Source organism: Tumebacillus flagellatus (assembly GCF_000714935.1).
Classification (GTDB): domain Bacteria; phylum Bacillota; class Bacilli; order Tumebacillales; family Tumebacillaceae; genus Tumebacillus; species Tumebacillus flagellatus.
Map to the genome: position 1 here is coordinate 114,464 of NZ_JMIR01000005.1, position 52,825 is coordinate 167,288.

General features: G+C 55.9%; 53 protein-coding genes (1 of these 53 only partly in view). 45 read left to right on the forward strand and 8 right to left on the reverse strand.

The annotated features are described in order from the left end of the window. Both EL26_RS05490 and EL26_RS05495 read left to right on the forward strand, forming a co-directional pair. Nucleotides 1-429, forward strand: partial view of an ATP-binding protein gene (locus EL26_RS05490; protein ID WP_038085388.1) — the 3' end only. The gene continues 1,203 nt to the left of window position 1, outside the view; only the last 429 of its 1,632 coding nucleotides appear in the window; its start codon lies off the left edge, out of view; the stop codon is at nt 427-429. Between the two features lie 81 nt (nt 430-510). Further along, nucleotides 511-2,406 carry an ATP-dependent nuclease gene (locus tag EL26_RS05495; protein WP_038085390.1) on the forward strand — a complete coding sequence of 632 codons (1,896 nt, stop codon included), beginning with the start codon at nt 511-513 and terminating at the stop codon, nt 2,404-2,406. 22 nt (nt 2,407-2,428) lie between these two features. Here EL26_RS05495 and EL26_RS05500 read toward each other — a convergent pair whose 3' ends face one another. After that, the gene (locus EL26_RS05500; RefSeq protein ID WP_238546057.1) at nt 2,429-3,703 is read right to left on the reverse strand and encodes an MFS transporter; all 1,275 of its coding nucleotides are present in this window, start codon (nt 3,701-3,703) and stop codon (nt 2,429-2,431) included. A gap of 221 nt (nt 3,704-3,924) precedes the next feature. Here EL26_RS05500 and EL26_RS05505 point away from each other — a divergent pair, with 221 nt between their 5' ends. The 5 genes from EL26_RS05505 to EL26_RS05525 all read left to right on the forward strand — a co-directional run bounded on the left by EL26_RS05505 (nt 3,925) and on the right by EL26_RS05525 (nt 7,804). Next, nucleotides 3,925-4,824 (forward strand): hypothetical protein, encoded by a 900-nt coding sequence (locus tag EL26_RS05505; RefSeq protein ID WP_038085393.1) that lies wholly within the window; start codon nt 3,925-3,927, stop codon nt 4,822-4,824. A gap of 87 nt (nt 4,825-4,911) precedes the next feature. Next, a complete protein-coding gene (locus EL26_RS05510; protein ID WP_038085395.1) occupies nt 4,912-5,253 on the forward strand; it encodes a nucleotide pyrophosphohydrolase in 342 nt (113 codons plus the stop codon). Nucleotides 5,254-5,302: 49 nt separating this feature from the next. Then, entirely contained in the window at nt 5,303-6,109 is an 807-nt protein-coding gene (dapB, locus tag EL26_RS05515) for a 4-hydroxy-tetrahydrodipicolinate reductase (protein WP_038085397.1), read from the forward strand. A 24-nt stretch (nt 6,110-6,133) separates the two neighbouring features. Continuing rightward, on the forward strand, nt 6,134-6,544 hold the full coding sequence (mgsA, locus tag EL26_RS05520; RefSeq protein ID WP_038085399.1) for a methylglyoxal synthase: 411 nt from the start codon (nt 6,134-6,136) through the stop codon (nt 6,542-6,544). 21 nt (nt 6,545-6,565) lie between these two features. Then, the gene (locus tag EL26_RS05525; RefSeq protein WP_038085401.1) at nt 6,566-7,804 is read left to right on the forward strand and encodes a CCA tRNA nucleotidyltransferase; all 1,239 of its coding nucleotides are present in this window, start codon (nt 6,566-6,568) and stop codon (nt 7,802-7,804) included. A gap of 78 nt (nt 7,805-7,882) precedes the next feature. Here the strand turns inward: EL26_RS05525 and EL26_RS05530 are convergent, their stop codons facing one another. Then, a complete protein-coding gene (locus EL26_RS05530; RefSeq protein WP_274518871.1) occupies nt 7,883-9,757 on the reverse strand; it encodes a putative bifunctional diguanylate cyclase/phosphodiesterase in 1,875 nt (624 codons plus the stop codon). 30 nt (nt 9,758-9,787) lie between these two features. Continuing rightward, nucleotides 9,788-9,994, reverse strand: a complete 207-nt coding sequence (locus EL26_RS05535; RefSeq protein WP_038085402.1) for a hypothetical protein — start codon at nt 9,992-9,994, stop codon at nt 9,788-9,790. Nucleotides 9,995-10,240: 246 nt separating this feature from the next. On the opposite strand from EL26_RS05535, the gene gltP reads away from it, so the two are divergent. From gltP to EL26_RS05595, 12 genes are all read left to right on the forward strand, one after another. Beyond that, the gene (gene gltP / locus EL26_RS05540; RefSeq protein ID WP_038085546.1) at nt 10,241-11,548 is read left to right on the forward strand and encodes a glutamate/aspartate:proton symporter GltP; all 1,308 of its coding nucleotides are present in this window, start codon (nt 10,241-10,243) and stop codon (nt 11,546-11,548) included. Between the two features lie 104 nt (nt 11,549-11,652). Then, nucleotides 11,653-12,627 (forward strand): biotin--[acetyl-CoA-carboxylase] ligase, encoded by a 975-nt coding sequence (locus EL26_RS05545; protein ID WP_038085404.1) that lies wholly within the window; start codon nt 11,653-11,655, stop codon nt 12,625-12,627. A gap of 99 nt (nt 12,628-12,726) precedes the next feature. Beyond that, nucleotides 12,727-13,440, forward strand: a complete 714-nt coding sequence (locus EL26_RS05550) for a polysaccharide deacetylase family protein (protein WP_038085406.1) — start codon at nt 12,727-12,729, stop codon at nt 13,438-13,440. Nucleotides 13,441-13,709: 269 nt separating this feature from the next. Beyond that, entirely contained in the window at nt 13,710-14,564 is an 855-nt protein-coding gene (panB, locus tag EL26_RS05555; protein ID WP_038085407.1) for a 3-methyl-2-oxobutanoate hydroxymethyltransferase, read from the forward strand. Next, nucleotides 14,561-15,415 (forward strand): pantoate--beta-alanine ligase, encoded by an 855-nt coding sequence (gene panC, locus EL26_RS05560; RefSeq protein ID WP_038085409.1) that lies wholly within the window; start codon nt 14,561-14,563, stop codon nt 15,413-15,415. Before panB ends, panC begins: the two co-directional genes overlap by 4 nt. Before the next feature lie 44 nt (nt 15,416-15,459). Next, a complete protein-coding gene (gene panD, locus EL26_RS05565) occupies nt 15,460-15,840 on the forward strand; it encodes an aspartate 1-decarboxylase (protein ID WP_038085411.1) in 381 nt (126 codons plus the stop codon). Between the two features lie 94 nt (nt 15,841-15,934). Next, complete coding sequence (locus EL26_RS05570) at nt 15,935-16,162, forward strand: hypothetical protein (RefSeq protein ID WP_038085413.1); 228 nt, start codon at nt 15,935-15,937, stop codon at nt 16,160-16,162. Between the two features lie 87 nt (nt 16,163-16,249). Then, complete coding sequence (locus EL26_RS05575) at nt 16,250-17,815, forward strand: tetratricopeptide repeat protein (protein WP_038085415.1); 1,566 nt, start codon at nt 16,250-16,252, stop codon at nt 17,813-17,815. Nucleotides 17,816-17,933: 118 nt separating this feature from the next. Further along, entirely contained in the window at nt 17,934-19,184 is a 1,251-nt protein-coding gene (locus tag EL26_RS05580) for an S-layer homology domain-containing protein (RefSeq protein ID WP_038085417.1), read from the forward strand. A 100-nt stretch (nt 19,185-19,284) separates the two neighbouring features. Further along, nucleotides 19,285-20,217: a protease complex subunit PrcB family protein gene (locus tag EL26_RS23480; RefSeq protein WP_052036031.1), complete on the forward strand. Its 933-nt coding sequence runs from the start codon at nt 19,285-19,287 to the stop codon at nt 20,215-20,217. Between the two features lie 251 nt (nt 20,218-20,468). Then, nucleotides 20,469-21,380, forward strand: a complete 912-nt coding sequence (locus EL26_RS05590) for a C1 family peptidase (RefSeq protein WP_038085419.1) — start codon at nt 20,469-20,471, stop codon at nt 21,378-21,380. 105 nt (nt 21,381-21,485) lie between these two features. Continuing rightward, nucleotides 21,486-21,674: a hypothetical protein gene (locus EL26_RS05595; RefSeq protein ID WP_038085421.1), complete on the forward strand. Its 189-nt coding sequence runs from the start codon at nt 21,486-21,488 to the stop codon at nt 21,672-21,674. A 188-nt stretch (nt 21,675-21,862) separates the two neighbouring features. Here EL26_RS05595 and EL26_RS25745 read toward each other — a convergent pair whose 3' ends face one another. Then, nucleotides 21,863-22,150 (reverse strand): hypothetical protein, encoded by a 288-nt coding sequence (locus EL26_RS25745; protein WP_038085424.1) that lies wholly within the window; start codon nt 22,148-22,150, stop codon nt 21,863-21,865. Between the two features lie 118 nt (nt 22,151-22,268). After that, nucleotides 22,269-23,504 (reverse strand): MFS transporter, encoded by a 1,236-nt coding sequence (locus EL26_RS05605; RefSeq protein WP_038085550.1) that lies wholly within the window; start codon nt 23,502-23,504, stop codon nt 22,269-22,271. A gap of 176 nt (nt 23,505-23,680) precedes the next feature. Between EL26_RS05605 and EL26_RS05610 the strand changes: the two genes are divergently transcribed. Continuing rightward, a complete protein-coding gene (locus EL26_RS05610; protein WP_038085425.1) occupies nt 23,681-24,187 on the forward strand; it encodes a cupin domain-containing protein in 507 nt (168 codons plus the stop codon). Between the two features lie 46 nt (nt 24,188-24,233). Here the strand turns inward: EL26_RS05610 and EL26_RS05615 are convergent, their stop codons facing one another. Beyond that, on the reverse strand, nt 24,234-24,524 hold the full coding sequence (locus tag EL26_RS05615; protein WP_038085427.1) for a DUF962 domain-containing protein: 291 nt from the start codon (nt 24,522-24,524) through the stop codon (nt 24,234-24,236). Between the two features lie 15 nt (nt 24,525-24,539). Next, nucleotides 24,540-25,028, reverse strand: coding sequence for a hypothetical protein (locus tag EL26_RS05620; RefSeq protein WP_038085428.1), 489 nt, complete (start codon nt 25,026-25,028; stop codon nt 24,540-24,542). 227 nt (nt 25,029-25,255) lie between these two features. Here EL26_RS05620 and EL26_RS05625 point away from each other — a divergent pair, with 227 nt between their 5' ends. The 16 genes from EL26_RS05625 to EL26_RS05700 all read left to right on the forward strand — a co-directional run bounded on the left by EL26_RS05625 (nt 25,256) and on the right by EL26_RS05700 (nt 44,468). Further along, nucleotides 25,256-25,435, forward strand: coding sequence for a hypothetical protein (locus EL26_RS05625; RefSeq protein ID WP_052036032.1), 180 nt, complete (start codon nt 25,256-25,258; stop codon nt 25,433-25,435). 342 nt (nt 25,436-25,777) lie between these two features. Beyond that, nucleotides 25,778-28,660 (forward strand): ATP-dependent DNA helicase DinG, encoded by a 2,883-nt coding sequence (dinG, locus tag EL26_RS05630; protein WP_038085432.1) that lies wholly within the window; start codon nt 25,778-25,780, stop codon nt 28,658-28,660. A 254-nt stretch (nt 28,661-28,914) separates the two neighbouring features. Then, nucleotides 28,915-29,589 carry an RNA polymerase sporulation sigma factor SigH gene (gene sigH, locus EL26_RS05635; protein ID WP_052036041.1) on the forward strand — a complete coding sequence of 225 codons (675 nt, stop codon included), beginning with the start codon at nt 28,915-28,917 and terminating at the stop codon, nt 29,587-29,589. 80 nt (nt 29,590-29,669) lie between these two features. Further along, nucleotides 29,670-30,290, forward strand: a complete 621-nt coding sequence (locus EL26_RS05640) for a redox-sensing transcriptional repressor Rex (protein WP_038085434.1) — start codon at nt 29,670-29,672, stop codon at nt 30,288-30,290. Nucleotides 30,291-30,548: 258 nt separating this feature from the next. Continuing rightward, on the forward strand, nt 30,549-30,983 hold the full coding sequence (locus EL26_RS05645; protein ID WP_038085437.1) for a hypothetical protein: 435 nt from the start codon (nt 30,549-30,551) through the stop codon (nt 30,981-30,983). Further along, on the forward strand, nt 30,980-32,377 hold the full coding sequence (locus EL26_RS05650; protein WP_038085440.1) for a tyrosine-protein kinase family protein: 1,398 nt from the start codon (nt 30,980-30,982) through the stop codon (nt 32,375-32,377). The genes EL26_RS05645 and EL26_RS05650 overlap by 4 nt, the downstream gene beginning before the upstream one ends. A gap of 14 nt (nt 32,378-32,391) precedes the next feature. Beyond that, entirely contained in the window at nt 32,392-33,894 is a 1,503-nt protein-coding gene (locus tag EL26_RS05655) for a P-loop ATPase, Sll1717 family (RefSeq protein WP_202962845.1), read from the forward strand. A gap of 146 nt (nt 33,895-34,040) precedes the next feature. Beyond that, nucleotides 34,041-34,913, forward strand: coding sequence for a non-homologous end joining protein Ku (gene ku / locus EL26_RS05660; protein ID WP_052036033.1), 873 nt, complete (start codon nt 34,041-34,043; stop codon nt 34,911-34,913). After that, on the forward strand, nt 34,910-35,857 hold the full coding sequence (locus EL26_RS05665) for an ATP-dependent DNA ligase (RefSeq protein ID WP_081857000.1): 948 nt from the start codon (nt 34,910-34,912) through the stop codon (nt 35,855-35,857). The genes ku and EL26_RS05665 overlap by 4 nt, the downstream gene beginning before the upstream one ends. Nucleotides 35,858-35,875: 18 nt before the next feature. After that, on the forward strand, nt 35,876-36,814 hold the full coding sequence (gene ligD, locus EL26_RS05670) for a non-homologous end-joining DNA ligase (RefSeq protein WP_038085443.1): 939 nt from the start codon (nt 35,876-35,878) through the stop codon (nt 36,812-36,814). 124 nt (nt 36,815-36,938) lie between these two features. Then, nucleotides 36,939-37,730 carry an S-methyl-5'-thioadenosine phosphorylase gene (gene mtnP, locus EL26_RS05675; protein ID WP_038085444.1) on the forward strand — a complete coding sequence of 264 codons (792 nt, stop codon included), beginning with the start codon at nt 36,939-36,941 and terminating at the stop codon, nt 37,728-37,730. Between the two features lie 46 nt (nt 37,731-37,776). Continuing rightward, nucleotides 37,777-38,811 (forward strand): S-methyl-5-thioribose-1-phosphate isomerase, encoded by a 1,035-nt coding sequence (mtnA, locus tag EL26_RS05680; RefSeq protein WP_038085446.1) that lies wholly within the window; start codon nt 37,777-37,779, stop codon nt 38,809-38,811. A 21-nt stretch (nt 38,812-38,832) separates the two neighbouring features. Further along, a complete protein-coding gene (locus tag EL26_RS05685) occupies nt 38,833-39,498 on the forward strand; it encodes a class II aldolase/adducin family protein (RefSeq protein WP_038085448.1) in 666 nt (221 codons plus the stop codon). A 2-nt stretch (nt 39,499-39,500) separates the two neighbouring features. Further along, a complete protein-coding gene (locus EL26_RS05690; RefSeq protein WP_038085451.1) occupies nt 39,501-40,805 on the forward strand; it encodes an amidohydrolase in 1,305 nt (434 codons plus the stop codon). A 168-nt stretch (nt 40,806-40,973) separates the two neighbouring features. After that, on the forward strand, nt 40,974-42,701 hold the full coding sequence (locus EL26_RS05695; protein ID WP_052036034.1) for an alpha-amylase domain-containing protein: 1,728 nt from the start codon (nt 40,974-40,976) through the stop codon (nt 42,699-42,701). 108 nt (nt 42,702-42,809) lie between these two features. Beyond that, a complete protein-coding gene (locus EL26_RS05700) occupies nt 42,810-44,468 on the forward strand; it encodes an S-layer homology domain-containing protein (protein ID WP_038085454.1) in 1,659 nt (552 codons plus the stop codon). A gap of 254 nt (nt 44,469-44,722) precedes the next feature. Here the strand turns inward: EL26_RS05700 and EL26_RS05705 are convergent, their stop codons facing one another. Then, complete coding sequence (locus EL26_RS05705) at nt 44,723-44,932, reverse strand: hypothetical protein (protein WP_038085456.1); 210 nt, start codon at nt 44,930-44,932, stop codon at nt 44,723-44,725. A 137-nt stretch (nt 44,933-45,069) separates the two neighbouring features. Between EL26_RS05705 and surE the strand changes: the two genes are divergently transcribed. From surE to asnS, 9 genes are all read left to right on the forward strand, one after another. Further along, the gene (gene surE, locus EL26_RS05710) at nt 45,070-45,828 is read left to right on the forward strand and encodes a 5'/3'-nucleotidase SurE (protein ID WP_038085459.1); all 759 of its coding nucleotides are present in this window, start codon (nt 45,070-45,072) and stop codon (nt 45,826-45,828) included. 26 nt (nt 45,829-45,854) lie between these two features. After that, complete coding sequence (locus EL26_RS05715) at nt 45,855-46,034, forward strand: DUF4264 family protein (protein WP_038085461.1); 180 nt, start codon at nt 45,855-45,857, stop codon at nt 46,032-46,034. Between the two features lie 19 nt (nt 46,035-46,053). Next, nucleotides 46,054-46,614: a hypothetical protein gene (locus EL26_RS05720; RefSeq protein WP_038085463.1), complete on the forward strand. Its 561-nt coding sequence runs from the start codon at nt 46,054-46,056 to the stop codon at nt 46,612-46,614. 274 nt (nt 46,615-46,888) lie between these two features. Then, nucleotides 46,889-47,431 (forward strand): hypothetical protein, encoded by a 543-nt coding sequence (locus EL26_RS05725; RefSeq protein ID WP_038085464.1) that lies wholly within the window; start codon nt 46,889-46,891, stop codon nt 47,429-47,431. After that, nucleotides 47,428-48,936 (forward strand): AAA family ATPase, encoded by a 1,509-nt coding sequence (locus tag EL26_RS05730; RefSeq protein WP_038085466.1) that lies wholly within the window; start codon nt 47,428-47,430, stop codon nt 48,934-48,936. Before EL26_RS05725 ends, EL26_RS05730 begins: the two co-directional genes overlap by 4 nt. Nucleotides 48,937-49,068: 132 nt before the next feature. After that, nucleotides 49,069-49,215 (forward strand): hypothetical protein, encoded by a 147-nt coding sequence (locus EL26_RS25355; protein ID WP_161780666.1) that lies wholly within the window; start codon nt 49,069-49,071, stop codon nt 49,213-49,215. Nucleotides 49,216-49,329: 114 nt separating this feature from the next. Beyond that, a complete protein-coding gene (locus EL26_RS05735) occupies nt 49,330-50,199 on the forward strand; it encodes a 3-hydroxyacyl-CoA dehydrogenase family protein (RefSeq protein ID WP_038085468.1) in 870 nt (289 codons plus the stop codon). Then, nucleotides 50,196-51,413, forward strand: a complete 1,218-nt coding sequence (locus EL26_RS05740) for an acetate/propionate family kinase (protein ID WP_038085470.1) — start codon at nt 50,196-50,198, stop codon at nt 51,411-51,413. The genes EL26_RS05735 and EL26_RS05740 overlap by 4 nt, the downstream gene beginning before the upstream one ends. 49 nt (nt 51,414-51,462) lie before the next feature. Continuing rightward, a complete protein-coding gene (asnS, locus tag EL26_RS05745; protein WP_038085471.1) occupies nt 51,463-52,761 on the forward strand; it encodes an asparagine--tRNA ligase in 1,299 nt (432 codons plus the stop codon). Nucleotides 52,762-52,825 lie beyond the last annotated feature (64 nt).

A 52,825-nucleotide genomic window follows, 5' to 3' on the forward strand; every position in this document is an offset into this window, starting at 1 on the left:
GAAGCCACATATGCACTATGCCTGAACAGGGTGGAAAAAATTGCAAAAGAAGGACGAAAGTATGGAATTAGTCTAATCGTAGTTACACAGCGCCCTTCGAATGTATCCACTACGGTCCTTTCTCAATGTGGAACGTTTATTACGCTTAGGTTGACTAGTGACTTAGACCAAAATAAAGTTAGAAGACTATTACCAGATACTATAGGGGAACAAGCAGAAATGCTTTCTAGTTTGAGAGATAGAGAAGCACTTGTCACTGGAGATGCTGTAAGCATTCCTGGAAGAGTTAGATTCGATGAACCGAATCCTTGGCCGAAAAGCAAGGATGTCAAATTTCACAAAGCTTGGACAGATGGTCCTCCAGTTGGCTACGATATTGACTCTATCGTAGAAGCATGGAGTCTGCGAGAAAAAAGAACAACAAAGTAAAAAATACACAAATAGGCTCTAAAAACACTCCCGCCTAAGGAGTGTTTTTAGAGTTATCTAACAAGAAATGAGGAATGAATGATGAGGCTAAGTAAAATTCATCTAAGAGGATGGCGGTCGTATTCATATGATGAAGGTGTTTTACTTGAAAATTTAAAACACATCAACGTTATCATTGGTCCGAATAATACGGGGAAGTCCAACTTATTTCGATATCTATATCAACTCAGAGAAATGAATAGTATTAAGCAAGCGGCTAAGGACTCAAGCATAAGAGGCGCTAATTTCTATAATCGATATAATCTGTTGGACGAAACCTTTTCGGAAAAAGATACTTGGGCGGAAGAAAACAGTGATATTGTCTTCGATGCATTCATTGACAGTAGTTCGATTAAAGTGTCAGGGAAAGACAGTTTTCATAACAGATCGAAGGAAGTTCATCTGCGAGCTACCCATAAATCAAATGACAATCAAACGTGTTTGTCAGTGTTTTACGATGACAAAAATTATCTATTGGAACCCTTTAATAAAAAGCCGAAGGTATTCGACCCAAAAAGGAATCAGTATGTAGAAACAAAAGATGGGATCGGATTCGCTAACGATTCTGTAGAGTATTGGAATGCATTTATGGAAAGTTTAGTGTTTGTTGACCCTATTAGACATTATAATCGTCAAGCAGCTGACCAAAAAGAGTTTGATTTTGATGGAAGTGACCTAATCAATAGAATCATAGATTTACAACAAAACAACGTAAAGGAGTGGGTTATTTATAAAAAGAACATCCAGAATTGGGTGAAATCCATTCTTTTAGAGGAATTGTTTGAGATCGAGGCGGCTGGTTCTGACCTAAGGTTTTATCTAAAGCGTGGCTCAAATCCTGATCCCATTGCTGCGAATTTATCACAATTGGGTACAGGCGTTTCTCAATTGATAATGTTATTGTCGTACCTACATCTATACAGAGATAAAGAACTAAATGTTTTTATTGAGGAGCCCGAAGGGAACTTGCATCCTGAAGCAGTAATTCAGTTGGTAGGCATAATGAAAGATAATTTTAAGAATCATAGATTTTTCTTTACTACGCATTCATCTGTTCTTATTGATCAAATCGACTCTGACTGGAGTGTTCATAGAGTCATGCGTAAACATAATCAATCCTCTGATATTCAGCCATGTGATACTATCGTGCAGCATTACGAAGTATTGGACGAACTCGGGATTCGCGCTTCGCAGCTCTTGCAGAGTAATTTGGTTATTTGGATTGAAGGGCCAAGTGACAGAACATATATTAACAAATGGATACAGGATCATTCGACAGATGATATGAGATTAGTTGAAGGGAAACATTATAGCTTCCTGATGTATGGCGGGTCAAATCTTGCAAATTTGGACATTCTAAGTGATGGAGAAAATATTAATATATTTCGAACAAGTCGTTACGCAGTTATTGTTTGTGACTCTGATAAAGCTAATGAGGATAGCGAATTAAAGGAAAGAGTCAAAAACATTAAGAAAAAAGTGTCTGAATTGACGGTGAAAATAGACGGTCATGACAGGTCCTTATCGGATTTTGTGTATGTTTGGGTAACAAAAGGGAGGGAAATTGAAAATTACATCCCGCATGAGTTGTTTTTGAAGGTTTTAATGAATGAAGACCATAAGAAACACCGAGTAAAAAGTGGTGAGGAAATGAAAAAATTAATATTCAACTTGAAAGGATTGGGTGATGAAGAGTTCGGGCAATACGATTCCTTCGACAAGTTCTTTAGTAAGATTTATTCATTTGAAGATGGCGGTAGTTTAGGTGAAATTGAGCTCGGTAAAGTCTCAGATTCTCTTTCGAATAGTAAATCGAGTATCGCTAAAAGTGTTGTAGGCATGTGGAAAGATATAAATTGGTACGAACACTTAGATTTAAAGAAAAATATCGCAGAAGTTATGGAAAAGATAAAATTAGCGAACGGGATCAAGTATTAGAAAAATCCCCCGTCCCACAGGCTCAAGCCGCGGACGGGGGATTTTTTTCTTCGGCGTAACGGGGGAGGGCATAGGTGTAGAACAGCGCGGTGAGGAGAACCAGCGAGCCAACGCAGAGGAACAGGGTCGGGAGCGTGAAGTGTGCCGGGAACAGCCACGCAAGCAGTGCTAAGGCGAGCGATTGCGAAGATTGGGTCAGCGGCGTGATCCAACCCTGAACGCGGCCCATCATCTTCGGGTCGACGATCTGCTGCATCCAGCCGTTGAACGGAATGTTGACGAGCGGAATGGAGAGAGCGAACAGCGCGAAGCAGGCGTAGTAGACCGGCATGCTTCCGGCGAAACCTGTGCACCCGATGCCGACCGCTCCGAGGAGGAAGCCGAAGATGATCAGGCGGTAGAGGGGTATTTTTTTCGCGAGGAGGGAGGCGACGGGGCTGCCGATCAGGAGAGCCGCGCCGAACACGATGCCTTGGTAGACGGTCATCGCTTGGTAGGAATCCGGAGCGAGTTTATACTTCAGTAGAAACATCGGCAACACGGTCAACCCGCCGTTGACAACCCCCAGGATCAGGAGGCCAAACAGAAGCGAGCGCAGGAGCGGGTAGCTCAACACGTACTGTGCGCCCGCTTTCAAATCGAGAAACACCACCGACGGCTTCAACTCGCGCCAGGAAGTTGCGCCGTTGGGCAAGAGCACCTCGCGGGAAATCCGGCACGCGCGAATCAACCACCCCGAGAGAAAAAAAGACGCCGCATCCACCGCCATCGCGCCTTCCGCTCCGAGGTTCCAGTAGCAGAGCGCGCCCAGGCCGCTGCCAAACAGCAGGAACACGGAAGAGACCATCTGATTCAGCCCGACGGCGGTGGTGTACTCCTCCTGATCGAGCACCCCCTGCACCAACGCCGCTTCCGCCGGCAAGAAAAAACGCCCCACCGCCGAGCGGACAAACAGCAGCGCGAAGATCACCGGAACCCACCCGGCCCACAGCGCCGCCAAGATCAGCAGCGTGAGCCCGGCGCGAATCCAGTCGGCGTTCGCGGCGATCTTCTGCCGGTTCATGCGGTCGGCGAGCACGCCGACGATCCAGAACACGCACAGGGTCGGAAGCGAGATCATCAATTCCGCCATCGTCGCGTAGCCGGGCTGGGACGAGAAGCGATCCAACAGATAGAACGCAAACGCCACCGTCCCGATTGTGCTGCCGAACTCCGACGTGAAGTTGGCGAGGAAGAGCTTGCGGTACGTGCGGTTTGCAAACACGCTGAAGAAGGATTGAAACATTGCGAGGCTCATGGACGTGCACCACCTTATTCGAATAGTATCTAATTTGATGGTAATCGAATCAGACGCTGCCGTCAATCACAAATTCGAAGTTTATCTAATTTCGTGGTGATCGAATTCCAAGCTCCATAACTCCAAATTTGTAACTAACTTTCTATATAGGAAAGTATTGAAACTTTCGCCATCCTGTTCTATGATAGTCCTAGAAACTTCCAATTGAAGGGGAGACGACGATGGCGAACTTTGACTTTGATCAATACCCGGCTCTCGGGTTGACGGCAATCAGCCGTGCAGGACGGGTTAATTTTTTTGACGGACATGTGGGGGCTGCGATGTTGGCGGCGTTTTTTATCCAGCGGGATCAAGAGGTGCCGGAGCATGTGCGCGAAGGGCTCTCGCGAATTTGCGAGGGCTACCAAGCCGAGCATCCGGAATGGTTTGAACTCTTCCCTGAGGAGCAAGCCGACCCGGCGCTCTTGGCGCACGTCGTGGCGGGCATTCGCAACAACGCCTCCGTGCTGCGCCGCTCCGGGCACGGCGTGACGTTCGGGACGCTGGCGTTGCGGGCGCTGATCGAATTTCCGCAACTGTGCACGCCAAGCATCGTCGAGGGCTTGGCGATTTGTTTGGAACAGACGCTGAAGGACCGCGCCAACCGCTACTACGGCATCTCCGACTATTTGAACTTGACCCCGGAAGAACTCGGTTTGGAGCCGTACGCCGACGTCGACGAGATGGTGCAGCGCGCGTTCGACGAACTGGACGTCGTCGTGCCGGACGGAGTGTACAACGAGCAATTCTATTTCTTCACCGGCGAATTGGAGCACGGCGTGACGTTCGCCCAAGCTCTCGTCGACCTCGGCCGTCTGGGCTACGAAGACATCCAACGCGAGGGCATGCGTTGGCACCGTCTGCAAATGCACTTGAACGCTCAGCGCCCGGCGGAAGTGCTGGAACGCCAGATCGTCGAATCAGGCTTCACTTCCGTACTCGACCCGGCGTACTGGAGCCACTCCTACGAAGACCCGCACGCGATCAAAGTTCCCTACGCGGCGCTAGAACTGCTCCCGCGTGTCCAAAACCGCGCTGAAGCCGAACGCGGCGTCTGCAAGATCCTTACGCAAGCCAAGTAAATCAAACGGGCAGGACGCGTGCGCGTGTTCTGCTCGTTTTTTTTGCTATAATGAAGAATAAGCAAGAGAACCCACAGGAGGCTGTTCATGGAAAACCTCACGCTCAAAGGCATGCAGAAGGAAGTGGACGACTACATCTCGCAATTCAAGGAAGGGTACTTCCAGCCGCTGACCCTGATCGCGCGGCTGACCGAAGAACTCGGCGAACTGGCACGGGAAGTCAACCATACATACGGGGAAAAACCCAAGAAGAAGGAAGAAGCCGAAAGCTCCATCGCTTTGGAACTCGGCGATCTGATGTTTGTGATCACCTGCATGGCGAATTCGCTCGGCATCGATCTCGAAGACGCACATCACGCCGTGATGCACAAATTCAACACCCGCGACGCCAACCGGTGGACGCGCATCGACCAAGCAGAAAAAAAATAACTGCACCGCACCGCTTGCACCAGACACAGCAGGGGAGATGAACCACAACATGGCACAAGATAAAATCCGCGTCGTCGTCGTCGGCGCCAAGGGCCGCATGGGCCGCGAGACGGTCAGAGCCGTCCTGAACGACCCGGAACTCGAACTCGTCGGCTGCGTGGACCGCACGCTCAATGATGTCGCTGTTTCCGCCGTCCTCGGCCACGAATCGAACGGCGTCAAATTCAGCAACGACCTCGTCAAAACCCTGATCGACACGAATGCCGACGTCATGGTCGACTTCACCACGCCCGCCACGATGAAAGCCAACATCGACAAAGCGATCGAACTCGGCGTCCGTCCCGTCGTCGGCACCACCGGCATGACGCCGGAAGAGATCGCCAACTGGGACCAAGCGTGCAAAGACCGCGGCATCGGCGGTCTGATTGCCCCTAACTTCGCCATCGGCGCGATTCTGATGATGCGCTTCGCCCAGCAAGCGTCCCGCTACCTGCCGCATGTGGAAATCATCGAGATGCACCACGATCAAAAGCTCGACGCGCCGTCCGGCACCGCGATCAAAACGCTCGAACTGATCGCCCAAGAGCGTCAAGCTGTCCAACAGGGCCATCCGAACGAACACGAAACGATCCCCGGCTCGCGCGGCGGCGAATTTGACGGCATGCGCGTGCATTCCGTCCGCCTGCCGGGTTATGTCGCCCACCAGCAGGTGATCTTCGGCGGCTTGGGTCAGACGCTGACGATCCGCCACGACTCGATCAACCGCGAGTCGTTCATGCCGGGCGTGGTCATGTCCTGCAAGCAAGTCATGAAGTACGAAGGTCTCGTCTACGGGCTGGAAAACCTGCTCGATTAATAGAGAAAAAGGGGAGCGCCACGCATGAACATCGCTTTGATCGCCCATGATCGCAAAAAAGACACGCTGGTCAATTTCGCCGTCGCCTATCAGCACATCTTCGCCAAAGCCGTGCTGTACGCCACCGGTACGACCGGCATGCGGATTCAAGAAGCCACCGGGCTTACGGTGAACCGGTTTTTGTCCGGGCCGCTGGGCGGCGACCAGCAAATCGGAGCACTGATAGCGGAAAACCGGATGGATTTGGTGATTTTTTTCCGAGATCCGTTGACGGCGCAGCCGCATGAGCCGGACATCTTGGCGCTGCTGCGCTTGTGCGACGTGCACGACATTCCGGTCGCCACCAACATGGCGACGGCGGAAGTCTTGCTCCGCTCGCTGGAGTCGGGCGGCATGCAATGGCGTGAAGCTTTGAAAGAGGATCAACAACCCTAGAGACGTCAGGAGGGGAAGCGCGTGGATTCCTTCGAACGGGAAGCGTGGCAGGTGGTGGAGATTTTAGAGCAGGCCGGGTATGAAGCGTACTTGGTCGGCGGGTGCGTGCGCGACAAACACTTGCAGCGCCCGGTGTACGACTATGACATCACCACGTCGGCGCTCCCGGACGACGTGATCGCGCTGTTTCCCCATACGGTGCCCACGGGAATCAAGCACGGCACCGTCACGGTGTTGCAAGGGGACGGGCAGTACGAAGTGACGACGTTTCGCACCGACGGCGAGTATGAGGACGGGCGGCGGCCGTCCAGCGTGATTTTCGTCCGGTCGCTGACGGAAGACTTGGCGCGGCGGGATTTCACGATCAACGCGATGGCGCTCTCCCGCGACGGCCGCCTGCACGATCCGTTCGGCGGGCTGCGCGATTTGAGAGACGGCGTGGTCTGCGCCGTCGGCGATCCCTTGAAGCGCTTCGACGAAGACGCGCTGCGCATCTTGCGCGGCATCCGCTTCGCCTGCCAACTTCGTTTCACCATCGAGGAGAGAACGTTCGCCGCCATCGTCTACGAAGCGCAAGAACTCGGCAAGATCGCCCGCGAGCGCGTGCGCGAAGAGTGGCACAAGATGCTGCTCAGCTCGCCGAGCCTCGCCCTCGATCTCTTGCGCCGCACCGACACGCTGCGCTATGTGATCACGCGCCCGCCGACGTTTGATCTCCAGGTCAACGACCCGTGGGGACGCGGGATCGATCCGTGGCAACTGGCGGGCGAGTGGGCGGAGCAGGCGCCCGCCGACTTGCCGCTGCGTTATGCGATCTTGCTGACGGCGCTGCGTGTAGAGGACGCCCGCGTCGACAAAGTGCTCAGCGACCTCAAACTTTCCGGCGCGTTGAAATCGAGCATCCGCAACACGTTGCGCGTCGTCAAACTGGGCAGCCCCGCCGAGTGGCGGGATGTGTTCTGGCGCGAGACGTTCTATCGCTGCGGCAAAGAAGCGGTGCGGCGGGCGGTCTTGCTCCACGCGATCCTCCACGACCCGGAGAACCGCTCGCGATGGGAAGCGGATGTGGAGCGCCGCGCTGCCGCGCAGCCGATCTGGTCGCTCCAAGACCTTGCGCTCAGCGGCCAAGACCTGATCGCCGCCGGCCTCCCCGAAGGCCCGGAGATCGGCCGCGCCAACCAACGTCTCGTGCACTGGGTGCTCCAACATCCGGACGCCAACACGCGGGAGCAGTTGCTCGCCAAACTGCAAGACTTCTAACCAAACGAAGCCAAAAGAGACGGTGCCCCGCCAATCGCGCGGAGCACCGTCTCTTTTCTGCTAGAAACAATAAATATCTTACATCTCCAACCGCTTCCCCTCGCGCAACGCCTCTTCAAACTGCTTGGCGGGCACGGGGCGGGAGAACAGATAGCCTTGCATGGAATCGCACTTCTCATGCCGCAAGAAGCGCAACTGTTCCTCCGTCTCCACGCCTTCCGCAATCACTTTCAAGCCCAGACTGTGCGCCATGAGGATGATGGCGCGGGGGATGGCGGAGTCGTCCTTGCGCGGAGAGCCGAGGTCTTTGATAAACGAGCGGTCGATTTTCAGCGAATCGACCGGCAAGCGCTGCAAGTAGCGAAGCGACGAGTAGCCCGTGCCGAAATCGTCGATCGAAATCTCGATGCCGAGCTCCTTCAGCGAGAGCAGCGTGTCGATGATCAACTCCGTGTCTTGAATGATCAAGCTCTCCGTGACTTCAAGCTCCAACCACTGCCCGTCCAACCCCGTCTCCCGCAACACGCTGCGCACCGTCTCCACGAGGTTGGTGTACTGAAATTGACCGACGGAGAGGTTGACCGCCACGCGCAGGGGAGGGAGGCCGAGGTCTTGCCAACTGCGGTTTTGCGCGCAGGCGGTGCGCATCACCCATTCACCGAGCTTGCCGATCAGCCCGATCTCTTCGGCCAGCGGGATAAACTGGTCGGGCGGCACAAAGCCGAACGTGGGGTTGTACCAGCGCAAAAGTGCTTCCATGCCGTTGATCTCACCGGTCTCCAAATCGACTTTCGGCTGGTAGTGGAGGCTCAGTTCTTCGCGCTCGACCGCCCGGCGCAACGCTGTCTCCATCTCCAATTTGCTGTCCGTGCTCATCGACTCGGTATAGAAACGGTAGTTGTTGCGGCCCGACTCCTTGGCAAAATCCATCGCCGTGTCCGCCAAGCGGAGCAGGGTTTCCGCGTCGCCGCCGTGCTCAGGATAGATCGTGACCCCGACGCTCGTGGAAATGAACAGATCATAGCCGTCCACCGTATAGGGCTCGGCGATTCCTTCCACCACGCGGGCGGCGATCGTTTCCACCTCCGCGGCACCGGAAACATCCGGCAAGATCACCGTAAACCCGTCGCCAGTGATGCGGGAGACGATGTCTTGAGGGCGCACGCAAAAACGCAACCGCTCCGCAACGGCTTTGAGCAACTGGTCGCCGACGGTGTGACCGAGCGTGTCGTTGATCGTCTTGAAACGGTCGAGGTCGAGGAACAGCAGGGCGAGAGTTTGGCTGTTCCACTGTGCTTTTTCAATTTCCGCAGTCAGCCGCTTGCGAAATTGCACGCGGTTGGGCAGCCGGGTCAGCGGGTCGAAGTGCGCGAGGTCATGCAATTTCGCTTCGGCTTGCTTGCGCGCCGTCACGTCTTGGCGCACGGCGATGAAGTGCGTGATCTCGCCCGTTTCATCGTGAACCGGCGTAATTTTGGTCTCTTGGTAATAGAGGCTGCCGTCCTTGCGATGAGAGGCCGATTCGCTTTCCCAATATTGCTCTTCCATCAGCAATTGAATGTGCTCGGCGATCTCCGCGATGTTTTGCTGCACCGCTTCTTCCAAAGTAAAGCCGGTCATCCGCGTAAACGCAGGGTTGACCCACTGAATCCGCCCGTCGCGGTCGGTGATCGCCACGGCGTTGGCGGTCGATTCCAGCGCAGCGCTTTGCAAGCGAAATCGGCTGGCGAGCTTCTGCAATTCCAGCGCATGCCCGAGAAATTGCGCCAAGTGCTTCATCGCGCCCAACTCGCGCTCGGTAAACGCGTGCGGCTCCGGGTCGATGGCACAGAGAGTGCCGAACATCGTCCCGTCGCCCAGCACGATCGGAACACCTAAGTAAGACCCGACCTGCCCGAGCGATTTCGTGTCATACAACTGTGCCACGGGGTGGGTGGCGGTATCGTCCATCACGAGCGGCTCCCGGCCGCCGGAGATATGCCCTCAGTAGGAATGTTCAATCGGCATTGTAAAGACGTTCGTCTCCACCATGCCCCGCACGCGATCCCGCATCTTCAAGATCGTAACCACTTCCGAATCGGTATACGCGATATAGAACGACCGCGTGTTCACCATCAACTCCACTAACGCCAACACATTAGTAGCCACTTCTTCGAAGTTAAAAAAATATCGAAGTTCTTGAGTAGCCATACTCTCACCTCCTCATCCGCGCATTAATTCAGTTAACACTAAAATATCACGAAGCGGAACGCGCATCAAGAAGACTCGCTATCTTGTGACAAAAAAGAACTTTCTGAATGTATTGTTATTTATAGTACACTGTTGAAACTTTTTCGGAAATCCGCTAGAATAGATTCGTGGAGTTCTCTCTACGAAAACGGTTTCTTTCGAAAACGTTCTTACCTATACACTTGAGAGTAGAAAGTGGTGATCGACATGCAACAACCGAAAAAGAAAAAATTCGGCCTGGCGATTCAAATTGCTATCGGTCTGATCTTAGGGATCGCGGTTGGCGCGATCTTCTACGGCAACCCGACCGTTGCCAAAGTTTTGCAGCCGATCGGGGACATTTTCATGCACCTGATCAAAATGATCGTCGTGCCGATCGTCATCTCGACGCTGATCGTCGGCGTATCGAGCGTCGGCGACGTCAAGAAGCTCGGGAAACTGGGCGGCAAGACGATTCTCTACTTCGAAATCATCACCACCGTTGCCATCCTCATCGGCCTCTTGGTGGCGAACTTGGTTCATCCGGGAACCGGTGTCGACATGAGCCATCTCGCGAAATCGGACATCACGAAGTATGTCGCGACAAACGAGTCCATGCATTCGCACTCCTTGGTCGACACGCTGGTGGGAATTGTTCCGACGAACATCTTTGATTCGATCGTCAAGGGCGACATGCTGCCGATCATCTTCTTCTCTGTGCTCTTCGGCCTCGGCGTCGCAGCGCTTGGCGAACGCGGCAAGCCGTTGCAAAACTTCTTCCAAGCGACGGCGGACACGATGTTCTGGGTGACCAACCAAGTCATGAGATTCGCTCCGTTCGGCGTCTTTGCGCTGATCGGCGTCACCGTCTCCAAATTCGGTGTCTCGTCTCTGGTGCCGCTTGGCAAACTGGTGATCACCGTCTACTGTGCGATGGCGTTCTTCATTCTCGTCGTGTTCGGCGTGGTGGCGTGGATGTCCAAGATCTCGATCTTCACAATCTTGAAGATCCTCAAGGACGAAATCGTCTTGGCGTACACCACCGCTTCTTCGGAAGCCGTCCTGCCGCGCATCATGGAAAAAATGGAAGCGTACGGCTGCCCGAAGTATATCACCTCGTTTGTCGTCCCGACCGGCTATTCGTTCAACTTGGACGGTTCGACGCTGTACCAAGCGATCGCGGCGATCTTCATCGCGCAGATGTACGGCATTCACCTGCCGATTTCCGCGCAGATTTCGCTGGTGCTCGTGTTGATGGTCACTTCCAAAGGCATCGCCGGCGTGCCGGGCGTCTCCTTCGTCGTCTTGCTGGCGACCCTCGGCTCTGTGGGCATTCCGCTCGAAGGTCTCGCGTTCATCGCCGGGATCGACCGATTGCTGGACATGGCGCGCACCGTCGTCAACGTCGTCGGCAACTCGCTGGCGGCTGTCGTCATGTCGAAGTGGGAGCGTCAATTTGATGACAAGAAAGCGAAAGCCTATGTGGAATCGCTGAAAACCGACGGGGCGAGCGGGGGCAACGGTCTTTCCGCGTAACCCGTTTGCGTAACCTAGTGAAGACAGCAAAGATATGGTATGCTTTTGAGGAGCCTCTCGTCGGTGACGGGGGGCTCCTTTTTCACAAGGAGGTTGACGAGAGCATGCAAGGAACCATTTTACATATGTTGCGCGAAACGCCGGGCGGGTTCGTCTCCGGTGAAGCGATGTGCCAAGCGTGCGGGGTCTCGCGCACGGCGATCTGGAAACACATCAAAGACCTGCAAGACGCAGGCTATCAAATTGAAGCGGTCCGCAACAAAGGCTACCGCTTGGTCGAATCGCCCGACCTCGTCACGGCGGCGGAAATCCGCGAAGGTTTGCAGACGACGCTGATCGGACAGAGCATCATCTATCGGGAGTCGTTGGATTCCACCAACACGTTGGCGCAGCAGATGGCAAACCAAGGCGCACCTGAAGGAACGGTCGTCATCGCCGACGAGCAGACGTCCGGGCGGGGGAGACGCGGCCGCCAGTGGTTCTCGCCGCCGCACTCCGGCATCTGGATGTCGCTGATCTTGCGCCCGGAACTGCCGCTGGCGCACGCGGCGCAAATCACGCTCGTCGCCGCCGTCGCGCTCTGCCAAGCGCTCTCCCGCGCCACCGGCGTCAAAGCGGGCATCAAATGGCCGAACGATATCCTTTTTAATGGGAAAAAATGCTGCGGCATCCTCACCGAGATGCACGCCGAATTTGATCAGATTCACCACTTGGTCGTTGGGATCGGCATCAACGTCAACATCCCGCAAGCGGACTTCCCGGACGAGCTCCAAAGCATCGCCACGTCGCTGCAAGCGATTCGCGGCGAGAAATTGGCGCGCGCCGAAGTCGTGCGCACCGTGCTGGAGGAATTTGAACCGCTGTACCGCCGGTACGTCAACAACGGCGGCTTCGGCTCTCTGCGCGACGCCTGGAAAGCGAACAACATCACGCTTGGCAACCGCATCGTCGCGCACACCGCGCGCGGCGACATCGAGGGCAAGGCGCTGGACATCGACGAATTCGGCGTGCTGCTCATGGAGAAAGACAACGGCGAGCAAGAGAAAATCTACTCCGCCGACATCACCGTTTTCGTCTAACCGCTTCTGCTCCTCCCAAAACGCCTCCGCCGCGCATCCGGTTGAGGCGTTTTTCGTGCACTTGGGCATGTTAAGCGCATAGGGAGGAGGAAGCAGATCATGAACAACGGTCTGAAGCGCCTGATTACAGGTTGTTTTTTCTTGCTGGCCCTCTTGATCCCCGGCACGGGGCAGACTCGGGACCTGCAGAAAAGCGACGTCGTGCGCGAAGTGGCGACCAATGAAAAAGTCGTCGCGTTTACGTTCGACGACGGTCCTTATCCAAATACACCGCGCATTCTCGATATTTTGGCACAGTACGGAGCGAAAGCGACGTTTTTTACGATTGGCAAGCGGGCGGAGTGGTTGCCGGATACGGTGCGGCGCGTTGCGCAAGAAGGGCACGAATTGGCGAACCACACGTACAACCACCCGTCGATGCGCAAAATCTCCTCAGAAGAACTGCACGAAGAAATCACGCACGCCTCCACGGTGCTGGAGAAGATCGCGCACGTCAAACCTGTACTGTTTCGCCCGCCGGGCGGGTATTACAACGACATGATCGTCAACACCGCCCGTGCCGACCATTGCACCGTCATCATGTGGTCTCCGAACCTCGACACCGGCGACTGGAAACGGCCCGGCGTGCACAAGATCGTCCAGCGCGTGCTGAAGAACGTCCGCAACGGCTCGATCGTGCTGTTTCATGATCGGGAAGCGCAAACGGGACAAGCATTGGAACAGCTCTTGCCCGCGTTGCAAAAGCAGGGCTACTCGTTCGTCACCGTCTCGGAGTTGCTGGAAATTCGCAATGCGCCCACGAATTCTCAATAATATGTCTAGCACTCCGCAAAACAATCGGGTATACTCAGGGGGTGGAGACGGTATCCAAAGCTGAACTGTACTCCCGACGTGATGGAAACTGTACGACCCTTGAATTCCAACTTTACACATCTGCTCTGAGCCGATTCGGACCGAGACAGGGAACTGAGAATCAAGACCAAGGATGACTCTTCGTGCCCAAAACCAGGCTCGCAGGGTCTTTTTTTGTCTATAACCTAACTAGATTCGGCTCCCGGCAGACCACCCAAGGAGGAGTCCTTATGAGCACGAGCAAGCTGTCCACGGTCAAATTGCAAGAGATGAAGCGCGACCGGCAGAAGGTCGTCATGTTGACCGCCTATGACTATCCGACCGCACGCGCCGCAGAAGAAGGCGACGTCGACGTGATCCTCGTTGGCGATTCGCTGGGCATGGTCGTTCTCGGCTATGACTCCACACTGCCTGTGACGATGGAGGATATGATCCACCACACGAAAGCGGTTACACGCGGGGCGAAATCGACGATGATCGTCACCGACCTGCCGTTCCTGTCGTACCACATCTCCACTCCGGAAGCGGTTCGCAACGCCGGACGACTGATCCAAGAGGGCGGCGCCGACGCCGTCAAGATCGAAGGCGGACGGGAAATTCTGGAGCAAGTGCAAGCGATTGTGCGCGCCGGCATCCCGGTTTGCGGGCACATCGGCCTGCAACCGCAGATGGTCAACCAACTCGGCGGCTACAAAGTCCAAGGCAAGGACTTCGAAGGCGCGAAGAAGATTTTCGAAGACGCGCTGCTCTTGCAAGAAGCGGGTTGCTTCGCCCTCGTGCTCGAATGCGTGCCGACGCCGCTTGCCGCTTTGATTTCGGAGCGCTTGACGATCCCGACGATCGGCATCGGCGCGGGCGACGGCTGCGACGGGCAAGTGCTGGTCGTCCACGACATGCTCGGGATCACCGACCGCTACCTGCCGAAGTTTGCCAAAAAATACGGCGAACTCGGCGATGCCATGCTCAACTCCGTCAGCCAATTCGCGCAAGAAGTGCGCGAAAGCAAGTTCCCGGAAGCGCAGCACGGTTTTAAAATGGCGGACGATGTTTTGGAAAGACTAGTAGAGGAGACCGGACGTTCATGATCATCTTGCACACGATTGCAGAAGTACGACGCTACGTGGCCGAGCAGCGGGCGGGCGGCAAAACCGTCGGCCTCGTGCCGACGATGGGCTATCTCCACGAAGGGCACCTCTCCTTGGTGCGTCAAGCCAAGGAACAGTGTGATGTCGCGGTGATGAGCATCTTCGTCAACCCGTTGCAATTTGGGCCGAACGAGGACTTTGACGCATACCCGCGCGATTTGGAGCGCGACGCACGCTTGGCGGAATCGGCGGGCGTGGACGTGATTTTTGCGCCGGGCGTCGACGAGATGTACCCGGACGGCGGCGGCAAATCCCTGACATACGTGGACGTGGAAGCGGTGACGGAAACGCTGTGCGGCGCGAAGCGCCCGGGGCACTTCCGGGGCGTGGCGACCGTCGTGACCAAGCTGTTCAACATCGTGTTGCCGGACCGGGCGTTTTTCGGCTTGAAAGACGCCCAGCAGGTCGTCGTGTTGCAGCAGATGGTTCGCGATCTGAACACGCCGGTGGAAGTTGTGCCGTGCCCGATCGTCCGCGAGCCGGACGGCCTCGCGATGAGTTCGCGCAACGTCTACTTGAGCGACGAGGAGCGCGTGCAGGCGTTGGTCTTGAGCCGTTCGCTTCGCATGGCGGCCGAGCGGGTGCAGGCGGGCGAGCGCGACGCCGACGCGTTGGTCGCGGCGGTGCGCGAGATGATTCAGGAGCAACCGCTTGCGAAACTCGACTATGTGCAAATCGTTTCGATGCGCGACCTCTCGCTGCTTTCCACGCTGGATCAGCCGGCGCTGCTGGCACTGGCCGTGAAATTCGGCAAAACCCGTTTGATCGACAACATCGTCCTCGACATCTAGCAACGATCACATATAAAACCCAGAGACAAAGGGGATACAGAGACATGTTCCGAACGATGATGAAATCCAAAATCCACCGTGCGACCGTCACGGAAGCGAATCTGAACTACGTTGGCTCGATCACCATCGACCAAGACATCCTCGACGCGACCGACATCTGGCCGGATGAGAAAGTGCAGATCGTCAACAACAACAACGGCGCACGTCTGGAAACGTACGTGATCTCCGGCAAGCGCGGCTCCGGCGTGATCTGCCTGAACGGGGCAGCTGCGCGCCTCGTGCAACCGGGCGATACGGTGATCATCATTTCCTATGCCATGATGGAGAACGAAGAAGCGCGCGCGCACAAACCGATCGTCGCGCTGATGGACCAAGACAACAAAATCGTCGAACTGATTACCGAGAAGGAAGCTACGATCGTGTAATCTCTGTCAACACCCCCAAGGGCCTCTTGGGGGTGTTGCGTTTTTTACTGCGCAATCGTCACCAACCATTCCAACCCAAACGGAGGCAGGTAAGATGAGAATCGGCATGAAACTGATGGAAGTTCTGGAAAGCATCCAAAAACCGTTTGACCCCAAGTCGAGCGACCCGTGGCCGGCGGCGTCGTTTGAAGACACCCGTGTGCAAAAACTGCGCGTGGAAGGCTTGGTGGACACGTACTACTTCTCCGGAAGCAGCGCGTATGAAGCGATTGAGATCACCGACAAAGGCATAGCGGAGTACGAGCGCAGGCACCACGAGTAGAAACATCGAGCAAGCATGGATAAACCCTCTCGTTTTGCCGCAGACTACCTCTTACATGAGGTTACTTCGGACGGGGGGGTTTTTGGGATGTTCGAAAAGCCGTTTGCACTGCTCAACCGCGCCGTCGACCGCATTGAACTGCAACTCCAAGCGGCCGACAGCGAACAACGGCGCATCTTAGGAGAAGAACTGGTCGCGTTGCGCAACGCGTGCGACAAATATGTGGAGCAATGGTTGTCGTTTGAAGAGCGTCTCGCCGAACTGTCGGAGGAGTTCAACCTCGAACTCGACGGCACGTTGCCAAGTCCCGAACTGAACGCCCTGCAGGAAAAACTCGCCGCCCTGCAACAAGGCGACACGCCGTTTGCGATGATCAAGGGTGAACAGGGGGACGCGGACGAACGGGAAGCAGAGGAGCAAGCGGGGGAGCCTGCTCACGGGAAAACCGGCAACCCGCCCGGCAAGAAATCAGGCAGCACGCTGGTCTACCAGATCGGCGACGGGCAAACTCTGCGCCCGCGCGACGAGCAGATGGTGCTCTCGTTCCGGCGCGGCGTCGGGTATTTCGATTTGCTGATGTTCCCGGAAGCGATGGAGGAGTTCCAACGCGTGCTGGAGATCGACGGGAACTTCCTCGTCGCGAGGCTCTATCTCGCGTTCGGTTGTTTGGCGCAAGGCGAGTACGAACGCGCCTCCCGCCATCTCAACGAGATCACGGGACGCGAGGAAGACGAATTCCTGCAAGCGACGATCCACAGCACCTACGGGCACATCTTCGTCGCGCAAGAGGAGTACGAATCGGCGTTGGTCGAGTTTGAGACGGCGGCGAAACTGGCGCCCGACTTCCGCGACATCGAGTTCAACATCGCCTGCTGCCACTTCAACCGCGGCCGGTTGCGCGAGGCGTTGACGCACTTCCAGCGCGCGTTGATCCGCGACCCGGAGGATTGGGAAGCGCACCGCCTGTGCGGGCTGATCTGGGAGCAACTGGGCAACCGCGACCGGGCGTACCGCCACATGGCGCGCGCGTATGACTTGAACGGGGCGTACGAGCAGGTGATTCTCGACTTCGCGCTGCTCTCCGAACAGCAAGGCCACGTCGACCAAGCCCGCGCTCTGTACAAAAAAGCGCTGCGCTACCACCCGAGTTCCACCGCCGCGTTCGGAGGTCTCGGATGGATTCGATTGCGCGAAGGCGACGTGGCGACGGCGATCTCGCTGTTTAAAAAGCAGCTCTCCTGCTCGCCGACCGACCGCGCCGGGCTGTTCAACCTCGGCTGGGCTTCCTATCAGGCACGCGATTACGACCGTGCGGAACGCTGCTTCGCGCTGCTTCTGCGCACCGACTCCCGCGACGCGTTTGCCATCGCCGGGCTCGCCCGCGTGTGGAGCGCCACGCAGAAACGGGGCGAAGCGAAGGAACAGCTGCTCCGCCTCGTCGCGATGGAAACTTCCGCGGAAAAAAAACTCGGCCTCTACCACCTGGGCCGGCTGGCGATGGAGGAAGAGTCGTACACGCAAGCGCTCCGTTACTTCAACGCCGCTCTGGTGTACGACCGCGACTGCGTGGAATCGCTGTTCTACAAAGGGATCGCCCACTACGCGCTCGGCGAGTTGGAGCGGGCGCAGCAGTGCTTTGAAAAGTGCAAGTAGAGATGCGGAGGACCAGCCCGGGGCAGAACGGGGCTGGTTTTTTTTTCGATGCCCGAAACCAAATTCAGGAAGTCTGCGTCATACGGGATAGAACACAGTGCCAAGGGAGGAATTCAGAATGAAACGTTCGTCTTGGAAAAAAACAACCGCGGTGTTGACCGCAGGACTCCTGCTCGCCGGCGCGCCGCTTGCGGCCACCGCTTTGGTTCCGACTGCGGCGCATGCGGGAAATCCGATCTACTCCACGTTGCAAGGCCATTACAGCGAGGGCGCGGTGAAACGGCTGGCGAGCTACGGCGTGTTGACGTCCAATGAATGGCAAGCGTTCAACCCCGACGAGCCGGTCACGCGCGCCGACTTCGATCGTTGGGTTCAAAGCGCGCTGCATGCGAAGCCGACGCACTTGACCGGGGGCAACAACATCCCGCGCTGGGAAGCGGCGGAAATTCTTGAGAAGATCCGCTCCAACGCCACGGGCGACAACGGGGCCGCCAACGCTGACATGTTCGTCGACCATGAGCAAATTCCGCCGGAAGCCCGTGCTGCCGTCGGCCGTCTCTATAAGCAAGGCATCGTGGTCGGGGAGGGGTATGGACTTTTTTGCCCGAACTGGAAGTTGACGCGCGGCGAAGCGGCGGTGATGCTCAACGCGCTGTTGCCCGCAAGTCAAGGGCTGCAGATCGGGGCCGATGACAACGTCGTTCTGCGCAAAGACAACGTCGATCTGAACAACGACGGCAAAGCGCAAGAAACCCTCGCCGTCGTCGCGAACAAAAACGAAAGCAAACCGGGCTACCTGGGCCTGTTTGACCGAAACGGCCGTTTGCAAACCCGCTTCAACCTCGACCCGGAAGTGACCCGCGATCCGGTGCAACTCTTGGTCAACGACGTGACCGGCGACGGCAAAAACGACCTGATCCTCGAATCCGACCTGCACGGCAACGGCGGGATGGGGGCGCACGACCTGCGCGTGTTCGTTCAGGGCGCAAACGGCACGTTCTCGTCGGCGAAAGTGCAACAGCCGGACTGGGCGGCGAAATTCAACTCGATCACGCTCGACACCAACACGTTGACGTGGAACATCAAGTCCACCGCCGACAACCGCTCGTGGACCGTGCAACTGGTCGGCCCGCAATGGAACGGTTTCGATCCGTCGTTCCTGCAGAAGCCGTACCAAATGAACGTTGACAATCCGTACAGCGTGTCGGTTGTCAACGGAAAACTGACCACCCGCCACTGGGCATGGGTCGGCCATCACATCATGGGCGTGTTTGACCTCGTCCCGAGCTACAAGTATGTCAACGGGGCTTTCGTTGTGGATTCGTATCAGACGGAACAGGTTCCGGGCACGAAGCTTACGCAAAAATAATTTATTTTGGCGGGAGATGAAACTTTTCCCTTGCCGTTACCGTCGTATCGTGTAGATTGAAAAAAACTAACGGTATAAAAACAAGGGAGGACTTTTTCAGATGATGAAAAAAACGATCACCGCTCTGATGGCGACCGCTCTGGTCATGACTTCCGCTTCCGTCGCGTTTGCAGCGGATGACAATGGCAAAATTATCGCACCGAAGCCGACGCAACATCTCCAGGGCAAATCGGAAAAACTGCACGGGAACGCCACGCAGTTCTCCGATGTGGGCAGCCACTTCTCCGCCGACGCGGTGCAACGCCTGTCGAGCTATCATATGATTGGCAACGGGAAAATCGGCGGCTCGTCCAACGCGTTTGAACCGAACTCCAAAGCGGTGCGCGTGGAGCTGAAGACGTGGATCAAAAACGCGCTCGGCAAGGAAGTCGCGGACGACTCCACCAACGGAGACGTCTCCCGCGCCGAAGTCGCTTCTTGGATCGCTTCTGCGCTTCCGGCGATGAACACCGGCATCAACGGCGCGAACCTCACCGCTCCGTACACCGATCTCCAAGGCGTCACCGACACCCAGCGCGACGCGTTGAACCAGCTCTACAAACTGGGGATCATGGTCGGCGACGGGGCTGGACACGTCAACCCGCACGGCATTTTAACCCGCGGCGAAGCAGCGGTTCTGCTCGATGGAGCGGTCAAACGTTCGCTCACCGCGGCGACGAAAGTGGGATTTGAGCAAGTCTCCGGCGAGCTGCCGCAAACCGTGCAGACCGTCGCGAACGAAAACCGCACGGAGCCCGGCGTCTACAGCGTTGTGGACAACGGCCAGCGCTACTTGGTCGTCTGCGGCGGAGAAGCGCCGACCGGCGGCTACTCGGTAACGGTTGACGGCATCTCGGCAACGGCAGCAGGTCTGTTCGTCAACGCCAACCTGCAACATCCGGACCCGGGCATGATGGTTCCGCAGATGGTGACGTATCCGACCGCCGTACTCAAAGTGAAATCCGACGCAGAATTTACCTATCTCGCACAGTAAGGGTCGGCCGGCAACCGGCTGAAGAGGGAAGAGAGGCAACCTGGGACACGGTTGCCTCTCTTTTTTTAGTGGTTTTTTCGGTTTTTTAAACAGAAATTTTTTCTAAAAATTTTTCTGTAATTAATCCTCAACACCCCCTTTACAGTCCGTTTTTAATGTGATAATCTCTTTTCAGAGGGAAGAGTCAAACAATTCCCACTCTTCGGTACAAAACAAAAGGTATCGTCGTACTCAGAAAGGGGACCATCCACATGAAAAAACAAGCATTGGTTGCAATGGCTGCTATCCCGGCACTGCTCTTCGCAGTATCCGCACACGCGGCTGACGCTCAACAATCCAGCCAAACCTCCCAAGCGGTTCTTCATCCGCTCGGCCTGAAATTCACCCCGCTTGGCGCAAACGTTCCGAAAATGAACGCTACGGAAGCGTCTCTCGCTTCGAAGCCGGTAACGGCTACTCCGGCATCCTTCGTCCTCACCAACATCCCGCCGGTTGGCGACCAAGGGCAACAAGGTTCCTGCGTTGCATGGTCCACCGCGTACTACCAAAAATCCTTCGGCCACGGCCTGACCACCTCCTACTCGTCTTCCAACGAGTACTCGCCGTCCTTCGTATACAACCAACTCAACGGCGGTGTAGACGGCGGTCTGTATCCGGTCGACGCATACAACCTGCTCGTTTCCAAAGGCGACACCACGCTGTCGAAAATGGCGTACAACCAGTACGACTACACCACCCAGCCGAACTCCACGCAGCTGGCTGACGCAGCTCTGCACAAAAACCTCGGCTCCACCAACATCTTCCAAGGCGCTGGCAAAGGCAACGCAACCGCTCAACAAGCGGTGAAAAACGCACTCGTCGGCACCTCCGGCGACCAACGTCTGGTTGGGATCGCGATCCCGGTTTACCCGGAATGGGACAACGCTCAAGCGAATGACACCTACGTTGTCGACGCTCACAAGAGCGGCGAGAAATCCCGTGGCGGCCACATGGTTACCATCGTAGGCTACGACGACAACAAAGTGTACAACGGCTACACCGGCGCGTTCAAGGTTGTCAACCAATGGGGCACCTCCTGGGGCAACAAAGGTTACACCTGGATCTCCTACGACATGTTCTCCAAAGAAGTTCAAGAAGCTTGGTACATGAACACCAACAACTAATCTTCAGTCTGCATGAAAAAGAGTGCTTGCCTTCGCGGCAGCACTCTTTTTTTGCGTATACTACCCGTGAGATAAACAGCGCCAACGCGCAAGGGGGGGTTGTTGATGGAGCAAGAACGCGAAGCAGTGGTTTATCTGCATACCGCGTCCGGCATTGAGCAGCGAATCGCTTCGGTTCCGCTTTGCCAAGTGCCGCAGCCGGGGGATAAGATGAAAATCGAAGAGATTTGGCACACGGTCGCTTCTGTGGAAGGAGCAGACGGCGCAGGCGTTTGCAACGTGCACGTGAAGTAAGATCGAAATGACCAAGACCCCTGGCCACATCGGATGTGGAGCAGGGGTCTTTGTGTGGAGGATGAATTCGGAAACGGTTCCGCAACGATGAGAATCCACATGGTCGTTTGACACTTCCAAACTTTGGAATTCTTTTCATCTTCAAAAGATACAGAGTGATTGGGCGGTTTTTTCCTATGATTAGAAAGTTATCGACGGTCGCTTTCCAGCCATTGCGGGTCGAGATCGAACTTGCCTTTGCCTTTGAGTTCGTCGTACTTGTTCAACTTGCCTTCGAGGGAATCGCTCTCGATCATCGCGATCAGTTCGTTGGAGAGGCCGGTGGCTTTTTTGGACTCCATCTCGATTTTCTTGCGGCAATCGTGGCAGGTGTGCCGGGCTTGCATATTGCGTTTGACCATCTGGTATTCGGGGCTTCCTTCGAACACTTCAAAGTTTTGTTTGCAGAAATAACAAGGTACGGTGTATGAGATCATGTGGAGCTCCCTCCTTGCTTTCAGTATAAGCTGAAAGGGGAAAATTGGAAGTCCGTTGTCGATATGTTCAGAATTTAGACGAAATAAAACGTCCACCTGCATCGGGTGGACGTACTTTTTATCCGTGCAGATGAGACGGAAGCGGTTGTTGGCGGGCCGAGCGGCGCTCGATGCGTTCGCCGGTTCGGTACGAGACGGTGCTGACGAGGAACAGCGCGCCGATGATGAGGAACAGCGGCAGGATGCCGATCAGCCCGAGCATCGACAGCCCGAACGACGGGCCGACAAACCGCCCGATGTCGCGAAACGATTGGGCACCGTAGTACGTCCCGCGCAATCCGTCCGGCGCGATGCGGTCGATCAAAATCGAGTTGGCGGGGAAGCAGAGCACTTCGCCGCACGTGAACACGACCATCGCCAGCATCATCGTCACCGGGCCGACCGCCAACGCAAAGCCAAGTCCGCCGAGGGCGTAGAGGATATTGCCGAGCGCGACGAGGGCGAGCGGAGAGCGTGTTTCCCCCCATTTGGAGACGAGAAACTGCAAGACCACGCAAATGACCGCGTTGACCGTCATCAGCCAAGCGTACAAATTCACGCCGTCCTCAAAGTGGTGCGCGGTGTAGTCGGAGAGGGTGGACATCTGCGAATACCCGAATTGCATCAGCGTGCCGCCGATCAAGTAGCACAGCATCGCGCGGTCGTGCACCAACACGCGGATGGCGGAGCGAAACGTGACGTTCTCCCGATGGCTGGCTTGGGAGCTTTCCAACTCGTTGATGCCGAAGTGGTTGACGAGCAGGTGGAGGACGACGGCGTAGATCAAGTTGAAAATCCCCGTGACGAGAAACGGAGTCGAACCTGCGACCAGCCCGAGCATCGCCCCGATCATCGGGCCGACCGCAAAGCCGGTATTGGCGGCCATGTAGCGGATGGAAAACACGCGGTACCGCTGTTCCTGCGGGGTCAAGTCGCCCATGAGCGCTTGCGAGACCGGTTCAAAAAACGAACGCGACGCGCCGTTGACGAAACTGAGCAGCATGAACAGCCAGGCGCTGTGGGCGAACACGAAGCCGAACGAGACGGCGGACGCGATGTAGAGCGACGCGAGCATGACCCGCTTGCGGCCGAAGCGGTCGGACATCGTGCCGCCGACAAAACCGGCGACGGTGCTCGCCAGGGAACTCAGCCCGATGGTGAAGCCGATCGTCGCGGGGGACATCTCGGTGCGCAGTGACAGGTAGATCGCCAAAAACGGAATGCTCATCGAAGTCGCCATCCGCGACATCATCACGCCGATGAACAGCGTGTTGACAATCGGGTGAAACTTAAAAATCGAACGCAACGCCAACACCTCCAGACATGAAAGACGGAACTTGAATAGCAAAAAGCCAGCTCATACGCTCTACAGAGGTACAAACCGGCCCTTCATGTATCACGAAATTTTCTGGTTACTGAGTATCATAGCGGGGCTTACAGGGATTGTCAATGATCATGTATGGGTCTGGGGGTTTTTGATAGACTACGAGTATGCAAACGTACATCACATCTCATACCGCTTCGTACTGGATCGAAAAACTCGGTCTCGAAGCGCATCCTGAAGGCGGATTCTTCAAACGAACGTATGAATCAGCAGGTGAAGTCGAAACCAAGGAGGGTACGCGTCCGCTGTCGACGAGCATCACCTTTCTGTTGCGCTCGCAAGACGTGTCGCACTTTCACCGTCTGCAGTCGGATGAAATTTGGTATTATCACGGCGGAAGTTCCCTGACTGTCCATGTGATTCATCCGGATGGAGCTTACGAAGCCATCCAACTCGGCCCTGATCCGGAACAGGGCGAGGTCTTGCAAGCGATCGTCCCCGCGCAGAGCATCTTCGGCTCGACGGTCAACGAGCCGAACACGTACGCGCTGGTCGGGTGCATGGTATCGCCCGGGTTTGATTACGCGGACTTCGAACTGTTCAAGCGCGAGGAACTGCTGGCGTTGTATCCGCAGCATGAGGAGATCATTCGCAGGCTGACGCTTTCTTCTTGATTGAAAAAACCAGAGCTCTGGACTCTTCCGGGCTCTGGTTTTTTGTTTAGTTCCGACCCGCGCGGAAGGTTGTGAAAAAGAACCAGAGAAACCCGGCGTAAAAACCGAGGAGAGGACGCTTGAAGGAGGCGGGTTTGTTTTTTTCGAAGAAGAAGTGTCCGATCCACGAGAGGGTGTAATGGGCGACGGCGAGGAGGACGGTCGCCCGCCAATCGATCAAGAGAAACACCCAGCCAAAGAAAGCGCACGCGAAGGCGATGTAATGAAGCCGTTGGTTCCAAGGGTTGCGATGCGCCTTTTCATAGGCGGCGAGGTCGGCGCGGATTCTCTCGATCATAGGGGGGCCTCCTGTCTATTGGCGGGGTTTGGTTTCCGCGAGCAGAAAGTCGAGGAGTTGGTTGCGGAATTGGGATTCGTTTTTCATTTTAAAGGACTTCATGAGGCGCAGTTTGTCTTCATCGGACAACTGCTCGACAAACAGGTCCCAGAGTTGGTCGAGGGGGCGGGATTTGGTGTGTTTGGCGGGCGTTTTTTGCTTGGTGGCAGTGTTCTTGGTTGATTTGGGAGGTTTGCTCTCGGATTTGAAAGCCGCGAAGACGTCCTCCGGCATTTTCAAATCGCTCTTGAGCTTCCCCGTCACCACCTTGGCAGCCTCCGACCGGTTCACCCCTTGCTGGATCAACCAGCGCAACGCACAAACCTCACGCGCCACGTCTTCGTAGATGATCTTCCCGCCGATATCTTTCGGGACATGAAGTCCTTCTGTTTCAAGCAGTTCCACGTATTGTCGGATCGTGGGTTTTCCGATTTGAAGCAGTTCAACGAGTTCTTGCAGTTCCATAGCAGCACCTTCCAAGAGTTGTTCTGAAGGTTTATGACGAACCTTTGTTCTTATAGTACGCCCAGACTCGATCGTTGTAAACCGCATGCTGTTGATTGTTTTACTATCATGTGTAAAACTAACGGAAGTGGGAAGATCACCTGCCTGCGCGGAACAGGGTGTGTGAAGGAGTAGCGAAGGAATGTTACTCTGCATTGGCGAAACATTTCAACGAAAGGGGTGACATGATGAAAACAAGAATTGTGATGGACAGCGGAAGAGAATATATTCTCGATGCGCCTAAGAGCGAAGTTTTGAAATTGTTTACGAACTCCCTGGGGGTCATCATCAATGGGTTCGTTCATTTCGAAGAAGGTTTCTCGATTGCTCCACTCCATGTAAGTTCGGTTGAAGAAGTTCGCGAGTAAGCACTCTATTAATAGTATCCTTCCCCTGCTGTATACACAGGAGGGGTTTTTGTTTTGGAACGAACGGTACAGGCAAGGAAGGCGTATTCAAAAGAAGTAAAGTACAAGGCGGGTACGCTGACACAGAGCATGTCCAGGAAAGGAACTTGTTTGGCTAACGCGTGTAGGAAAACTTTTTGGACATTTTATTTCTATGATAATTCTCTTGCGGGTTATTCGCTGAGAAAACAGGGTGTGACCCGTATCGGGGCCGCCCTGAATGAACCGATTCCCAGTTGTCACCCCCGCGCTTCTATGAGAGAATAGCAGAACGAATGTACGTAGAAAGCGGAGGACACTCCATTGAGCGAAACATATGTTGTCTTCGATTTCGAAACCACCGGTTTCACCGCCCACAAGGACCGCATCATCGAGATCGGCGCGGTCAAGATTCAGGACGGCCGGGTGGTGGAGAGGTTTCATCGACGCGTGAACCCCGGGATCAAGATCCCGCCCTATATATCGGAACTCACCGGCCTCACCGACGAACTGCTGGAGGACGAACCCTCCCTCGAAGAAGTCATGCCGGAGTTTCTTCCTTTTTATCATGACGCGATTCTCGTCGCGCACAACGCCGACTTCGACTTGCGCTTCCTCAACGCCGCCCTCGACGAGAGCGGCTATCTCGATTACGTCGGCGAAGTCATCGACACGGTGCAACTCGCGCAGATTCTCTGGCCCCGCGAGTCCAGTTACTCTCTGCAATCCCTCGCGACCCACCACAATCTCGCGCACGACCATCCGCACCAAGCGCTCTCCGACGCCGAAACGACTGCAAACCTGTTCCTAGCACTGCTTGACCGCGCCCAAAAACTCCCGTTCCTGCTCCTTCAGCAGATCACCGGGCTGACCGAATATACCGATTGGCCGCTGCGTCATTTTTTCCGACGACTTGCGGAAGGCAACACCTCCATCTTGCAATTTGACGAACCCGAAGGCTGCGTGACCATCGACCGCCTGATGCACCGCCCCGTCCAGATCGCCGTCGCAGAAAGCCCGGCGGGGGGCGCGCTTTCCGATTTCGACGTCTCCGAGGTCGTCTCCGTCCTCGAAAAAGGCGGCCCGATGTCCGACCTCATGCCCGGCTACGAAGAACGCCCGCAGCAGTTGGACATGCTCCGCCAAGTAGCCGTTGCGTTCGAGGAACAAAAACACCTGATCGTCGAAGCGGGCACCGGAACAGGGAAATCGCTTGCGTACCTGATCCCGTCTGTCTACTACAGCATCGCCAAGGGCGAGCGCGTCGTCGTCGCCACGCACACGATCAACTTGCAAGAACAACTTCGCGAACGCGACATCCCGCTGTTGCAACAAGTCATCCCGTTTGACTTCAACATCGAAGTCTTCAAAGGACGCGGCAACTACGTCTGCATGCGCAAAGTCGCCACCCACGTCAACAATCCGGGGCTTGTGACCGACCCTGCCGAGACGACTTTCTTCGTCCGCATGGTCGCTTGGCTGATCGAGACGGAAGGCGGCGACCGCGAAGAATTGAGCTTGAACGGCGAACAGGCGGATCACTGGAACAAAGTCGCGTCCGGCGCCGATTCCTGCATCATGAAAGCCTGCCCGTGGTTCCGCAATTGCTACTACCACCGCGCCCGCGCCCGCGCGCAAAACGCCGACGTCCTGATCACCAACCACTCGCTGGTCCTCACCGACGTCAAAGCCGATCACAACGTGCTGCCGGGCTACCAATTCCTCGTCCTCGACGAAGCCCACCACATGGAGGACGAGGCGACGAAACATCTGGGGACGGAAGTGTCGTATTTTCAAATGTACGGCGCGCTCAACCGCCTCTTGCGCGACAAAAACCGCGGCTTGCTGTTCCAACTTTTGCAAAAAGTCGATGTGTTGCAAAGCGGCGATTCGTCCGCGTACGAAGACCTGCGCGCAACGCTTGAAACATCGATGGAGCAGATCGGCGACCTTCGCGACGCCAACGAAGACGTGTTCCGCCAACTGCACGACTTCATCCTCAAGCACGCCAACGGCACCGACGCCGGACGGCAGACGATGCGCTTGAAGCCGGACACGTTTGACGACGAAACCCTGCAAACCGCTTGGGAAGGCATCGCGTCCGCCAGCGAAAACCTCCAAAGCGAAGTCCGAGCGATGCGCAAACTGGTCGGGCGCTTGGAAGAGCTGAGCGAAGACCTCATGAAAGACGAGATGTTCGCAGGCACGCTCACCGACATCTCCGGCCAAGTCAAAGAACTCGACCAAGGCTGGCAAGATCTCGCGTACTTCCTGCGCTCCGTCGGCAGCGAATCGTCCGTGCTCTGGATGGAGGCGGACGACAAATCGATGCGACCCGTCGTCTTTCTGTATTCCGCGCCGATCGATGTGGGGCCGCTCTTGCACACGCACCTTTTTTCTAAGAAGGAAAGTGTCGTGCTCGCCTCCGCTACGCTGACGATCAACCAAGACTTTAAGTACGTCATTCATCAGCTCGGCCTCTACGAATCGAACGTGCAGGGCAGACTCATGACGCTCCAAGTCGATTCGCCGTTCGATTACAAAAAACAAGCCCTGCTCTGCGTCCCCAACGACTGCTTGCCGGTCAAAGGGGTCGCCGAAGACGTGTTCACGACGTCGTTTGCCGAGTCGCTGACCAACCTCGCCCGCGTCTCGCAAGGGCGCATGCTCGTGCTGTTCACGTCGCACCGGATGCTGCGCGAAACGTACCACAAAGTCAAACCGATGCTCGCCGAGCACGGCATCACCGTCCTCGCGCACGGTGTCGATTCTTCCTCTCGCCACCGCTTGGTGCAAGAGTTCCAACGCCACCCCAAAGCGGTGTTGTTCGGGGCGAACTCCTTCTGGGAAGGGGTGGACATCCCCGGCGAAGACTTGTCGTTGCTCGTCATCGCACGGCTGCCGTTCTGGCCGCCAAACCAGCCGGTCGTCGAAGCGCGCACGGAGAAAATGGAGCGCGAAGGCCGCAATTCCTTCATGGAATACAGTGTCCCGCAAGCGATCATCCGCTTCAAACAGGGCTTCGGCCGCCTCATCCGCACCAAGCGCGACCGCGGCGCGATCGTCATCTACGACCGCCGCATCACCGAATCGCGCTACGGACGGCACTTTATCCGCTCGCTGCCGGGACCGTGGACGTATCAAGGGACCGAGCGTGAAGTGTTGAAGACCGTTTACAATTGGCTCAAAACACCGCTTGGAGAATAAACGTTTTAAAAACGGAACGATTGAGAGGGCAGGAGCTGAATTCCTTGCTCTCTTTTCTTTTATTCGACAATATTCGACATTGTTTTCGGAAAATTCCTCTAAAATATCGCAATGTCGAATGAGATGTATCGAGGGGTAGAAAACGGAGCTATTTTTGTCAAATTGGCGTATTTGGGCGATTGACGGAAGTGAGATAAAAGCGATAGGATGTATACATAACCTTTTGTTAAAAGCTTGTGTCCGAGGTGATCGCAGTGTTAACGGCAATCGAACATGATCAGAAGATTTTGTCCGTCCCCAAAGCAACCGATGAGGAACCTGTGGAACAAAACGTACTTCGTGCCCAGCACGGCGACTCGGACGCGGTGGAGGAAATTCTCCAAAAATTCAACCCGATGGTTCGACTGAAAGCCCGTTCGTACTTCATGGCCGGCGCGGACAACGAAGACCTGATCCAAGAAGGCATGATCGGTCTCTACAAAGCGATTCGCGATTACCAACCGGAGCGTCAGATTCCGTTCCGCGCGTTTGCTGAAATCTGCATCACCCGCCAGTTGATCACCGCGATCAAGACGGCGATGCGCTTGAAGCACCAGCCTCTGAACTATTACCTCTCGTTGAACCGCCCGATGTATGAAGAGGACGCCGACCGCACGCTGATGGACACCTTACCGGGACCCATGGCGAGCGACCCCGAATATGTGTTTCTCGTTCGCGAGCAAGTGAAAGAACTGCGCAAGGAGCTTTCCGATTCCTTGTCCGAATTTGAATTCCAAGTGCTGACCCTCTACGTCAACCAGAACACGTATAAGGAAATCGCCGACGAGATGGGGACGACCACCAAGGCGGTCGACAACGCACTGTGCCGTGTGAAGCGCAAATTGATGGCGTTTTACTCGACCAAGAACCTGAACAAACTCTCTTCGTAATCTCGAATCGTACAGGAATTTTTCTCCTGCTTCACGAACTAGAGAGAAGAGAGCTTGGAGGAAGTCGGGAGGGAACCTGTTTGAAGACGCCGAAAATTTCTGAAGCGGTGGTACGCCGGCTCCCGGTGTATCTCCGCTATTTGCAGCAATTGCAAGACTCGAACATCCGCACGGTCTCCTCGTACGAACTCGGACAGAAGCTCGACATGAACCCGGCGCAGATTCGCAAGGATCTCGCGTATTTCGGCGAGTTTGGCCGAAAGGGGATCGGATATGAAGTGGGCTACCTCGTGGAGAAGATCAAGCAAATTCTCAAAATTGACCGTCATTTGAACTGTGCGCTGATCGGAGCGGGCCACTTGGGAATTGCGCTGTCGAACTACAACCGCTTCACGCAGGAGAAGCTTTGCATCACCGCGATTTTTGACAACTCCGTTGACAAGATCGGCACGGAGGTCGGGACGATCAAGATCCAGCCTTTGGATGAAATTGAGCGGACGATCCAAGACCGCGACATTTTGATCGGAATCATCACCGTCCCGGCACCTGAAGCGCAAAAAGTAGCCGACCGTTTGGTGGGTTCCGGGGTGAAGGGCATTCTCAACTTCGCGCCGGTTTCGTTGCGCGTTCCGTCGCATGTGTCAGTGCGAAACGCCGATTTGACGACAGAATTGCAAACGCTTGCGTATTATATTGATTAGGAGCAAGTGGTCGAATGTTTTAAAGATGGTGAAAAGTCCTTGTGTCGGTTACGACTTCGAGGGCTTTTTTGATTCATTTTGAAGCGAATGAGATAAACGAGAAAGTCCTGACAACTTGCAAATGACAGAACATTGGCAAGGCAGTCATGGATAGAGAACAAACCACTTTCCATTGCGATGCTGAATGTTATAATGAAAAACAAATATCTGGTCGTTGTATAAGAGAGGAACCTGGATAAGAGGAGATGAGGGAGCCTTATGCAAGATAGCAGTTTCGCACAGAGTGCCGTTAGACATCTCCAAGATGCTCAAACTCTTTTGGATCAGGGTCGATTTGATAACGCAGTCTATTTGTCCGGTTACGTGCCCGAATGTGCCTTTAAAACCTTGGTTCAACTCTATATGGACCAACGGGCTGCTAGGGAGTATGGTCATATGTTAAGTGAAATACAAGGGGTCGCAATGGATAGGTTACGAATACTATTTCCGGAAGTCGATATCCGTCTCCCGAAGTCAAGACTAGACGGCACTGTACTGGTAGATGGGCATCCGGAACGAAGATATGCAAGAAGTGGGATTTGGATTGAGGAGCAAGCAATGCAAGCTGTTGCAAGAGCGTGGGATTTATTCGAGGAAACGATCGTGGAGCTTGTGCTGGATGGTAAATTATCAAGTGAGGAGCTGAGAGGATGACGATTAGTTTCGGTGAAACGCTTGACAAAGCTTATGAAGGGATCAACACGGTTTCGACAATCCTTGGAAAACTTGAATCTGTTACAATGATTCGCGATGTGTATGGCAAAATTACCTTATATCTAGAACCGAAATCGGATGATAGCCCTACTTCAGAAGAGATTATACAAGTAAAAAATGAACTGGATTCTAGACTTGGTCCCTATTTTGGCCAAGATATTTGGATTTCTGGAGAGACCAAGACTGCTCATCAATCTCTTGGTAAATTAGTTGTGCAACAAAGAGCATCCGCAAAGTGGGATCAAGAAGGAGTTACGCCACGGTGGTATGTTTTGGAGAGACATATTTCGAAAAAAGCTTGGACTTCCCGACACAGAGCCGCACAACCGCCGTGGGATTATCAAGTAGCTTCACAGGGGCATAAACCCAAGATTGTGTCATTTTTTTCTTTTAAAGGCGGTATGGGGCGAACAACTTCAATGGTGGCTACAGCACTCACGATGGCACGTCGGGGATATCGTATCGGGCTTGTTGATCTCGACCTTGAGGCTCCAGGTCTGTCATCCATATTTTTTAAGTCTGACGTAAATTTTACAGGTGTTACGGATTATCTTTTGGAAAAGCGCGTTCAGAGTACCTGGCCAATTCGTCAGTCTATTCAATTGATCAACGAACCAGTTTTGGTGGGAGATACAGGAGAAACAATCTATTCTCTGCCTGCTGGAACGGTGAACGAAGAGTATTTGGAGAAGTTGGCGAGGTTAGACTTTCAGCATTTGATTGATAAAGATCACAATTTAGCGGAAATTATGCAAACTATGTTGAATGACTTGGAGATTTATTATCGAAGATCTTCTACAATGGATCGGAGGGTTTTGGATTATATTTTTATTGACGCACGAGCTGGGTTCCATGACATTGGAGGGCTAGCTGTAAGTGATCTGTCTCATGCCTCTGTATTATTTGGTAACAACTCACAGCAGACATGGCTTGGTTTGGAGCAAGTGATTCGCAGATTAGCACGGCATGATGGAGGAGAACCTCAATCTGTACTACTTGCACACGCGATGGCTCCACCCCTTGGAGCTCACGGTAGAGAAGAGGAATTGGAACGTTTTCGAGTAAAAGCGTACGATACTTTTTTAGATCAGTATTACTCGGCTCCAACGTTTATTGATCAGGATATCCCGAACTCGAATGATCCGGATGCACCGTTCACGCCGGTTGTGCTACCGTGGCAACAAGCTTTTCGAGGGGAGATTGCCCTCTATACAAGAGATGACTCTACGAATGAGCGTGATAGAGTTTCCGAATATGTACAACTGTTAACAGACGAAACTTATCAGCAAATGGCAAAACGCATATGTTTATTGTTCGGAGACGAGTTTCGATAAGGAAAGTCGAGGTTATGAAAATGGATGAGACCACCAAGAAAGACTTACTGAAAATACTGGTTGATGCTCTTGGACAAGGGTTGGCAGAGCAAGAATCAAATCATGAACCTGAATTTATGAAAAACTTTCTCCCCATACCGGAACACAAACGTGTGCTCGATCCGGATACCTTGCTCATATTAGGTGGGCGTGGCGCGGGGAAGACCCAATTGTTTCGATTGCTTGCGTTTCCGAATGGGCGGGGCGCCTTAGCGGACGTGACTGGGGTTGATAAACTAAGTTTTCTTGATCGAACGATGTGGGTCACAGGGTATGGCGGAGAAAGAAATCATGGTTTAAAATTTCCGAGTCAGGAGTCTGGCGAAATATTTTCCGATACCGCGGATGTACTTGACTGGCGAGCTTTTTGGCTTGGCTTAACACTCGGGAGTGTATTACGGCATATTGGTGATTTCCCTGGAAGTAATGTTTTTGAAAGAATCCCGAGTGAGATCAAGAAGACGTTAACTGACGAGTTGCAACTAGTGAGCGTTTGGGTTCCGATGGTGAAAAAGGAACTTGAAATTATTAGTTTTGTGCTCGATAAAGTAGATGAAACTCTGATCAAGGAAGATCGTTGGCTTTTCATTACATACGATGAATTAGATAAATTGACGATTTCTCATTCCAAACTAGCCATCCCGATTCGCGAGTTATTAGCATTTTGGTTAGATCGGTGGAGAAGATGGGATCGAATTCGCCCGAAGATTTTTCTTCGAAACGATCTGTTCGCTCCAGAATTTCTTGGATTTCCCGATGCTTCTAAGCTCCAAGCCTACCAAATTCGCCTCGAATGGCAAGCTTCTTGGCTGTATCAACTTTTCATGAAACGTATGGCAAATTCTGATGCAAGGTTACTTCAATATTTACAGAAAGTGCCCGATGTTATTTCGAAACATGATCCAATACTTGGATATATTCCGAGAAGCGAGGAGCGAGTCTACCAAGATGTAATACGCAACATGGTTGGACAATTTATGGGGAAGGATGCCAAAAAAGGTATAACCCACCGCTGGATTCCGAATCATTTACAAGACTCCAATGGCAGAATAGCTCCTCGTTCGTTTATCAAATTGTTTGAGCGTGCTGCGAGATTTGAGTTGGAACGATTCGATCTGAAGCAATTGCCAGATGATCGACTTCTACAGCCCACGCATCTTCAAGGTGCGCTCATGGAGACCTCCATCGATAGAATTCGAGAATTAGCGGAAGAGGAATATCCTTGGTTGAATGATTTGAAACCAAGTTTGGCAGGGATTGAAGTTCCCACTGCTAAATCGAATATTTTGGCTGCGATTCGAAATACAGAATGGAGGAAAGAAAGCAAGGTACCAGCATCGGACTCCGATGGCATATTTAAAGTATTGCTGAAACTTGGAGTCTTAGAGACCCGATCAGACGGCAAGGTGAATATGCCCGATATTTATTTGTATGGATTTAGTATGCTTCGCCGTGGGGGGATTCGTCGTCCTAAGTAATTGCAAGGGCTACTATCAAATTTGGATAGTAGCCCTTGATTTTTAATCAAAAACTGTGGATTTTGAATAAATTTTTATCCAATATGTTTTTTCTTTTCTCCGCATACTACGTGCAAATCGACACGGAAACGAGGAGGAGTGACGACATGCACACGATGTGGAAAGGCTCGATCTCGTTTGGTTTGGTCAACATTCCGATCAAAATGTTCGCCGCGACAGAGGACAAAGACATCAAGTTCCGCATGCTCCACGAAAAGTGCGGCACCCCTGTCAAGCAAGTTCGCACCTGCCCGCACTGCGAAGAAGAAATCGAGTGGAAGGAAGTCGTCAAGGGCTTTGAGTACCAATCCGGTCAGTTCGTGATCCTGAGCGATGAAGACATGGAAAAAATCTCGCCGCAGCGCACCAAGACGATCGACATCCTCAATTTCGTTTCTCTGGAAGAGATCGACCCGATCTATTTCAACAAAAGCTACTACCTCGCGCCCGAAGAGACCGGCAGCAAAGCGTACGCTCTGTTGCGCCAAGCGATGCAAGACACGGGGCGGATCGCCGTGGTCAAAGTGATCATCCGCTCGGCGCAGATGCTCGCGGTGTTGCGCGTGTACGACAACGTCTTGGTGATGGAGTCGATCTATTACCCGGACGAGGTGCGGTTGACGACGCAGCTTCCGTCGATTCCGGCGGTCGGTGCGGTGGACGAAAACGAGATGCGCGTGGCGAAGCAGTTGATCGAAAGCCTCGCGACGACGTTTGACCCGGAGCAATATCGCGACGAGTACCGCACGGCGCTGATGGAGGCGATCGAGCAGAAGGTTGAGGGGCAGGAAATCACAACCGCGCAGGCACCGCAGCGCGATCAGATTCAAGACCTCATGGCGGCGCTGCAACAATCGCTGAACGTATCGCGTCCGACCGCTTCGGCGGAGGAATCGGAGCGAATGGTCGTCGGCGGCAATGAAACGGGCGCGGCTGAAAAACCGAAACGCCGCCGCCGGAAAGCGACGGCGGAGGAATGATCGAGCCGGTCGTCCCGATGCAGCCGGTGCAGGTGGACGAGCCGTTCGACGATCCCAAGTGGCTGTACCAGATCAAGTGGGACGGCGTGCGGATGCTCACGTATCTGGACGAGAGCGCCGTGCGGCTGGTCAACCGGAAATTGAACGATCACACGGTGAAGTACCCGGATTTGACGAGCGTGTTGCCGGAGCAAGTGCGGGCGAAGTCGGTGGTGCTCGACGGGGAGATCGTGGGGTTTGGCGAGGACGGCAAGCCGTCTTTTTCCGCGGCGCTCAAGCGCGACCTCGTGAAGAGTGCGGACAAAGCGCGGCTGTTGAGCCGGACCAGACCTGCGTATTACATGGTGTGGGACGTGCTGTACGCGGACGGGCAGTGGCTGTTGAACGAGCCGCTGTCCCGCCGTCAGCAACGGTTGGCAGAACTGTTGGAGCCGGGCACGAACGTGAAGCCGGTCGACAGCCACGAGTCGGGCACGGCGCTTTTTCGCGTCATGAAGGAGCAGGGGATGGAGGGCATCGTCGCCAAGGAGCGCGCGGGGAGATACACGCTCGGCGAATACAACCCCACGTGGAAAAAAATCAAATACTACCGCTTCGCCCAAGCGGTCGTCGGCGGTGTCAGCGTGCGAAACGGCCTCGTCAACTCGCTGTTGCTGGGCCTCTACGATGACGATGACCGCCTGCTCTACATCGGCCGCGCGGGCACGGGGCTGGACAACGCCATGATCCAAGCCCTCACGCAGTTCGTCAACCAACTGCCGCCGATGAAACCCCCTTTTCAAAACCCGCCCCGCCACACGGAAACCGCTTATGAGAAGCTCGCATGGTTCCCGCCGCAGTTGGTGGTGGAAGTGCGTTATTTAGAGTGGACTTCCGACCTGACGCTCCGCTCTCCCGTGGTGTTGGGTTTTTTGGAGAAGGATGTTGCGAGTTGCACGTTTTAGATCGAGAGGAGGCACCCCATGTCCCGGACCGACACGCTCATGGCCGAATACCCGGTCAAAGTCACCAACCTCGACAAAGTGCTCTGGCCGGAAGCGGGTGTGACCAAGGCGGAGTACATCCAGTACATGATCCAAATGGCGCGCATCATGATCCCGCACTACACCGACCGCCTGCTCACCGTCATCCGCTTTCCGAGCGGCATCCACGACAAATCGTTTTACCAAAAAAACATCCCCGACGGCGCACCGGACTGGTTGAAAACACACCCGGTCTACTCGGACGACTCTCATCGCGACATCCACTATCTCGTCGTCGACAACACCGCGACGCTGCTTTGGCTCGCCAACCAAGCCGCGATGGAGCTCCACCCGTCGTACGCCAAAATCCACAACCTCGACCAGCCCACCAACATCGCCTTCGATCTCGACCCGACCGTCAAGGAGGTTGACATCGCCGGTTTCAAAAAAGCAGTCCGCGTCGCCCTGCACCTCAAGGAAGCGCTCGACGACCTCGGCCTGCCGTCCTACCCGAAAACGTCCGGCGCGACCGGCTTGCAGATCTTCATCCCGATCGCGCCGGGCTACACGTTCGAAGACACCCGCCTGATCACGCAATTTCTCGCACACTACATCGTCCAGAAAGCACCCGACATCTGCACCATCGAACGCCTCAAAAAAGACCGCGGCGACAAAGTCTACTTCGACTACCTCCAACATTGGAAAAACAAAACCCTCTCCGGCCCCTACACTCCGCGCGCCGTTCCATCAGCTGCCGTTTCGTCCCCGCTCTCGTGGGACGAATTGCGCGAAGGCGTCACGCCCGATCTCTTCACGATCCGCACGATGCCAAGACGCATCGCAGAAGTGGGAGACCTGTTTGCTCCGATGAGCCAACCGGGGGTGGAGATTCGAGACATTTTGCATTTTATCAAGCACCATCCCACTGGAAGTTTGTAGCGCGAACCAGCCGCGCAAACTAGTATCCACCCAAGTGGTTTCCTTCTTGACGAGCCGGAATCGCTTTGCTTTAATTGAGAAGGACTGTTGATTTTTTCCTACCTTGAGGGAGGCATACCACATCATGCAAGCAGATTACGCCATCATCGGCGGCACCGGCGTGTACGATCCGGCCATGCTGGAAAACGCAGAACGCCATGAAATAGACACCCCGTACGGCAAAGCGCACGTCACGATCGGCACTTATGCGGGCCGCCGCGTCGCGTTCATGCCGCGCCACGGCTATACGCACAGCGTGGCCCCGCATAAAATCAACTACCGCGCCAACATCCGCGCGCTGAAGCAACTCGGCGTCCACACCGTCCTCGCCACGGCGGCGGTCGGCTCTTTGAAGGAAGAACACAAACCGGGCGACCTGCTTCTCGTCGACGATTTCCTCGACATGACCAAGTCCCGCCCGACCACGTTTTACGAAGGCGCTCCGGAGGGCGTTGTGCACATCGACCTCTCGGACGCGTACTGCGGGCGCACCCGTCAACATCTGATGGAAACCGCAGAGGCACAGGGCATCGAGATCACCAACGGCGGCATCTACGTCTGCACGGAAGGCCCGCGCTTTGAAACCCCGGCGGAAATTCGCCTGTACGCGCAATGGGGCGGCGCGGTCGTCGGCATGACCTCCGTGCCGGAAGTCGTGCTCGCCAAGGAATCGGAGATGTGCTACGCGACCGTCGCGATGATCACGAACTATTGCGCCGGCATCTCGCCGCATCCGCTCACGCACGCGGAAGTGGTGGAGACGATGCGCGACAACGTCCAGAAGATCCGCGAACTGTTCTTCCACGCCATCGAGCGCGGCTTTGGCGAACGCACTTGCGCCTGCCCGCACGCGCTGGCGGAACTCGGCTCGCTCTAATCATCATCCAGAAAAAACAGCACCGCCAAAAGGAGAGACCATATACATGCAACCGTTGCAATGGAACGGCAAATCTCTGCTCGTCCTCGACCAGACGCTTCTGCCGGAGCAGGAAGTCTGGGACGACTGCGATACATACGAACTCGTCGCCGAAGCGATTGAGAAGATGAAAGTCCGCGGCGCGCCCGCCATCGGCGCAACCGCCGCGTACGGGATCGCCATCGGCGCAAACGCCCCGGACGCGCTCGCTCTCGACAAAGGCCCGTACCTGACCTACCTCGACGAAGTGTGCGAACGCCTCGCGAAAACCCGTCCGACCGCCGTTAACCTGTTCTGGGCGATCAAGCGCATGCGCGGCCTGATCGAAACAAACGGCGACCTCTCCGTCCAGGAACTCGCCGAGCTGATCACCCGCGAGGCGAACTTGATCGCCGAGGAAGACGTTCGTCTGAACAAAGCGATCGGGCAAAACGGCCTCGCTTTCATTCCGGAGAACGCCCGCATCCTCACGCACTGCAACACAGGGTCGCTTGCGACGTTTGACTACGGCACGGCGCTTGGCGTCATTCGCGCCGCGCACGAAAAAGGCCGCGTCCAGCAAGTGTTCGCCGACGAAACCCGCCCGTACCTGCAAGGCGCTCGTCTGACCGCCTTCGAACTGCACCGCGACAACATTCCGGTCAGCGTCGTCACCGACAGCATGGCAGGCTATCTGATGCAGCAGGGGATGGTCGATCTCGTCATCGTCGGCGCGGACCGCATCGCGGCCAACGGCGACACCGCGAACAAGATCGGCACCTACTCGCTGGCGGTTTTGGCGAAGCATCACGGCGTGCCGTTTTACGTCGCGGCTCCGATGTCCACGCTCGATTACGAGATGGAGACCGGCGCGGAGATTGAAATCGAGCAACGCTCGGCGGACGAAGTGATTTTTATCGGCGGCAAACGCATGGTGCCCGAAGGCGTACCGGCGCTGCATCCGGCGTTTGACGTGACCCCGCACGACTTGATCACCGCGATTATCACAGACCAAGGCAACGTCGAGCAGCCGAACACGGAGAACATGCGCAAACTCAAGTAGCGCGGAGGAGGCTCGCTTTCTATGAAAGAACACATCGAACAAACCAAATCGGAAGTCCTCTACGCCGCCAAGCAGATGATTCGCACCGGATTGGTCGCCGCCGTCTGGGGCAACGTCTCGGCGCGCGTGCCGGGCACCGATCTCGTGGTGATCACCCCAAGCGGCGTGGAGTACGAGACGTTGACGCTCGACATGCTCTGCGTGCTGGACAGAAACACGAGCCAGATGGTGGAAGGAACGCTCAAACCTTCTTCGGAATCGCCGTTGCATCTTGCGGTTTATCAGGCGCGGGAGGATGTATTCGGCGTGATGCACACGCACAGCACGTACGCGAGCGCGTTTTCCTGCGCGCGTCAAGCCATTCCGCCGCTGATCGAAGACCTTGCGCAAGTCTGCGGCGGGCCGGTCTCCGTGGCGGACTACGCGCTGCCGGGCAGTGAGGATGTCGGCCGCAACGTCGTGGAAGCGTTGGGAAGCAAAGGCGCGGTGCTGATGGCCAACCACGGCGTCGTCGGCGTGGGCAAGACGGTCGCCGAAGCGCTGCGCGTCTGCCAGATCGTCGAAAAAGGCGCGCAGATCTGCGCCATCGCCAAATCGATCGGAGAGCCGGTGCTGCTCTCCGACGAAGACGTGGCGTGGCTGCGCGAGAAATACACAACGGTTTACGGACAACCAAAGGAGAGATAACTATGGCACGCACCCTGATTCACGGCGGAGTCGTCATACCGGTCGTGGACGATTCTTACCATAAGGAAGGCTACATCATCATCGAAGATCAACGCATAGCGGAAGTCGGCGCAGGCGCGTACACGGGTTCTCTTGACGGGTTTGACACCGTGATCGACGCCAAGGGCAAGCTCGCGATGCCGGGCTTGATCAACACGCACGGTCACGCGTCGATGACGCTGTTGCGCGGCTACGCGGACGATCTTCCGCTTCAACAATGGCTGGAAGAGCGCTGCTGGCCGATTGAAGCGAAGATGACCGACGAAGACATCTACTGGGGCGCGCAACTGGCGATCCTCGAAATGCTCAAGGGCGGCACCACGACGTTTACCGATATGTTCTACTTCATGGACCGCGTGGCGCAAGCGACCGAAGAGTCGGGCATCCGCGCCGTTCTCTCGCGCGGCATGGTCGGCTTCGACCCGGAAAACGGCGTGAAGCTCAAGGACCAAGCGGTGCAGTTCGTCAAGGACTGGCACGGCAAAGCGGACGGCCGCGTGAACGTGATGTTCGGCCCGCACGCCGAATACACCTGCCCGAAAGACTACCTCGCCGAAGCGGCGAACGTCGCGGCGGAGAACAAACGCCCGGTGCAAATCCACCTCTGCGAAACGGTGAAGGAAGTGCAAGATTGCATCGAGCGCTACGGCAAATCGCCGGTCGCGCTGCTTGAGGAAGTCGGTATGTTCAACAACCCGACCCTCGTGGCGCACGCCGTCCACGTCACCGACGAAGACATCGCGATCCTCAAGAAACACAACGTCACCATCGCGCACAACCCGGACTCCAACCTCAAACTCGGCTCCGGCGTGGCTCCGGTGCTGAAGTTCCTCGAAGCGGGCTTGACGGTCGGCCTCGGCACGGACGGCGCGGCTTCGAACAACAACCTCGACATGTTCGAAGAAATGCGCATGGCGGCGATGCTGCACAAGGGCGTCAACCTTGACCCGGTTGCCGTCAACGCGTTTCAGGCGGTTCAGATGGCGACCAACGGCGGCGCGAAGGCGCTGTTTCTCGAAGACACGCTCGGGACGCTCCAAGCGGGCGCGCTGGCCGACATCATCTTGCTCGACATCGAGCAGCCGCAATACTACCCGCACCGCCACAACATGATCGCGCACCTCGCGTACGCGTCGAACTCCCGCGACGTGACCGACGTGTTCGTCAACGGCAAGCAACTCGTCAAGGACCGCCGCGTGCTCACCCTCGACGAGAAGAAAATTTACGCCGAAATCGAGCGCATCTGCGAGCGTCTGTACGCAGAATAACGCCAACTCGACACCGCGAGAACCAGAGACCCGGCCCTTGTTAGAGGGCCGGGTCTTTTTTTCAAAATTTTTTTGAATAGCGAGAAGGAGAAGGAACGCCGCCATCTAATATAGTAGGTAGCAAGCGTGAAAGCGTTTGCACAGAGAGATACAAGGGAGGCACCTACTATGAAAACGAAGCGTATGGCAAAAGCGTTCACCGTGCTGGCACCGGCCGTTTTGCTGGGGTCGTTGTTGGCGCAACCGGCGTCTGCCGGCGTGTTGATGCAAGGGTTTTATTGGGACGCCACGGCGTCGGGCACCTCGTGGTGGAACAACCTCGGCAGCAAAGCCAACGAATTGAAAAACGCCGGCTTCACCGCCGTCTGGATTCCCCCGGTGATCAAAGGCGCATCGGGCGGCTACTCCAACGGCTACGATCCGTTTGACGATTACGACCTCGGCTCCAAAGACCAGATGGGCAGCGTGGCCACGCACTGGGGCACACGCGAAGAGTTGCAAAAATCGGTCGCGATGATGCGCTCCAACGGTCTCGACGTCTATGTGGACATCGTCAACAACCACCGCAACGGCGACAGCGGCAACTGGATTTTCTCCTATAAGGACGCGTACGGCAACGCCGGCGGCGGCCGTTTCGGCAAGGGCCAATACGATTTCCATCCGGGCTATAACGCGCAAGATGCAAACGTTCCCAACGATGACTCTTCGTTCGGACGCGACCTCGCGCACGACAGTCCGTATGTGGCGAGCAACTTGAAATCGGCGGGGGACTGGATGACCAAAGCGCTCGACATCCAAGGATACCGCCTCGACTACGTGAAGGGCTACTCCTACACGTTTATCAAGGACTACCTCAACTACGGCGCGATGGCGGGCAAGTTCGCAGTCGGCGAGTATTACGATTCCAACCGCGACACGTTGAACTGGTGGAGCTCCACCGCGACGGGCGGCCGCGCGTCGGCGTTTGATTTCTCCCTGCGCGAAGAGTTGAAAAACATGTGCAACTCCGGCGGCTACTACGACATGAGCCGCCTCGACCATGCGGGTCTTGCGGGCATCAATCCGGGGGCGGCGGTCACGTTCGTCGAGAACCACGACACCGACCGTGACAGCGCGATCACCAAAAACAAAGCGCTCGCGTACGCCTACATCCTCACCTCCGAAGGCTATCCGACCGTGTTCTACAAGGACTACTACAACTACGGCATGAAGACCACGATCGACAACTTGATCTGGATTCATGAAAAAATCGCCTCGGGATCGACGACCCAGCGCTGGAAAGACTCCGACGTGTTCGCGTACGAGCGCACGGGCGGCAACCATCTGCTGGCGGCGATCAACGACAACGGATCTTCCAGCCGGACGATCACCGTCGCGACCGGGTTTGGCGCGGGCGTGACGCTCCACGATTACACCGGGCACTCCGGCGACGTGGTGACGAATTCCAGCGGCCAAGCGACGATCACGATTCCGGCGAACTCGTATGTGGCGTACTCCAAATCGGGCATCACGGGGACGTTCGGCACCACGCAATACGCCGTCACTCAAGAGTTCGCAGGCGCGCAAGACCTCGACATCAAACCGGCGGACAACACCCAACTTGTGCAAGTCGGCCGCATCTACGCGCAATCGGGCAAACCGATCACGGCGGCGCTCTACTACGACACCGCGTCTTGGACCGCGTCGACCAACATCTACTTGGAACTCGACAACACCACGGGCGCCGTCGCGGCGACCAAAACGTACTACAACACCACGGCGCAAGGCACGGCGTTGACCTACACGCCGACCACCACCGGTTGGTACACGTTCAAGATCCGCAGCTACTCCACGCCGTCCGCCAACGCAAAACCGAACTACTGGCTGAAAACCACCTACACCGCACCGCAGCAATAATCGAAAAAACCGTCGTCTCTTCGCAGGCGGCGGTTTTTTCATTTACGGACGCGTTGTGAAATGGTAGAATTTTGTAAATAATCATAAAAAGAGGAGGGCCATCACCGGATGAAGCTCTGGAGGAAGCATTGGAACATGTGGCTGGCGGCAACGACCCTGCTGGCCGCCACGGCGGTGTACGCGCCGAAAGCAGAAGCGTGCGGGTGTGTTTCTTTTTTTAACGATGACGATCAATTTGCGTCTTACGCCATGACCGCCGCCGCGTCGCTCGACAGCAAGGGGATCATGCAGGGAGACACCCAGCGCAACTTCCATCCGACCGCCACTCTGACGCGGGAAGAGATGGCGGTCGTGTTGGCGAAGATGATGAAACTCCCGACCCCTGCCACTTCCGCAACCGGTTGGAGTGCCCCTTACATCCAAGCGGTCACCGCAGCCGGTCTGATGGTCGGAGATGAAACCGGCAACTTTCACCCCGAGCAACCGCTGACCCGCCAAGAGCTCGCCGCCACGCTGGTGCGCGCAATAAAACTCGACACAACCGGGCAGGGAAAAAACGGAACGGTCACCGACCGGGATGCGATCTCTCCGTGGGCGCGCGATGCTGTACAAGCAGCTCTTCAACTCGGGCTCATGCACGGCGACACGGAAACCGCGTTCAACCCGTTGGGCTTGGCGGAACGGCAGCAAGCGGCGGTTGTGATCAACAACGCCCTCCTGTACCAAGGCGTGCGGGAGAACTTGAACCAACGCCTGCAAGCGATTCAAGAACACGACCAAGCGAAATTCCTCGCCACCTTCGACCCGGACCAAACCCTCGCGACCACCCGCGTGGAACAAACGCACTGGTTTCAAGACCTGACCGCCGGTTCCATCCGCGACTACCGCGTGGAGATCGTGCATTTGGAAGTCAGTCCGCCGATGCACATCGACGTGACGTTGAACCAAACCTACACGCTGGACGGCAAGCCTCATGACTTGACGTACCACGAAGCTTACAAGTTTTACGGCGAGGGGATCTTCGACGCCGGAGAGAATTTTTACAGCTTGCCTTCGGAACACTTCGTCGTCCACTTTGCGAAGGAGGACGAAGCCACGGCAAGAAAAGTCCGCGACGAGGCTGAAGCGGCGTACGCGGATTTGCAAACCCGCTATCCGCACGACACGCCGCCCGGTCATCAACTGGACATCAAGCTCTACCGCGATCCGGAGCAACTGCGCCAGTCTGTGAAGCTGTCGTTTGCGTGGCAGTTTGCCGGGTGGTATGAGTACGGCGAATCGATCAAACTCAGTTCGAAGCCCGGCGCGACAGGGGAGTACCGGAGCAAGATTCAGCATGAGATGGTGCATGAACTCACGATCGGACTTTCCAACAACAACTTGCCGTACTGGTTGGCAGAGGGACTTGCCACGTACTACGCGGCTCCCGAGGGCTCCGAAGTCACGGTGTTTCCGATGGAGTACAACTCGATCGCCAAGTTGGAAACGATCAACCTCGAAGCTTTGACCGACAACTTGGAGATCAGCAACTACTACAACACGGCGGGCAACATCGTGACGTTTTTCGCCAAGACGTACGGCGAAGAGAAAGTCCGCGAACTGGTCAAAGCGCTGGGGGAGTACCCGTACCAAGAAGGCACCGTCGGCGTTCACGATGCGGAAAACGCAAAGCGCCTCCACGAAACGCTGCCCCGCGTCTTTGGCAAGACTTCTGAACAGCTCAACGCCGAATGGCAAACTTGGATCAAAGCCCAACGGTCCAAGTAAGCAAAAAAAGAACCCAATCCGCCCCCGAGCATGTACAAGAACTCTCTTCGACAAGCACTCTTTGCACGAAAAATCCGCACCCGATTCGCGTGCAGAGGTTCTCTTAGCAAGCCCCCGTTCTACAAACAAAAAAAGCCCTCCGCCGCGCGCGGTTCCATTCGCGGCAGGGGGCCTTTTTCACGAGCACCCGGCGCAGAGTCCGGGCATGTATAGTCACTTTTCCGAGCGGGTAAGGTACTGATGAGAGAGAAGGATCAATTTCCTTTTTTGCCAGACGATGTTGTCAAGCGAAGTTGGTTTTGACGGCATTTGACTTTTTGAACCGGCAAGGATCGGTTCTTCATACCAGGACTTGCCCAGCGCTCGGCGGTGACCAAGTCGGTGAGACCCAATTCGTCCGCCATCAGCTCGGCAAACCGTCTGATGCCCTCGGCGGAAACCGTACACGCAGTGGAAGTTGTCATCCGGTTCACCCCCTTGGTGTGGTGAGGTTAGTATTGCCGCCCCCCCGTTTGCTATGTTGATTGCTTTTTACCATTCGGACGGCAGACGTATCCACCCCTTCATGGTACAATGGGCAAGGAAAGGAGCGAGTGACAGCATGAGAATTTTACTCAGCAATGACGATGGCATTGGAGCGGAGGGCATCCGCGTGTTGGCTCGTGAGCTTGCAGCCATCGGAGAAGTGTATGTTGTCGCGCCGGATCGTCAGCGCAGCGCCGCCGGTCACGGCATTACGTTACATAAGCCGCTCTTCTTGGAAGAACACGATTTCGGCCCCGGCATTCACGCCTATGGACTCAGCGGCACGCCGGCCGATTGCGTAAAATTCGGAGTGACCGAATTGATGAAGGACGTCAAACCCGATCTCGTCGTATCAGGAATCAACGCCGGGAGCAACCTAGGGAATGACGTGATGTACTCCGGAACGGTTTCCGCCGCCATCGAAGGCTCGATCCAAGGCATTCCGGCGATCGCCGTCTCGCAGTGCGGAAGCGAACCGTTCGACTACCAGGGCGCTGCGGAATTCACGAAGCGTCTGATCGGCGAGGTGCTTCAGAACGGCATCGAACCGGACACGATCCTCAACGTCAACTACCCGCCGCTTCTGCCCCGTGAGGTGCAAGGCGTGCGGATCACAAGCATTGGCAAACGACGCTACGAGAACCACTACGACAAGCGCACCAACCCGCGCGGTGTCTCGTATTATTGGCTGGCCGGGCCGCTCAAGAAGTTGGAGCAGGAGCCGGACGCGGACATCCGCGCGGTTCGCGAGGGCTTCATCTCCGTCTCGCCGGTGCATTTTGATTTTACGCACCGCAGGATGATCGACACCCTCAAGACTTGGTCGCTTCACTAACGGAACTTACAGAGGAGGAGCGCTCGATGGAAACCACGGAACGCGTGACGATTGCGAACGTTGACTTGCCCAACCCTGTTGAACTCTATATGGTGGTCGATTTCTTGAACCACACGTTGAAAGACTGGAACTTGCTGTTCGGTCTCAGCAAGGGCGAGGAAGAGGGCGACCTGCAACTGATCGTGTACGAGGAGAAACAGCAGTAACGAGCGTGAACGAGACGGCATGAAGAAAACGATTTGGATTTCGCTGTTCGTGCTGACGGTTCTGATCGCGGGAGCCGTCTTTGCCGTGCGCGAGGTGACATTTGCCCAGTATGAAGGGGCGGATGCGGACGCGCAGGCGGCATTGGACAACACCGTGTTGAATCAGGTGAAGGAAGCATCGCCCTATACCGGCGGGATACAAGGGTTCTTTTTCGCCGGGCCTGATAAACAGGGTCGTCAGGTGTACGTCTGGACGGCCAAGGGCAAAGTGTTGTCGATGACGTACGCCGACCAAGGGCTCTCCAAGGACAAAGCGATCGCCGCGGCGCAAAAGCCGGTCTGGAGCAAGGACTTGGTGCGGCCGGAGTTGAAAGACCAGCCGCTGCAACCGGTCGCGGAAGTGATCCACGCCACGCCGGGGCCCGTGCTGCCGGATCTGGAAACCGAGTACAAAACCGCGCCCAGCAAATTCGTCTGGGAAATTTACGGCAAGATGGCAAACGGCGACACCGGCTACACCTACCTTGATTTCAAAAGCGGCGAAGTGCTGTGGCAAGCCCTGCTCACCGAGCCGAAGTAGGTGACTCCGAGTTGCTCGAACCGAGGCACCTACGTGAATACGCTCGGCGCATCAAGCCGAGGTAACCATGTGAACACGCCTTGCGCATCAAGCCGAGGCAGCATATGAACACGCCCTGTCACAGCCCTGATGCTTCGTTTCTTTTTTTACAAAGCACGCTGCCAACCCCGAGTCGGCAGCGTGCTTTTTTTCCTCTAGACTCCTAAACATCCGCTTCGGGACGTGTGCTATAATGGTGACATTATGTTAACAGTCAACGAGGAGGGATGTATCGATGTCTCGAATTCGCATCGTACCGGTCATGGTTTCTCTGTTGGTCGCCTTTTCGTTGTTGTTCGGTGGTTGGGAGATGTACGCGAAGTTCGGCTTGGTACGCCCCCTCGAAGAACAACTGAAAGCAGACCCGGCCGTGACCCAAGTAGAATCTGTTGTCGACGGCGCGGATCGCACGCTGAAGATCACCGTCAAACCGGTGGACGATCTGCAATCCACGTATGAAAACCTGCAAACCGTCGCGGAACAATCGCTCGGCTCGTCCGTGAAGTTGGAACTCGTGGACACCCGCGGGGAAGACCTCAAGAAAGAGTACCAAACGATCCAACCGATTCTCTACAGCGGCATCGCCAACGGCGCATTTCCGCAAATGATCCAAGACGCAGAGAAGACGGCGTCCCACGATGGCACGCAAGCGAAAATTTCGATGAACGACCAATATATTTTCGTCGCACTGCAAAAAAACGGCCGCTTCCTCTACGAAGTGCTGCCGTATCATGAGCAAACGGCTTACTCGCTCCTGCAAGGGGGGACGGCGCTATGAAAAAATACTTCAAAGAGATGATTCTCGGCATCGGGATCGCCGTCGCGGCGTTTGTCGGGTTTAACTTCCACTTTAACGTACTGCCGATCTTGATGTTGGTGGCGATTCTGTTTACCATTGCGATCTTGCTTGACAAAAACAAATCCGCCACCGCAGGCGCTTCCCACGAAGTGGCGAAGTCGCACCGCGTGGAGTTTGAGCACATCGGCGGCCAGGACATGGCGAAGCGCGAGATCATGGAAGCGCTTGACTTCCTGCGCCACCGCGATAAAATCAAGGAACTCGGCATTCGTCCGCTCAAAGGCATCATCTTGACGGGCCCTCCGGGCACCGGTAAGACCTTGCTGGCGAAAGCGGCGGCGACCTACACCGATTCGGCGTTCGTCTCCGCATCCGGTTCTGAGTTTGTGGAGATGTACGTCGGTGTCGGTGCGTCCCGCGTGCGCGAACTGTTCAAAAAAGCACGTATGGCAGCCAAAAAAGAAGGCAAGGACTCCGCCATCGTCTTCATCGACGAAATCGACGTCATCGGCGGCAAGCGCGGTTCGAACTCGTCGCACCAAGAGTACGACCAGACTTTGAACCAACTGCTGACCGAGATGGACGGCATGGGGACGACCGCGTCTCCGTTCGTGCTCGTCGTGGCGGCGACCAACCGTCTGGACATCCTCGACCCGGCGCTGATTCGTCCGGGCCGTTTCGACCGTCAAATCAAAGTCGATCTTCCCGACAAAGCCGGTCGTCTGGCGATTCTGGAGATCCAAACCCGCAACAAGCCGCTGGCGGACAGCGTGGACTTGGAACAAGTCGCGCGCGAAACGTACGGCTTCTCCGGCGCGCAACTGGAGTCGCTGTGCAACGAAGCCGCGATTCTCGCGATGCGCGAAGAAAAATCGGTCGTGGAGCAACTGCACTTCCGCGATTCGGTCGACAAAGTGCTGCTCGGCGAGCGCACCGGCAAACGTCCGCGTCAAGAAGAGCTCGAACGCGTCGCCGTGCACGAACTGGGCCACGCGATCACCGCAGAGCTGGTTCGCACGAACTCCGTTTCGCACATCACGATCGCCCCGCGCGGCAACGCGCTCGGCTTCGTGCGCCAAGTTCCGGAATCGGACGGCTATCTCTACACCAAAGATCAACTGATCAACCAGATCATCGTGGCGCTTGGCGGCACGGTCTCGGAAGAACTGATCTACGGCAACCGCTCCACCGGCGCGCAAGGCGACATTCAACAAGCGACCAACATGGCCCGCACCATCGTGGCTTGCGGGTTGTCGAGCCTCGGCATCGTCGACATCGACAACTTGCAGAAAAACATCCTCGATGAAGAGATTCGCCGCATCTTCACCGATGTGGAGAACATGACCCGCGACATGCTCGCGCCGTACCAAGAAGGCATCCGCACGCTGTCGGAGCAACTGGTGCGCGAAGAGAACATGACCGGGGATGCGTTCCGTGCTTGGCTCGTTGTGAATAAGAAAGAAGAAAAAGCTCTGGCGGTTTAAATCGCCGGAGCTTTTTTAATGCATACTAATTCGTGGTAAATCTGAAAGAGATGTGGTATGCTGTTCTTGTGATAAATGAATACTTATATTAACGTTGACTATACAGTTCACACTCGGGAGGGGCGTTGTTTTATGACAGCATTTACTCTTTGGTTATTATTACTTGTAGTGGCGGCCGCAATGGTTTTGCTGTACTTCTTGACAACTCGCCGACTTGCGGAGAGCACCGTGCCGAAACGCAAGAAGAAAGAGACGGAGGAACGACTGATCGTGTATTGAAGATGGAGGGGAAGTCAAGACCTGCCCAGGGGGCAGGTCTTTTTTTGTTCAAACGTTGTACTTTTTGGGTATCCTAGTGAAAAGCATGACGTGCAGAGGAGCAAGGAGGCGTTTATGAACGTACAGAAAGTCGGCATCGTGGGTGCCGGTACGATGGGGCAGGGATTGGCGGCTGCCATAGCGGGAAAGGGGATCGACGTGATCCTGCTGGATCGGAGTGAGCAGGAATTGGAGCGCGCCAAGTTGGGGCTGGAACTCTCGCTGGACCATCGTCTCGCCAAGTGGGGCATCACCGAGGCGGAGAAGAAGTCGATCCTCTCGCGGATCGTCCTCGGCACCAACCTGTCGTTGCTCCGGGATTGCGAAGTGGTCATCGAAACGATCTGGGAGAATCTCGAGGAAAAAACCGACCTGCTCCTCGCCATCGAGCAAGAAGTCGGCCCGGAGGCGTTGGTCGCAAGCAACACGTCCACGCTCTCGATCACCGAATTGGCGGTGCAGACGGCGCATCCGGAACGGGTGATCGGGCTGCACTTTCACTTTCCGGTCGAGCAGCGGAATTTGGTGGAGGTCGTGCGCGGGTTGAAGACGTCGGAGCGTACGGCGGAAGCGGCGTTTCGCTTCTTGGAGGGACTGGGGAAGCAGGCGGTGCAGGTGTTTGAATCGCCGGGCTTTATCACCACGCGCTTGATGTTGCCGCTGATCAACGAAGCGGTGTTGATCTACGCCGAGGGCGTGGCGACGGCGGAGGACATCGACAAAGCGATGAAGCACGGGTACGGCTTTCACATCGGGCCGCTGGAGCTCGCCGACCGCTTCGGTTTGGACGCGGTGGTGGACATGCTGGACGCTCTGTTTCATGAAACGATGGAGCCGCGCTACCGGCCGGCGGCGTACTTGCGCAAACTGGTGCGGGGCGGACAGTTGGGAACCAAAGCGCGGCAGGGGTTTTTTCAGTATGACGAATGGGGGGAGCGGGTGTGAACATCCTCGTGCTCAACTGTGGGAGTTCCTCGCTGAAATACCAACTGTTCCGCATGCCGGAGGAGAACGTGTTGATCCGAGGCGGCATTGAAAAAATCGGCAGCGACGATGCCGTGCACTCGTTTAAAACGGAAGGGCCGGAGGGCGGAGAGAGCGTGTCCACCGTGCAGATTCTCGACCATCGGGAGGCGCTGTCCCTCGTGCTGCAAGCGGTCACGCACGATTCCGGCGTGTTGGCCGGCGTTGAGGAGATCACGGCGGTCGGGCATCGCGTGGTGCACGGCGGCGAGCAGTTTGCGCTCTCCACGCTCGTGACGGAGGAAGTCAAAGCGGCGATTCGGGCGAATGCGGAGCTGGCCCCCCTGCACAACCCGGCGAATTTGCAGGGGATTGAAGCGATCGAGGACGTGCTGCCCCGTGTCCCGCAAGTGGCGGTGTTCGACACGGCGTTTCACCAGTCGATGCCGCCGGAGCACTATCTGTATCCGATTCCCTATGTGCTGTATCAGCGGCATAAAGTCCGGCGGTACGGATTTCACGGCACGTCGCACCGCTATGTGTCGTCGCGGGTACCGTTTTTGGTGCATCGCGATCTGATGAACTTGCGGGTGATCTCCTGCCACATCGGCAACGGGGCGAGCGTGACGGCGATTCAGAACGGGCGCTCGATCGACACGTCGATGGGGATGACGCCGCTGGAGGGCGTGATGATGGGCACGCGCTCGGGCGACCTCGATCCGAGTCTGCAAGAGTACATCACGCGCAAAGAAGAGTTGACGCAGGAGGAGTTTCTCTCGATGCTCAACCGCCACAGCGGGCTGTTCGGCATCTCGGGGCTCTCGGGTGACATGCGCAAGATCACGGAAGCAAGGGCGAAAGGGAGCGCGCGGTCGGCGCTGGCGTTTGACATGTACGAGTACCGCATCCGCAAATACATCGGCGCGTATGTGGCGGCGATGAACGGAGTGGACGTGCTGCTGTTCACAGCGGGCGTGGGGGAGAATTCGCCGCTGTTGCGCCGCAAAATTTGCGATCATCTGACGTATCTGGGGCTGGAGCTTGACGTGCAAGCGAACGAATCGGCGAAGGGCGAGCGGATCATCTCGACGCCTTCGTCGCGCGTGACGGTGTGCGTGATTCCGACCAACGAAGAGTTGATGATCGCCCGCGACACACAACTGCTGGTCTCCGGTCTGGAATCTTGGAGAAAATAGTGCTATCATGAATTTTGATACATAAGAACTAATCGAAGGGGATACGAACGTGACGACGAAAGCTACTATCGCAACGATCGGCCAGTACGTAGATCAAGAAGTTCTGATCGAGGGCTGGCTTTGGAATAAGCGCTTCAGCGGGAAGATCGGCTTCCTGAACCTGCGTGACGGCACCGGGTTCATTCAAGGCGTCATCGCGAAGCAAGACGTTTCGGAAGAACTGTTTGCCACTGCGAAAGGTCTGACCCAAGAAACCTCCGTTCGCGTGACCGGCACCGTTCGCGCCGAAGAGCGCGCGGCATCCGGTTACGAGTTGAACGTGACGGGCGTTGAAGTGGTCGCGGTGACCCAAGACTACCCGATCACCCCGAAGGAGCACGGCGTTGACTTCCTGATGGACAACCGGCATCTCTGGATTCGTTCGCCGCGCCAACGCGCCGTGTTGAAAATCCGTGCGGAAATCATCCGCGGCATGCGCGATTACCTCGACAACAACGGCTTCACGCAAGTGGACCCGCCGATCTTGACCCCGTCGTCCGCAGAGGGCACGACCAACCTGTTTGAAATCGAATACGTCAACGGCGAACCGGCGTACCTGTCCCAATCCGGCCAGCTCTATATGGAAGCAGCCGCACTGGCGCTGGGCAAAGTCTACTCGTTCGGCCCGACCTTCCGCGCCGAGAAATCCAAGACCCGCAAGCACATGATCGAGTTCTGGATGATCGAGCCGGAGATGGCGTATGTCGAGCATGCGGAGAATTTGCAAATTCAGGAAGCGTTCGTCAAGCACATGATCAAGTGGGTGCTCGAACACTGCCCGCAAGAACTCAAGACGTTGGAGCGCGACACCGATGCGCTGTGGCGCGTGGTCAACGAGAAGTTCCCGGTGATCACTTACAAAGAAGCGGTGCAAATCCTTCAAGAGAAGGGCCACGACTTCCCGTACGGCGAAGACTTCGGCGCTCCGCATGAAACGGAGCTGACCAACCACTTTGATCTCCCGGTGTTCGTCGAGAAGTGGCCGGCCGACATCAAAGCGTTCTATATGCAACCGGACCCGGAAGACCCGTCCGTCGTCCTCGGCGCGGACTTGCTCGCACCGGAAGGCTACGGCGAGATCATCGGCGGTTCGCAGCGGATTCATGACTACGAACTGATGAAGTCTCGCTATGAAGAGCACCAACTCGGCGAGTCCTACAACTGGTACCTCGAACTCCGCCAGTACGGCACCGTGCCGCACTCCGGTTTCGGGATCGGTCTGGAGCGCACGATCGCCTGGATCTGCGGCCTCGACCATGTCCGCGAGACGATCATGATGCCGCGTCTGCTGTACAGACTCTACCCGTAATTGGTCATAGCCCCGTCAAGTAGACAGTAGAAAAAGAAGAAACTTTTATGCGGCGGCCGCTTCT

Excerpts from the sequence above, each read along its gene's own strand:
- EL26_RS05730 (WP_038085466.1), top strand. The coding sequence starts at position 47,428 with ATGAAAAAATACTTCAAAGAGATGATTCTCGGCATCGGGATCGCCGTC.
- ku (WP_052036033.1), top strand. The coding sequence starts at position 34,041 with ATGCACACGATGTGGAAAGGCTCGATCTCGTTTGGTTTGGTCAACATT.
- EL26_RS05550 (WP_038085406.1), top strand. The coding sequence starts at position 12,727 with ATGAACAACGGTCTGAAGCGCCTGATTACAGGTTGTTTTTTCTTGCTG.
- EL26_RS05610 (WP_038085425.1), top strand. The coding sequence starts at position 23,681 with ATGCAAACGTACATCACATCTCATACCGCTTCGTACTGGATCGAAAAA.
- EL26_RS05725 (WP_038085464.1), top strand. The coding sequence starts at position 46,889 with ATGTCTCGAATTCGCATCGTACCGGTCATGGTTTCTCTGTTGGTCGCC.
- EL26_RS05495 (WP_038085390.1), top strand. The coding sequence starts at position 511 with ATGAGGCTAAGTAAAATTCATCTAAGAGGATGGCGGTCGTATTCATAT.
- EL26_RS05500 (WP_238546057.1), bottom strand. The coding sequence starts at position 3,703 with ATGAGCCTCGCAATGTTTCAATCCTTCTTCAGCGTGTTTGCAAACCGC.
- mgsA (WP_038085399.1), top strand. The coding sequence starts at position 6,134 with ATGAACATCGCTTTGATCGCCCATGATCGCAAAAAAGACACGCTGGTC.
- EL26_RS05705 (WP_038085456.1), bottom strand. The coding sequence starts at position 44,932 with ATGACAACTTCCACTGCGTGTACGGTTTCCGCCGAGGGCATCAGACGG.
- EL26_RS25745 (WP_038085424.1), bottom strand. The coding sequence starts at position 22,150 with ATGATCTCATACACCGTACCTTGTTATTTCTGCAAACAAAACTTTGAA.
- dapB (WP_038085397.1), top strand. The coding sequence starts at position 5,303 with ATGGCACAAGATAAAATCCGCGTCGTCGTCGTCGGCGCCAAGGGCCGC.
- EL26_RS05655 (WP_202962845.1), top strand. The coding sequence starts at position 32,392 with ATGAAAATGGATGAGACCACCAAGAAAGACTTACTGAAAATACTGGTT.
- EL26_RS05505 (WP_038085393.1), top strand. The coding sequence starts at position 3,925 with ATGGCGAACTTTGACTTTGATCAATACCCGGCTCTCGGGTTGACGGCA.
- EL26_RS05735 (WP_038085468.1), top strand. The coding sequence starts at position 49,330 with ATGAACGTACAGAAAGTCGGCATCGTGGGTGCCGGTACGATGGGGCAG.
- EL26_RS05720 (WP_038085463.1), top strand. The coding sequence starts at position 46,054 with ATGAAGAAAACGATTTGGATTTCGCTGTTCGTGCTGACGGTTCTGATC.
- panC (WP_038085409.1), top strand. The coding sequence starts at position 14,561 with ATGATCATCTTGCACACGATTGCAGAAGTACGACGCTACGTGGCCGAG.
- EL26_RS05625 (WP_052036032.1), top strand. The coding sequence starts at position 25,256 with ATGAAAACAAGAATTGTGATGGACAGCGGAAGAGAATATATTCTCGAT.
- EL26_RS05690 (WP_038085451.1), top strand. The coding sequence starts at position 39,501 with ATGGCACGCACCCTGATTCACGGCGGAGTCGTCATACCGGTCGTGGAC.
- EL26_RS05685 (WP_038085448.1), top strand. The coding sequence starts at position 38,833 with ATGAAAGAACACATCGAACAAACCAAATCGGAAGTCCTCTACGCCGCC.
- EL26_RS23480 (WP_052036031.1), top strand. The coding sequence starts at position 19,285 with ATGATGAAAAAAACGATCACCGCTCTGATGGCGACCGCTCTGGTCATG.
- EL26_RS05620 (WP_038085428.1), bottom strand. The coding sequence starts at position 25,028 with ATGGAACTGCAAGAACTCGTTGAACTGCTTCAAATCGGAAAACCCACG.
- panD (WP_038085411.1), top strand. The coding sequence starts at position 15,460 with ATGTTCCGAACGATGATGAAATCCAAAATCCACCGTGCGACCGTCACG.
- EL26_RS05715 (WP_038085461.1), top strand. The coding sequence starts at position 45,855 with ATGGAAACCACGGAACGCGTGACGATTGCGAACGTTGACTTGCCCAAC.
- EL26_RS05615 (WP_038085427.1), bottom strand. The coding sequence starts at position 24,524 with ATGATCGAGAGAATCCGCGCCGACCTCGCCGCCTATGAAAAGGCGCAT.
- ligD (WP_038085443.1), top strand. The coding sequence starts at position 35,876 with ATGTCCCGGACCGACACGCTCATGGCCGAATACCCGGTCAAAGTCACC.
- EL26_RS05595 (WP_038085421.1), top strand. The coding sequence starts at position 21,486 with ATGGAGCAAGAACGCGAAGCAGTGGTTTATCTGCATACCGCGTCCGGC.
- EL26_RS05665 (WP_081857000.1), top strand. The coding sequence starts at position 34,910 with ATGATCGAGCCGGTCGTCCCGATGCAGCCGGTGCAGGTGGACGAGCCG.
- EL26_RS05650 (WP_038085440.1), top strand. The coding sequence starts at position 30,980 with ATGACGATTAGTTTCGGTGAAACGCTTGACAAAGCTTATGAAGGGATC.
- panB (WP_038085407.1), top strand. The coding sequence starts at position 13,710 with ATGAGCACGAGCAAGCTGTCCACGGTCAAATTGCAAGAGATGAAGCGC.
- EL26_RS05545 (WP_038085404.1), top strand. The coding sequence starts at position 11,653 with ATGCAAGGAACCATTTTACATATGTTGCGCGAAACGCCGGGCGGGTTC.
- gltP (WP_038085546.1), top strand. The coding sequence starts at position 10,241 with ATGCAACAACCGAAAAAGAAAAAATTCGGCCTGGCGATTCAAATTGCT.
- mtnP (WP_038085444.1), top strand. The coding sequence starts at position 36,939 with ATGCAAGCAGATTACGCCATCATCGGCGGCACCGGCGTGTACGATCCG.
- surE (WP_038085459.1), top strand. The coding sequence starts at position 45,070 with ATGAGAATTTTACTCAGCAATGACGATGGCATTGGAGCGGAGGGCATC.
- EL26_RS05570 (WP_038085413.1), top strand. The coding sequence starts at position 15,935 with ATGAGAATCGGCATGAAACTGATGGAAGTTCTGGAAAGCATCCAAAAA.
- EL26_RS25355 (WP_161780666.1), top strand. The coding sequence starts at position 49,069 with ATGACAGCATTTACTCTTTGGTTATTATTACTTGTAGTGGCGGCCGCA.
- EL26_RS05700 (WP_038085454.1), top strand. The coding sequence starts at position 42,810 with ATGAAGCTCTGGAGGAAGCATTGGAACATGTGGCTGGCGGCAACGACC.
- EL26_RS05590 (WP_038085419.1), top strand. The coding sequence starts at position 20,469 with ATGAAAAAACAAGCATTGGTTGCAATGGCTGCTATCCCGGCACTGCTC.
- EL26_RS05580 (WP_038085417.1), top strand. The coding sequence starts at position 17,934 with ATGAAACGTTCGTCTTGGAAAAAAACAACCGCGGTGTTGACCGCAGGA.
- mtnA (WP_038085446.1), top strand. The coding sequence starts at position 37,777 with ATGCAACCGTTGCAATGGAACGGCAAATCTCTGCTCGTCCTCGACCAG.
- EL26_RS05575 (WP_038085415.1), top strand. The coding sequence starts at position 16,250 with ATGTTCGAAAAGCCGTTTGCACTGCTCAACCGCGCCGTCGACCGCATT.
- EL26_RS05645 (WP_038085437.1), top strand. The coding sequence starts at position 30,549 with ATGCAAGATAGCAGTTTCGCACAGAGTGCCGTTAGACATCTCCAAGAT.
- EL26_RS05535 (WP_038085402.1), bottom strand. The coding sequence starts at position 9,994 with ATGGCTACTCAAGAACTTCGATATTTTTTTAACTTCGAAGAAGTGGCT.
- EL26_RS05695 (WP_052036034.1), top strand. The coding sequence starts at position 40,974 with ATGAAAACGAAGCGTATGGCAAAAGCGTTCACCGTGCTGGCACCGGCC.
- EL26_RS05510 (WP_038085395.1), top strand. The coding sequence starts at position 4,912 with ATGGAAAACCTCACGCTCAAAGGCATGCAGAAGGAAGTGGACGACTAC.